Source organism: Pseudomonas sp. MF06569 (genome assembly GCF_059862735.1).
Genome location: NZ_JCBCUZ010000019.1, coordinates 57,672 through 99,253 on the forward strand (window position 1 = coordinate 57,672; position 41,582 = coordinate 99,253).

General features: G+C 56.6%; 36 protein-coding genes, 7 pseudogenes and 1 riboswitch (1 of these 44 only partly in view). Of the genes and pseudogenes, 19 read left to right on the forward strand and 24 right to left on the reverse strand.

What is annotated here, in order from left to right; genetic code table 11:
- The 3 genes in view from AC19YQ_RS17035 to AC19YQ_RS17045 are tightly spaced (at most 52 nt apart) and all read right to left on the reverse strand, a layout consistent with a single transcriptional unit that may run on beyond the window.
- Window positions 1–549 carry the 5' portion of a DUF1345 domain-containing protein gene (locus tag AC19YQ_RS17035; RefSeq protein WP_338647381.1) on the reverse strand. It extends 87 nt beyond the left edge of the window, so the window shows 549 of its 636 coding nt (coding positions 1–549); the start codon lies at window positions 547–549; the stop codon falls past the left edge of the window.
- 52 nt (window positions 550–601) lie between these two features.
- Window positions 602–3,703: a multidrug efflux RND transporter permease subunit gene (locus AC19YQ_RS17040; RefSeq protein ID WP_133079205.1), complete on the reverse strand. Its 3,102-nt coding sequence runs from the start codon at window positions 3,701–3,703 to the stop codon at window positions 602–604.
- 2 nt (window positions 3,704–3,705) lie between these two features.
- Window positions 3,706–4,860 carry an efflux RND transporter periplasmic adaptor subunit gene (locus AC19YQ_RS17045; protein ID WP_338647383.1) on the reverse strand — a complete coding sequence of 385 codons (1,155 nt, stop codon included), beginning with the start codon at window positions 4,858–4,860 and terminating at the stop codon, window positions 3,706–3,708.
- Between the two features lie 169 nt (window positions 4,861–5,029).
- Here AC19YQ_RS17045 and AC19YQ_RS17050 point away from each other — a divergent pair, with 169 nt between their 5' ends.
- Both AC19YQ_RS17050 and AC19YQ_RS17055 read left to right on the forward strand, forming a co-directional pair.
- Window positions 5,030–5,731: a response regulator gene (locus AC19YQ_RS17050; RefSeq protein WP_133079203.1), complete on the forward strand. Its 702-nt coding sequence runs from the start codon at window positions 5,030–5,032 to the stop codon at window positions 5,729–5,731.
- Between the two features lie 4 nt (window positions 5,732–5,735).
- Window positions 5,736–7,031, forward strand: a complete 1,296-nt coding sequence (locus AC19YQ_RS17055; RefSeq protein WP_339474639.1) for an ATP-binding protein — start codon at window positions 5,736–5,738, stop codon at window positions 7,029–7,031.
- Window positions 7,032–7,047: 16 nt separating this feature from the next.
- Here AC19YQ_RS17055 and rarD (AC19YQ_RS17060) read toward each other — a convergent pair whose 3' ends face one another.
- The 3 genes from rarD (AC19YQ_RS17060) to AC19YQ_RS17070 all read right to left on the reverse strand — a co-directional run bounded on the left by rarD (AC19YQ_RS17060) (window position 7,048) and on the right by AC19YQ_RS17070 (window position 10,729).
- Complete coding sequence (gene rarD, locus AC19YQ_RS17060) at window positions 7,048–7,929, reverse strand: EamA family transporter RarD (RefSeq protein ID WP_338647388.1); 882 nt, start codon at window positions 7,927–7,929, stop codon at window positions 7,048–7,050.
- 321 nt (window positions 7,930–8,250) lie between these two features.
- Window positions 8,251–9,135 carry an EamA family transporter RarD gene (gene rarD, locus AC19YQ_RS17065; RefSeq protein WP_133079200.1) on the reverse strand — a complete coding sequence of 295 codons (885 nt, stop codon included), beginning with the start codon at window positions 9,133–9,135 and terminating at the stop codon, window positions 8,251–8,253.
- 277 nt (window positions 9,136–9,412) lie between these two features.
- The gene (locus AC19YQ_RS17070; RefSeq protein WP_500595553.1) at window positions 9,413–10,729 is read right to left on the reverse strand and encodes an MFS transporter; all 1,317 of its coding nucleotides are present in this window, start codon (window positions 10,727–10,729) and stop codon (window positions 9,413–9,415) included.
- A 158-nt stretch (window positions 10,730–10,887) separates the two neighbouring features.
- On the opposite strand from AC19YQ_RS17070, the gene AC19YQ_RS17075 reads away from it, so the two are divergent.
- From AC19YQ_RS17075 to pssA, 3 genes are all read left to right on the forward strand, one after another.
- On the forward strand, window positions 10,888–11,985 hold the full coding sequence (locus AC19YQ_RS17075; RefSeq protein ID WP_133079198.1) for a sugar diacid recognition domain-containing protein: 1,098 nt from the start codon (window positions 10,888–10,890) through the stop codon (window positions 11,983–11,985).
- 150 nt (window positions 11,986–12,135) lie between these two features.
- Window positions 12,136–13,275, forward strand: coding sequence for a glycerate kinase (locus tag AC19YQ_RS17080; RefSeq protein ID WP_500595554.1), 1,140 nt, complete (start codon window positions 12,136–12,138; stop codon window positions 13,273–13,275).
- A 164-nt stretch (window positions 13,276–13,439) separates the two neighbouring features.
- Complete coding sequence (gene pssA, locus AC19YQ_RS17085) at window positions 13,440–14,783, forward strand: CDP-diacylglycerol--serine O-phosphatidyltransferase (protein ID WP_133079196.1); 1,344 nt, start codon at window positions 13,440–13,442, stop codon at window positions 14,781–14,783.
- A gap of 101 nt (window positions 14,784–14,884) precedes the next feature.
- Here the strand turns inward: pssA and AC19YQ_RS17090 are convergent, their stop codons facing one another.
- The gene (locus AC19YQ_RS17090) at window positions 14,885–16,402 is read right to left on the reverse strand and encodes an ArnT family glycosyltransferase (RefSeq protein WP_500595555.1); all 1,518 of its coding nucleotides are present in this window, start codon (window positions 16,400–16,402) and stop codon (window positions 14,885–14,887) included.
- A complete protein-coding gene (gene arnT / locus AC19YQ_RS17095; RefSeq protein WP_500595556.1) occupies window positions 16,403–18,091 on the reverse strand; it encodes a lipid IV(A) 4-amino-4-deoxy-L-arabinosyltransferase in 1,689 nt (562 codons plus the stop codon).
- A 433-nt stretch (window positions 18,092–18,524) separates the two neighbouring features.
- Between arnT and AC19YQ_RS17100 the strand changes: the two genes are divergently transcribed.
- Entirely contained in the window at window positions 18,525–19,130 is a 606-nt protein-coding gene (locus AC19YQ_RS17100) for an SCO family protein (protein ID WP_019827121.1), read from the forward strand.
- Between the two features lie 29 nt (window positions 19,131–19,159).
- Window positions 19,160–19,624 carry a copper chaperone PCu(A)C gene (locus AC19YQ_RS17105; RefSeq protein WP_219262213.1) on the forward strand — a complete coding sequence of 155 codons (465 nt, stop codon included), beginning with the start codon at window positions 19,160–19,162 and terminating at the stop codon, window positions 19,622–19,624.
- A 268-nt stretch (window positions 19,625–19,892) separates the two neighbouring features.
- On the opposite strand, the gene AC19YQ_RS17110 is transcribed toward AC19YQ_RS17105, so the two are convergent.
- From AC19YQ_RS17110 to AC19YQ_RS17145, 8 genes are all read right to left on the reverse strand, one after another.
- A complete protein-coding gene (locus AC19YQ_RS17110; RefSeq protein WP_133079192.1) occupies window positions 19,893–21,236 on the reverse strand; it encodes an OprD family porin in 1,344 nt (447 codons plus the stop codon).
- Window positions 21,233–21,673, reverse strand: coding sequence for a pseudoazurin (locus tag AC19YQ_RS17115; RefSeq protein ID WP_500595557.1), 441 nt, complete (start codon window positions 21,671–21,673; stop codon window positions 21,233–21,235). Before AC19YQ_RS17115 ends, AC19YQ_RS17110 begins: the two co-directional genes overlap by 4 nt.
- Window positions 21,674–21,695: 22 nt before the next feature.
- Complete coding sequence (locus tag AC19YQ_RS17120; RefSeq protein WP_405046682.1) at window positions 21,696–22,472, reverse strand: ABC transporter ATP-binding protein; 777 nt, start codon at window positions 22,470–22,472, stop codon at window positions 21,696–21,698.
- On the reverse strand, window positions 22,469–23,473 hold the full coding sequence (locus tag AC19YQ_RS17125) for a FecCD family ABC transporter permease (protein WP_445261369.1): 1,005 nt from the start codon (window positions 23,471–23,473) through the stop codon (window positions 22,469–22,471). The genes AC19YQ_RS17120 and AC19YQ_RS17125 overlap by 4 nt, the downstream gene beginning before the upstream one ends.
- A gap of 8 nt (window positions 23,474–23,481) precedes the next feature.
- Entirely contained in the window at window positions 23,482–24,495 is a 1,014-nt protein-coding gene (locus tag AC19YQ_RS17130) for an ABC transporter substrate-binding protein (RefSeq protein WP_339474648.1), read from the reverse strand.
- Between the two features lie 119 nt (window positions 24,496–24,614).
- A riboswitch (cobalamin riboswitch) is annotated at window positions 24,615–24,813 on the reverse strand.
- A 33-nt stretch (window positions 24,814–24,846) separates the two neighbouring features.
- Entirely contained in the window at window positions 24,847–26,010 is a 1,164-nt protein-coding gene (locus AC19YQ_RS17135) for an acetyltransferase domain-containing protein (RefSeq protein WP_339474649.1), read from the reverse strand.
- Between the two features lie 104 nt (window positions 26,011–26,114).
- Window positions 26,115–27,413 carry an MFS transporter gene (locus tag AC19YQ_RS17140; RefSeq protein WP_500595558.1) on the reverse strand — a complete coding sequence of 433 codons (1,299 nt, stop codon included), beginning with the start codon at window positions 27,411–27,413 and terminating at the stop codon, window positions 26,115–26,117.
- Window positions 27,414–27,448: 35 nt separating this feature from the next.
- Complete coding sequence (locus AC19YQ_RS17145; RefSeq protein WP_338647412.1) at window positions 27,449–28,222, reverse strand: SDR family NAD(P)-dependent oxidoreductase; 774 nt, start codon at window positions 28,220–28,222, stop codon at window positions 27,449–27,451.
- 270 nt (window positions 28,223–28,492) lie between these two features.
- Here AC19YQ_RS17145 and AC19YQ_RS17150 point away from each other — a divergent pair, with 270 nt between their 5' ends.
- Window positions 28,493–28,828, forward strand: coding sequence for an RcnB family protein (locus AC19YQ_RS17150; RefSeq protein WP_500595559.1), 336 nt, complete (start codon window positions 28,493–28,495; stop codon window positions 28,826–28,828).
- 56 nt (window positions 28,829–28,884) lie between these two features.
- Here AC19YQ_RS17150 and AC19YQ_RS17155 read toward each other — a convergent pair whose 3' ends face one another.
- Window positions 28,885–29,394, reverse strand: a complete 510-nt coding sequence (locus AC19YQ_RS17155; RefSeq protein ID WP_338647416.1) for a PaaI family thioesterase — start codon at window positions 29,392–29,394, stop codon at window positions 28,885–28,887.
- 307 nt (window positions 29,395–29,701) lie between these two features.
- On the opposite strand from AC19YQ_RS17155, the gene AC19YQ_RS17160 reads away from it, so the two are divergent.
- Window positions 29,702–30,088 (forward strand): avidin-fold protein, encoded by a 387-nt coding sequence (locus AC19YQ_RS17160; protein ID WP_500595560.1) that lies wholly within the window; start codon window positions 29,702–29,704, stop codon window positions 30,086–30,088.
- Between the two features lie 285 nt (window positions 30,089–30,373).
- Window positions 30,374–30,619, forward strand: a pseudogene (locus tag AC19YQ_RS17165) (VOC family protein); the annotation flags it as partial.
- 468 nt (window positions 30,620–31,087) lie between these two features.
- On the opposite strand, the gene AC19YQ_RS17170 reads toward AC19YQ_RS17165, so the two are convergent.
- Entirely contained in the window at window positions 31,088–31,558 is a 471-nt protein-coding gene (locus tag AC19YQ_RS17170) for a helix-turn-helix domain-containing protein (RefSeq protein WP_500595561.1), read from the reverse strand.
- A 204-nt stretch (window positions 31,559–31,762) separates the two neighbouring features.
- On the opposite strand from AC19YQ_RS17170, the gene AC19YQ_RS17175 reads away from it, so the two are divergent.
- From AC19YQ_RS17175 to AC19YQ_RS17195, 5 genes are all read left to right on the forward strand, one after another.
- Window positions 31,763–32,170 (forward strand): DUF6957 family protein, encoded by a 408-nt coding sequence (locus AC19YQ_RS17175; RefSeq protein ID WP_500595562.1) that lies wholly within the window; start codon window positions 31,763–31,765, stop codon window positions 32,168–32,170.
- Between the two features lie 42 nt (window positions 32,171–32,212).
- A complete protein-coding gene (locus AC19YQ_RS17180; protein WP_500595564.1) occupies window positions 32,213–32,635 on the forward strand; it encodes a hypothetical protein in 423 nt (140 codons plus the stop codon).
- 105 nt (window positions 32,636–32,740) lie between these two features.
- Window positions 32,741–33,469 (forward strand): metallophosphoesterase, encoded by a 729-nt coding sequence (locus AC19YQ_RS17185; protein ID WP_500595565.1) that lies wholly within the window; start codon window positions 32,741–32,743, stop codon window positions 33,467–33,469.
- Window positions 33,470–33,581: 112 nt separating this feature from the next.
- Window positions 33,582–33,986, forward strand: a complete 405-nt coding sequence (locus tag AC19YQ_RS17190) for a DUF6957 family protein (protein ID WP_500595566.1) — start codon at window positions 33,582–33,584, stop codon at window positions 33,984–33,986.
- 3 nt (window positions 33,987–33,989) lie between these two features.
- Entirely contained in the window at window positions 33,990–34,403 is a 414-nt protein-coding gene (locus AC19YQ_RS17195; protein ID WP_500595567.1) for a hypothetical protein, read from the forward strand.
- 171 nt (window positions 34,404–34,574) lie between these two features.
- Here the strand turns inward: AC19YQ_RS17195 and AC19YQ_RS17200 are convergent, their stop codons facing one another.
- From AC19YQ_RS17200 to AC19YQ_RS17210, 3 genes and pseudogenes are all read right to left on the reverse strand, one after another.
- Complete coding sequence (locus AC19YQ_RS17200) at window positions 34,575–34,874, reverse strand: hypothetical protein (protein ID WP_490595482.1); 300 nt, start codon at window positions 34,872–34,874, stop codon at window positions 34,575–34,577.
- 215 nt (window positions 34,875–35,089) lie between these two features.
- A pseudogene (locus AC19YQ_RS17205) lies at window positions 35,090–35,229 on the reverse strand (IS3 family transposase); the annotation flags it as partial.
- A gap of 524 nt (window positions 35,230–35,753) precedes the next feature.
- Entirely contained in the window at window positions 35,754–36,206 is a 453-nt protein-coding gene (locus AC19YQ_RS17210; protein ID WP_500595568.1) for a hypothetical protein, read from the reverse strand.
- Between the two features lie 71 nt (window positions 36,207–36,277).
- Here AC19YQ_RS17210 and AC19YQ_RS17215 point away from each other — a divergent pair.
- Window positions 36,278–36,832, forward strand: a pseudogene (locus tag AC19YQ_RS17215) (recombinase family protein).
- 158 nt (window positions 36,833–36,990) lie between these two features.
- Complete coding sequence (locus AC19YQ_RS17220; protein WP_046809906.1) at window positions 36,991–37,287, forward strand: hypothetical protein; 297 nt, start codon at window positions 36,991–36,993, stop codon at window positions 37,285–37,287.
- Window positions 37,288–37,303: 16 nt separating this feature from the next.
- On the opposite strand, the pseudogene AC19YQ_RS17225 reads toward AC19YQ_RS17220, so the two are convergent.
- The 3 genes and pseudogenes from AC19YQ_RS17225 to AC19YQ_RS17235 all read right to left on the reverse strand — a co-directional run.
- Window positions 37,304–37,456, reverse strand: a pseudogene (locus AC19YQ_RS17225) (DUF2946 family protein); the annotation flags it as partial.
- Window positions 37,457–37,687: 231 nt separating this feature from the next.
- Entirely contained in the window at window positions 37,688–38,233 is a 546-nt protein-coding gene (locus AC19YQ_RS17230) for a thioesterase family protein (protein ID WP_046809907.1), read from the reverse strand.
- A 331-nt stretch (window positions 38,234–38,564) separates the two neighbouring features.
- Window positions 38,565–38,898: pseudogene (locus AC19YQ_RS17235) on the reverse strand (cryptochrome/photolyase family protein); the annotation flags it as partial.
- Between the two features lie 769 nt (window positions 38,899–39,667).
- Between AC19YQ_RS17235 and AC19YQ_RS17240 the strand changes: the two are divergent.
- Window positions 39,668–40,354: pseudogene (locus AC19YQ_RS17240) on the forward strand (PAS domain-containing protein); the annotation flags it as partial.
- Window positions 40,355–40,456: 102 nt separating this feature from the next.
- Window positions 40,457–40,891: pseudogene (locus AC19YQ_RS17245) on the forward strand (methyl-accepting chemotaxis protein); the annotation flags it as partial.
- Window positions 40,892–41,582 lie beyond the last annotated feature (691 nt).

Below are 41,582 nucleotides of genomic sequence, written 5' to 3' on the forward strand. Positions count from 1 at the left end.
TTTGCGCATTTCGCGGGTGGCGATGCTCACGTCGGCTGTCTGCACCGCAACGTTGAGGGTGAACGAGAAATACAGAAAATCCCAGTAGTCCGGGTCCAGCAATCCCTCCGGGAAGCGCAGCGCCGGCTCCGGCCCTTCGTTGTTATAGAACAGTCGCGCGTAATGCAGGCTGAAAATGACTCCGATCATCAACCACGAACCCACCACCGTCAGCCCGGTAAAACCGTAATGAATCAGGCGATCGGTGTCGCTGGTAATGGTGCCCGACAACTCAAGGGTGACGGCCGCCAGGCTGGCGATTGCAGCAATGCACACGGTAAACAGCACCATGCTGGCATTTTCATCTTCGACTTCAGCCGTGCTTTTGACGTCACAGGCCCTGGAGTGGATCACCAGCCATAACGTAAAGGCCAGATACAGCCATACGGCGCTGTTCCAGCCCAGCAGGAATTTGGTGGTCACGGTAGCGGCAGGAGCAAAAATGCCAACGGCCAGCCCGACCAGAGTGGCGGCGGTCAAGCGGGGGTGGGTGCGTGCAAGGTGCGACATAAACTATCCCTGTTACTGAGTTTACAAGCACCTTAGCACGCACTGCCGGGGGTTAACCCTGGCGAGGTTTGCTTCTTGCCAGCTTCATCACCACCACGAAGAACACCGGTACAAACACCACGGCCAGAGTTGCGACGATCATGCCGCCGATCACCCCTGTGCCGATGGCCTGCTGACTCGCGGAACTGGCGCCGGTGGCGAGTGCCAATGGCACCACCCCAAGGATGAACGCCAGTGACGTCATCACAATCGGGCGCAGCCGCAAGCGGGCTGCTTGCACGGTAGCGTCCACCAGGTCATGCCCCTCGTCGTACAGAGTCTTGGCAAACTCGATGATCAAAATAGCGTTCTTTGCCGACAGCCCGATAATGGTGATCAGGCCCACTTTGAAGAACACGTCGTTGGGCATTCCGCGCAACGTGACCGCCAGCACCGCACCCAGCACGCCCAATGGCACGACCAGCAGAACAGCGGTCGGGATCGACCAGCTTTCGTACAGTGCAGCCAGGCACAGGAAAACGATCAGCAGCGACAAGGCCAGCAGGATCGGTGCTTGAGCCCCGGACACCTGTTCTTGCAACGATAACCCTGTCCATTCCAGGCCCAGGCCTGCCGGGAGCTGGCTGACCAGGCGCTCTATTTCAGCCATCGCCTCGCCGGTGCTGTGCCCTGGGGCCGATTCGCCGGAAATGCTGATCGCCGGGTAACCGTTATAACGCGTCAGCTGGGACGGGCCCTGTATCCAGCGGGCTTCGACAAAGGCCGAAAGCGGCACCATCTTGCCCTGGTCGTTACGCACATTCATTTTCAGCAAGTCTTCGACCTGGCTGCGCTGATCACCTTCAGCCTGAACCACTACCCGTTGCATGCGGCCCTGATTCGGGAAGTCGTTGACATAGGCCGAGCCCACCGCCGTTGACAACACGGCGCCGATGTCGGCAAAGGAAATGCCCAGCGCATTGGCGCGTTTACGATCGACCTCAAGCTGCACTTGCGGGCTTTCTGCCAGTGCCTCTTCACGCACATTGGCCAGCACAGGGCTTTTGGCTGCCAGTTCCAGCAACTCGCTGCGGGCTTGCATCAGCCTGTCATAGCCAACACCGCCACGGTCTTGCAAGCGGAACTCAAAACCGCTGGAGGTCCCCAGGCCACTGACCGGAGGTGGAAGGATGGCAAAGGCCACCGCGTCCTTGAGCTCGCTGAAAGCGCCGTTCGCCCGGTCAGCGATTGCCGATGCAGAGTCCTGGGCGCCACGTACCGACCAGTCCTTGAGGGTAGTAAAGGCCAGCGCTGCGTTCTGGCCGCTGCCCGAGAAGCTGAAACCCAGGATCATCGTGGTGTTACCCACCCCGGGCTCGCTGGCGTTGTGTGCCTCGATCTGCTCGGCCACCTTGATCGTGCGGCTCTGGCTGGCACCTGGCGGCAGTTGAATGTCAGTGATGGTGTAGCCCTGATCCTCGACAGGCAAGAAGGAGGAGGGCAGGCGTGCAAAGCACACCACCAGAATCACCAGCAAGGCACCGTAGACCAGCAGGTAGCGTGTGCTGCGCTTGATCAGATGCACCACCCAGTGTTCGTAACCTTGTGACAGGCGCTCGAACTTCCTGTTGAACCAGCCAAAGAAACCGCCCTTGGCGTGATGCTCTCCCTTGGCGATCGGCTTGAGCAAGGTTGCGCACAGGGCTGGGGTCAGGGACAAGGCCAAAAATGCCGAGAACAGAATCGAAGTCGCCATCGACAGCGAGAACTGCTGGTAAATCACCCCGACGGATCCAGGCATGAATGCCATTGGAATAAACACGGCCACCAGCACCAGGGTGATGCCCACAATCGCGCCGCTGATCTGGGTCATCGCCTTGCGAGTCGCTTCTCGCGGCGAAAGCCCTTCGCTGACCATGATCCGCTCGACGTTCTCGACCACCACAATGGCATCGTCCACCAGAATCCCGATGGCCAGCACCATGCCGAACATGGTCAGCACGTTGATTGAAAAGCCCAGCGCCAGCATCGTGGCGAACGTTCCCATCAGTGCCACCGGCACCACCAGGGTCGGGATCAGCGTATAGCGAATGTTCTGCAGGAACAGGTACATCACGGCAAATACCAGCACCATAGCCTCGACCAGGGTGTAGATAACCTTGGTGATCGAGACTTTGACAAACGGCGTGGTGTCATACGGGATGGTGTATTCCACACCGGCCGGGAAGTAGCGGCTCAGATCATCCATCTTGGCGCGAATCAGGTTGCCCGTATTCAGGGCGTTGGCCTCCGGTGCCAGTTTCACGCTGAAAGCGCTGGCTGACTTGCCGTTCAGCCGGGTGCCGTACTGGTACTCCTGGCTGCCGATTTCGACCCGGGCCACATCGCTGATGCGTACCGTGGAGCCGTCCGGGTTGGCACGCAGCACAATATCGCCAAACTCTTGCGGGGTTGATAGCTGGCCCTTGACCAGTACCGTTGCGGTGATTTCCTGGGTGGAGCGCCCCGGCAGATCGCCGATGCTGCCCGCGGAAACCTGTGCATTTTGACTGGCAATCGCCTGGTTGACGTCGGCCGGGGTCAGGTTGAAGCCGATCAGTTTTTGCGGGTCGATCCAGATGCGCATGGCACGTTCGGCACCATACAACTGGGCCTTGCCGACGCCGTCGATGCGCTTGACTTCGTTCATCACGTTGCGCGCAAGGTAATCGCTGAGGGCGACCTCATCCAGCGCGCTGGTGCTGTCGGCGGTCAGTGTCACCAGCATCAGGAAGCCCGAGGAGATTTTCTCGACCTGCAGGCCTTGCTGGATAACCGCCTGGGGCAGGCGCGACTCCACCGCTTTAAGACGGTTCTGTACATCGACCTGCGCCATCTCCGGATCGGTGCCGGGTTTGAATGTGGCGGTGATGCTGGCACTGCCCAGGCTGCTCTGGGATTCGAAATACAGCAAGCCATCGGTGCCGTTGAGCTCCTGCTCAATCAGGCTGACGACGCTTTCGTCCAGGGTTTGGGCCGAGGCGCCGGGGTAAATGGCGTAAACCTCGACTTGGGGCGGCGCCACGTCGGGATATTTGGCTACTGGCAACTGCGGGATGGCCAAAGCCCCCGCCAGCAGAATGAACAACGCAACGACCCAGGCAAAGACCGGGCGGTCGATAAAAAACTGCGGCATGCTCACCGATCCGTGGAGTGTGCGAGAGGGAGTGTGGGGTCATCGATTTGTACCTGCTCACCCGGGCGGGCGTGCTGCAGGCCTTCAGTGACGATGCGGTCACCGGCCTTCAGGCCGGAGGTCACGGCCCAGCGATCATTTTGCGCACTGCCCAGTTGAACCGCCTGCAGGTGCACGCGGTTATCGGCATCGACCAGCAGCACCTGGGCGATCCCTGCGCTGTCACGCATGATTGCCCGCTGCGGCACGCTGATGCCTTCCTTTTTGAACGCCTGCTCCAGTCGCACCCGCACAAAACTGCCTGGCAAGAGATCGTAGTCAGGGTTCGGGAACTCGCTGCGCAGAATGATTTGTCCGGTGCTCGGGTCAACCGTCACATCGGTGAACAGCAGTTTGCCCGGCAACGGATAAAGGCTGCCGTTGTCCCGAATCAATGTGGCCTTTGCCTGTTGCTTGCCGACTTGCTGCAGCTCCCCGGCGCGGAATGCTTCGCGCAGGTTGTCCAGATCGCGGGTGGACTGCGTCAGGTCGACATGGATCGGATTGAGTTGCTGGATACGGGCCAGCGGCGTGACTTCACCCTGGCCGACCAGAGCACCTTCCGTGACCAGTGCACGGCCAATGCGCCCCGAGATGGGTGCTGTAACGGTGGCATAACCCAGGTTCAGCCTGGCGCGCTGAAGCGCAGCCTGATTGGCGGCCACATCGGCATTGGCCTGCTGTGCTGCAGCGCGCGCATTGTCATGGTCCTGACGGCTGATCGCGTTGATTGCTATCAGCTCGCCATAGCGCTGGTCCTGCAGTTTTGCCTGCAAGGCAACAGCCTGGGACTTGCTCAAGGCGGCCTGCGCACTGTCCAGGTCAGCCTTGAAGGGCGCCGGATCAATCAGAAACAGGACATCACCCTGTTTCACCTCGCTGCCTTCGGTGAACACGCGCTTGAGCACGACACCGGCAACCCGGGCACTGACTTGCGCCACGCGGGGAGCAACCACCCGGCCGCTCAGCTCGTTGCTGACGGACAAGGGCGCGGTGGCGATGACTTCGGTGCGTACCTTGGTCAAGGGAGGTTTGGTCTCAGCGACCGGGCTTTTATCGCAGGCGCTGAGGGTCAGGGCCAGCGCCGTAAGGAATAGCGGGGCGAAGAGCTTTTTCAACGATCGTGCCTTCTTAAATAAGCGGGATGTTTCTGTAGGCATGCTAAGCGCAGCACGCAAGAGGCGTTGTGAAGCAATGTAGGGGGTATGTGAAAAAGTGTGAAGGTTCTGCTCCTATCCTTGTAAGGTTGTATATCCTTCGGGTTTTCCCCAGTTGTAAGCATTGATTATGCCCACTATTTTGCTGGTCGAAGACGACGCCGCGCTGTCGGAGCTGATTGCCAGCTACCTGGAGCGCAATGGCTATCAGGTCAGCGTGATTGCCCGCGGCGATCAAGTGTGTGACAGAGCAAGAAGCAACCCTCCGGATCTGGTCATTCTTGACCTGATGTTACCTGGGCTCGATGGTCTGCAAGTCTGCCGCTTGCTGCGAACCGAGTCTGCCAGTCTGCCGATCCTGATGTTGACAGCCCGCGACGATAGTCATGATCAGGTGCTGGGGCTAGAGATGGGTGCAGATGATTATGTGACAAAACCTTGCGAACCCCGTGTATTGCTGGCCCGTGTGCGCACGCTTTTGCGTCGCAGCAGCCTGACCGAGCCTCAAATGGCCAGTGACCGCATCACCATTGGCAATCTGTGCATCGACTTGTCAGAGCGCACCGTCAATTGGCGCGGACAGATCATCGAGTTGTCCAGTGGTGAGTACAACCTGCTGGTGGTGCTGGCCCGGCATGCCGGCGAAGTGCTGAGCCGTGATCAGATCCTGCAGCGTCTGCGGGGCATCGAGTTCAACGGCACGGACCGTTCGGTGGATGTGGCGATCTCCAAGTTGCGGCGCAAGTTCGATGACTGCGCCGGTGAAGCGCGCAAGATCAAGACCGTGTGGGGCAAGGGCTACCTGTTCAGCCGCTCGGAATGGGAATGCTGAACCCATGTTGAAGATTCTGATACGCCTGTACCTCGTGACCATCGTGACGTTCGCCCTGGCCAGTTACCTGGTGCCCGGGGTGATCGTGTCGCTGTTTCATGATCGCTTCATGAACTACAACGTCGATATGTCGCGGGGCATGCAGACCCTGCTGGTCAAACAGTTCCATCATCTGCCCCCGGAGCAATGGCCAGCCCTTGCCCGCGAACTTGACGCACAGTTTGAGCCGATGAAGGTCAATCTGCTGCCCATTACGGATGCCAAGTTCAGCGCCCAGGAGCAACGCCAATTGCAGCAAGGCAAGGGCGTGTTGCGCATCGGCGATTGGGGCTGGCGCACGCTGGTGGTTTCTCCGCTGGACGAACAACTGGCGATTGAATGGGTGATGCCTCCGGACCCCTTCGACATGAGTGTGTTGTATTGGAGTATCAACGTCCTGATTGGCGCGGCATTGCTGGGCGGCCTGCTGTTGTGGCTGCGCCCGCACTGGCGTGATCTGGAGCGCCTCAAACTCACGGCGGAGCGTATCGGTCAGGGGCAACTGAGCGAGCGTACGCAGATATCCCAACGCTCGAACATTCATGGCCTGGCCACGGTATTCGATGCAATGGCCCAGGATGTCGAGCACCTGCTCAATCAGCAGCGCGACTTGTTGAACGCGGTGTCCCATGAATTGCGCACGCCCTTGACCCGCCTGGACTTTGGCCTGGCGCTGGTGCTGTGCGACGACTTGCCGGATGGCAGTCGCGAGCGCTTGCAAGTGTTGGTGGGGCATATTCGCGAACTGGATGAGCTGGTACTGGAACTGCTGTCTTTCAGCCGCCTGCAAAACCCGGCATTGGTTCCAGAGAGAGTGGAGGTGTCGCTCGATGAGTTTATCGACAGCATCCTTGGCAGCTTCGATGAAGAGCTGGAGGCCCCCGATATTGTGCTGGACGTGCTGTTGCAAGGCGCCCAGGAACGCTTCGCCCTTGATCCGCGCCTGACTGCGCGGGCCCTGCAAAACCTGCTGCGCAATGCCATGCGTTACTGCGACAGGCGAATTCAGGTGGGCGTGAATGTCACCTCCCAGGGCTGTGAACTGTGGGTGGATGACGATGGCATCGGAATTCCCGAGCAAGAACGGGAAAGGATCTTTGAGCCGTTCTATCGCCTGGATCGCAGCCGGGACCGGGCTACCGGCGGCTTTGGCCTGGGGCTGGCGATCAGTCGGCGTGCCCTGCAAGCCCAGGGCGGCACGCTGAGCGTGGAGCAATCGCCTATGGGCGGTGCTCGCTTCAAGCTCTGGTTACCGGCTTGAAGCGAGGTGTTGCGGCTTAGATGGAGCGGCGCTGGCGGCTCACGTGCTTCAAACCTTCAATAATCAAGACGACCACAGCGAGCCAGATCGGGCCGTAGGTCAGCCATTGACCCTCTTCCAGGCTGTCGCCCAGCAACAGGGCCACGGCGACCAGCAGCACAGGCTCGACGTAACTGAGCAGGCCAAACAGGCTGAACGGCAGCAAGCGACTGGCCAGGATGTACGAGAACCCTGCGGCCGCACTGATGATGCCCATGAGCGGCACCAGCAGATAAAGCGCCTGGCGCTGTTCGCCAAGGTCGACATGGGGGCCGGCCAGCACAAACCAGAGGGCTGCCGGGACCATCAACAGCATGTCCAGCCACAGGCCACCCAGGTTGTCGATGCCGATCTTTTTGCGCAATACGAAGTACATCGGGTAACCGATGGCCACGACCAGTGTCGTCCAGGAAAACCCGCCCGTGCGATACAACTCATTGGCCACGCCGATCACGGCCAGGGCCGTGGCTATTTTCTGCAGGTGGGACAAGTGCTCACCGTAGACGATGCGCCCGGTGAGGATCATCGTCAGTGGCAGCAGGAAGTAGCCCAGCGACACATCCAGGCCATGCCCGTTGAGCGGCCCCCACATGAACATCCACAGCTGCAGGCCAACCAGGAAGCTGGTCAGCAGTACACAAGGAATCAGTAGAGGTTTGTCGCGTAAACGATTGAAAATTATAGGAACCCATTTCCAATCGCCGGAGAGGCATATAAACAGGGTCATGAAGGGGAGCGAGATCAGTATTCGCCAGCCGAAGATTTCCTGGCCATCAAGGGGCCAAAGAACGGAAGTGAAGTAGTACAAGACGCCGAACAGGCAGGAAGCCAAAATCGATAGAACAATACCTTTAGACACAACAACCTCAATGGATCTACAACGTTACTCGTTTGAGTGGGCACGTAGCTTGAGGCTGTTGGTTGTCGGTGGCAAATCTCTTTTAAACCAATTACTTGGGAGTCATTCTTGTTGAGGCGGTTCAACTTGTAAAACGCCAAGCAAATACTGGGCCAAAGTCGTTTTAAACGAGCGTTCGTGTTGTTGAAAAAAACTGATTAACGGTAGCTTGCTATCAAGTGCTGTGGGGGCGGGCTTGCTCGCGAAAGCATCGCCCCGGTGGTTTTGGCAGGCCGAGTCGCCTGAGCAGAGAGCCAGCCCACCCCCTAGCATTCAACCCGTTTACATGGATCGGCGTTGACGCACCAGGTGCTTGAACCCTTCGAACATCAACACCCCCACGGCCAGCCAGATCGGCAGATAAGTCATCCACTGGCCCGCGGTAATGCTTTCGCCCAGCAGCAATGCAACCAGCACCAGCAACACGGGTTCGACATAGCTGAGCAAACCGAAGAGGCTGAACGCCAGCATCCGGCTGGCCAGGATGTAACTGATCAGCGCCAGGGCACTGATGCCCCCCAGGATTGGAATGAGCGCGTACAGGGCAGGGCGATGGCTGGCCACCTCAAACCCTTGCTCACCACTTTGTACAAACCACCACGCCACAGGTATCAGCAGCAGCATGTCAGCCCACAGGCCGCCGAGGTTGTCGGTGCCTGCACGCTTGCGCAGCACGAAGTACAAGGGGTAACCAATGGCCACCACCAGAGTGGTCCAGGAGAACCCGCCCACGCGGTACACCTCGTTGGCGACCCCTAGGGTTGCCAGTGCGGCGGCGATTTTTTGCAAATGGGACAGTTGCTCGCCATACACCAGGCGACCGGTCAGAAGCATGGTCAGCGGCAGCAGGAAATAACCCAGCGATACGTCAAGGCTGTGGCCATTGAGCGGCGCCCACAGAAACAGCCAGAGCTGAACGCCCACCAGTGCACTGGACGCGACGAGCACGGCGAAGAACTTCGGTTGCTGACGCAGCCGCGAGAAAATCACCGGCACCAGCCGCCAGTCACCAGAAAAGCACATGAACAGCGTCATGCAGGGCAGGGTCAGGAGCATCCGCCAGCCGAAGATTTCAGCTCCGCTCAAGGGCCAGAGCAGGGATGTGAAGTAATACATGACACCGAACAGGCTCGATGCCAGAACAGACAGAACAATACCTTTGGACACAACAGCCTCGTTGAAACACGCATTTTGATTATTAGAAGTGCGTAGCTTGAGGCTCTGTGAGCTGTAGGGCAAATCCTTGATTATGAATGTCTGTGGGAGCAGGCACTGGGGTCAGTCAGGCAAACCGCAGGGATGCAGCTCCCACAGGTTTGGTGATGCCCATGATGGCAAGGTCAATGTGGGAGCGGGCTTGCTCGCGAAGCAGGCAACCCGGTTTCAGAGTCAAACCGCAGCGCTACCATCGCGGGCAAGCCCGGCTCCCACAGGCTGTGCCTGATTATGGGGTTTTAATGCCCCGGGTCATGCGCAGTGCCAGCAGGCTGCCGCCCACAATCACCGCGGCCAGGAAGTACAGGGCCGCGTCCGTGGAGCCGGTGGCGTCTTTTACGAAGCCCACCAGGTACGGGCTAAGGAAACCGGCCATTTGCCCCATCGAGTTGATCAGTGCCAGGCCACCAGCGGCTGCACCCACGCTGAGCATCGCGGTAGGTACTGGCCAGAACATCGGCAAGCCGGTCAGTGCGCCCATGGTCGCAATGGTCAGGCCCAGAATCGCAATGGCCGGGTGCGCGGCAAAATTCACCGCGATCACCAGACCCACCGCGCCCATCAGCATCGGTACCACCAGATGCCAGCGGCGCTCCTTGTGCAAGTCCGCCGAGCGGCCCACCAGCAGCATGAACACTGCCGCCAGCAGATAAGGAATCGCGCTGATCCAGCCGATCACCAGGGTATCGCTGAAGCCCAGGCTCTTGATGATCGACGGCAACCAGAAGTTGATGGCGTACACGCCGCTCTGGATGCAGAAGTAAATCAGGCCGAAAGCCCAGATGGCCGGGTTTTTGAACACTGCCGACAGCGAATCGGTGGCCGATGAAGCGGGTTTGCTGGCGGCATCCAGACGATGGTCCGCTTCCAGTACCGCTCGCTCATGGGCACCCAGCCATTTGGCGTTGGCAAAGCTGTCACTGAGCAAGAAAATGGCCAGTGCGCCCAGCACGACGGTGGGAATGCCTTGCAGCAGGAACATCCACTGCCATCCGGCAAGGCCGCCCTGGCCTGCAGCGAAGTGGCTGAGAATCCAGCCGGAGAATGGCCCGCCAATCAGACCCGATACAGGGATGGCGCACATGAACAGGGCCATGATCCGCCCCCGGCGAAAGCTGGGGAACCACTGCGAGAGGTACAGCACCACACCCGGAAAGAAGCCCGCTTCAGCGGCACCGGTCAGCAGGCGCAGGGTGTAGAACCCGGTAGGTGTGGTGACAAACATCAGGCAGGTCGACAGGGTCCCCCAACTGATCATCATCACGGCGATCCAGCGCCGGGGGCCGAATCTGGTCAAGGCCAGGTTGCTGGGTACGCCGCACAGCACGTAGCCAATGAAGAAAATACCGGCACCCAGGCCGTACACGGTTTCGCTGAACTTGAGTGCATCGAGCATCTGCAGTTTGGCAAAGCCAACGTTTACCCGGTCCAGGTAATTGAACAGATAGCAGATAAAAATGAAGGGGATCAAACGCAGGGTGATGCGCTTGTAGATGGCGTTTTTATCGTCATCGCTGATCGGCGATGCGGGGGCGCTCTGTGACATCTTATGTCTCTCTTTATTATGTTTTTTCACGATCCAGGGGTAACGTTGACCGCAGCTTGAGTCTCGGTCACCACAACGCCGCTGTCTTTGTGCTGTCGCACAGCATTTTGCCGAGTCGCCTGTGCCCGTGAACAAATGTATCCAAGGATTGTCACCCTATGTTTGAACTGGACCATGATTTGGCGCAGGACATCGTGGATCGCGCGATGGCCATCTTGCCGTACAACGTAAACGTGATGGACAGCCAGGGCCTGATCCTGGGCAGTGGCGAGCCTGAGCGTATCAACACCCGGCACGAAGGGGCGCAATTGGTGCTGGCCAATGGACGGGTGGTGGAAATCGATGCCCAGGCCGCCAAATGCCTGAAAGGCGTGCAGCCGGGTATCAACTTGCCATTGTTGCTCGATCAACGACTGATCGGTGTGCTGGGCCTGACGGGCGAGCCCGAGTTGCTGCGTACCTACGCCGAGCTGGTCCGCATGACCGCCGAGATGCTGGTGGGCCAGCGTTACCAGCAGGCGGAACAACAATGGCGGCGCCAACGCTGTGACGATTTGGTGGCTTTGCTGCTCAGTGAAGGGGGCGACTCGCCGCGACTGATCGACGAGGCCCAGCAATTGGGCCTCAAGCCCCAGCTGGCACGGATTCCGTATTTGTTTGAGCTGGGCAAGGGGCAGAGTGCAGAGGCCTTGAGTGTATGGCTGCAGTCACGTTACCCGGACAGCTGGTGCGTCAGCCCGGCCACGGGCTCGCTGCTGTGGTGCCGGCCGGCGACGACGGCACTGGATGACATGCGGCTGCTGGAGAAGCTCGACGGCCAGGGCTGGAAGGTCTTGCGGATTGCCGCAGGCGGGCAGGCTGATGCACTCAAGGGGTTGCGCCGCTGTTATCGACGGGTGGGTGATCTGCTGGCATATGGTCGCGATGTACTGCCGCAGACCCGCCTGCTGACGCTCAATCGCTACCGGTTGCCGGTGATGCTGTGGCGTCATCGCAATGACGATGCGCTGGAAGAATTGCTCGGGCCATTGCACAAAGTGGTGGCCAAAGACGCCAACGGCCAACTGATTGCCACGTTGCGCAGCTGGTGTGATCACGATGGCCAGAGTCAGGCCTGTGCCGATGCCCTGGGGATTCATCGCAACAGCCTGCGCTATCGCATGGAGCGTATCGCCGAACTGAGTGGCGTGGACCCGCTGAGCCTCAATGGCATGCTGGCCCTGTACCTGGGAGTCCAACTGCTGGCACAGACGTGATTGTGGGAGCGGGCTTGCTCGCGAGAGCGCCTGCAACACGGTTCCTTGTCCAAATGAACAACAAACCCCTTGAATGCTTGTGCGCCCGACTGGCGTGTTTTGGGCCGGTTGCTGGCAGCATGGAGGGTATAAGAACTGGAGATACGCCCCATGAAAATCGTGATTGCCCCCGACTCGTTCAAAGACAGCCTGAGCGCCGAAAAAGTCGCCGACGCGATTGCAGCCGGTCTGGCTGACGTATTGCCCCAAGCGCATCTGGTCAAGTGCCCGATGGCCGATGGCGGCGAAGGCACAGTCGAGGCGATTGTCGCCGCAGGCAATGGCCAGTTGCGACGCAATCATGTGCAAGGCCCGCTGGGCGCACCGGTCGAGGCCCATTGGGGCTGGCTGCCTGACAGCCACACGGCAATCATCGAGATGGCCGAAGCCAGCGGTTTGCAACTGCTGAAACCGGAACAGCGCAATGCCTGCATCACCAGCACCTTCGGCACCGGCGAACTGATCAAGGCCGCGCTGGATGCCGGCGCACGGCGGGTCATCCTGGCCATTGGGGGCAGTGCTACCAATGATGCCGGAGCCGGTGCATTGCAGGCGCTGGGCCTGGGCTTGTTCGACGCCCAGGGCAACAGTCTGCCGCGCGGCGGCCTGGCGCTGGCCCATGTGGCGCGTATCGAGCTGGCAGGCCTGGACCCGCGTCTGGCCGAGGTACGCTTTGAAATTGCCGCTGACGTCAACAACCCGCTGTGTGGCGAGCACGGTGCTTCGGCAATCTTTGGCCCGCAAAAGGGTGCATCTGCCGAACACGTGCAGTTGCTGGATCAGGCGCTGGGGCATTTTGCCGATCACTGTGCAAAGGTTTTGCCCAAGGATGTGCGTCAGGAACCAGGCTCGGGAGCAGCCGGAGGGCTGGGGTTTGCTGCCAAGGCGTTCCTCGGCGCGCAGTTTCGTGCAGGGGTTGAAGTGGTTGCCGAGCTGGTGGGGCTGGCCGAGGCTGTAAAGGGGGCAGACCTGGTGATTACCGGTGAAGGCCGTTTCGATGCCCAGACCCTGCGCGGCAAAACCCCCTTTGGCGTGGCGAGCATCGCCCGCGCTGAAGGTGTCCCGGTAGTGGTATTGGCAGGCACGTTGGGCGAGGGATATCAGGCGCTGTACGAGCACGGCATCAACGCGGCATTTGCAATTGCCAGTGGCCCGATGACTCTGCAGGACGCCTGCACCCGGGCGGCGCCATTGCTCACCGACCGGGCGCGGGATATTGCGCGGTTGTTGAGTCTTGCCAAATTTTCATGACACATAAAGCGTGATGGCGCGACGGTGCGTCGATTCGGATAACTCGCTCTGCCTGTAAAACCAGGGCGATCTCATCGCGAGCAAGCCCGCTCCCACATTGAGGTTTCATTGCAAACTTTGGTGTAAGCTTTGCGGCTCTCCGCATTCGACCCTTAGCGAGCCCTATGCCGTCGCTCTTCAAACGCTCTTTGCTGCCTAAACTGCGCAGCTTTCCGTTATCTGCCGATGCTTTCAGTATCCTGCCAAGCGCAGCGGATTTTCGTCGCTGTCTGTTGGAGCAGATTGCAGGCGCACGCCACCGCATCACGCTGGTGGCCTTGTATCTGCAACAGGATGAGGCCGGGCAGGAAATCATGGACGCCTTGCATGCCGCCAAAGCGGCGCGTCCCGAACTCGAAATCGCGGTTGTCGTCGACTGGCTGCGTGCCCAGCGCGGGCTGATCGGTGCAGGCAAGCAGCCCGGTAATGCGGCCTGGTATCAGGCGCAAACCGCATCCCACGCCACCCATGTGCCGATTTATGGTGTGCCGGTCCAGACCCGCGAGCTGTTCGGCGTGCTGCACCTCAAGGGCTTCATCGTTGACGACTGTGTGATCTACAGCGGCGCCAGTCTGAATAACGTGTACCTGCACAAACTCGACAAGTACCGCTTTGACCGTTACCACGTGCTGCACAACAAGCCGTTGGCCGACACCATGCAGCGCTTTGTCCAGCAAGACCTGATCGAGACCAGGGCGGTCCATCGCCTGGACCTGCCAACACTGCCGACAACCCGCAGTTTGCGCAGCGCCATCGGTGATTTGCGCAGCCATCTGAAAAAAGCCAGCTACGACACCAGCGCCGGTACAGTCGGCCACTTTGGTCTCTCGGTCAGCCCGTTGCTGGGCGTGGGCAAGAACAACCCGCTGAGCCGGGTGATTTGTGAACTGATTGCCTGCAGTCAGCAGCAACTGACCATTTGTACGCCGTATTTCAACCTGCCGCTGCCTGTGACCCGTGAAATCAATCGGGCCCTGGAGCGTGGGGTGCGGATTGATATCGTGGTGGGCGACAAGACGGCCAATGACTTCTACATCCCGCCCAGCGAACCTTTCCGGGTTATCGCGGCGTTGCCGTATCTGTATGAGTTGAGCCTGCGCCGGTTTGCCAAGAGTCATCAGCGCATGATCGACAACGGTCTGTTGAATCTGCACTTGTGGCGCGAAGGTGACAACACCTACCACCTCAAGGGCATGTGGGTCGATGATCGCTATACCTTGTTGACCGGCAACAACCTCAATCCGCGTGCGTTCCGCCTGGACCTGGAAAACGGTTTGCTGATTGATGATCCGCGTCGCGAATTGCTGGAGCCTCGCCGCAAGGAGCTGGACGCCATCTTTGCCCATACTCAGCGCATCGATAGCTTCAAGAGCCTGGAAACACTGGCGGATTACCCGCCAGCGGTGGCCAAGTTCTTGCGTCGCGTCAGCCGGGTACGGATCGAGCGCTTGCTTTACCGGATTCTCTAATTACCCGTGGGAGCGGGCTTGCTCGCGATTGCATCGACGCTGAGTAACAGATACCCCGCGTCGTTTCTATCGCTAGCAATCCCGCTCCCACAGGGTAGGGATCACGGGATATACACCACGCTGCCCCCCTCACGGCGATGCAACAGGCGATCACCGTTATCCGGCTGGCTGGTAATGACCTGGTGGTCCACGCTCAGGTAGCCCAGGGGCAGGGGATCGCCACTGCGAAACTGGGTGAAGATCAGCGTGCGTTTCGGGTCGAAGTGCTGGCCGCTGGTTTTATCCAGCCAGGCCATCAGTGCGGCACTGTCGCCGTTGCGGGGGAAGTCCTGGCTCTGGTCGATATAGAAGAACGGCTCGCCTTCATTCTGGACATACATCGGCAGTTTGTTGTCGACATCGATCATCACCATGCGCCATTGATCCCAGGGCGCCTGCTCGCTGGCCCGCGCCTTCACATCCTGGCCGAACTGGATAACCCCGCCACCACCGTTGGACCAGGGGTATATCACCCCCAGTACCAACAGCACGGCTGCAGCGCTGACGCCAAAGCCGATCTTCCAGCCACGCCCGCTGCTTTTGCGTTGCGCCATGCGCCGTGTCACCCACCAGGCGGCCAATAGCTGCGCAAAGGGCACCAGCGGCAGCACGTAATAACTGCGCCGACTTCCACTGGCGGTGAAGAATACAAACAGCAAACCCACCCCCCACACCAGCCAGCGTGTATTGGGCTCGATGTAACGCCACTGCCGCACGGCCACCCACAACCCGATCATCCAGAACGGCGCCCAGGGCAGGGTGTAAGCCGGCAGGTAAATCAGGTAGGTGTAAATAGGCCCCATGTGATCGAAGGGATTGAAGAAGCGCACCACGTTTTCACGCAGCACCAGCCCCAGTCCGCTTTCACCATATGTTGGCGCGCCATACAGATGGGACAGGACAAAAGGCAGCATGTACACCGCCCCTGCAACGATCAGGGCCAGTAACAGGCGCAGGTTCAGATGACGCTTCCAGCGTTGCTCCCCCAGTAGATGAGGCAGCAGAACCAGCCCCGGCAGGATAAAGCCGATCAGTCCCTTGAGCAGGGAGGTCAGGGACAGCAGCAGAAAGAACACGCAATAGCGGCTGAAGCGGGTGTCCTGCGGGTCGCGCCAGTACCACCACACCGCCGCCAGAAGACCGAATACGGTGAGAATGTCCGCTGTCGCCACCCGTGCCCAAAACACAAAGTAGAAGGTGGTGGTCAGCATCCATCCAGCAATCAACCCGGTGCCTTTGCGAAACAGTTGCTCGCCGATCAGGTACACCAGCCATACGCTGAACCAGGCTGCGACAACCGAAGACAGGCGCAGCGACCAATGCCCCAGGCCGCCCGTCAGCCCGGCGGTTGCCGTGATCAGCCAGTACGAGGGCAAGGGCTTGTCGTAGTAGGGTGATCCCTTGAGGTACGGGTCCAGATAATCGCCGCTTTGCAGCATCTGCAGTGCAATGTTGGCCCAACGGGTTTCCGGCCCCCACAGCTCCCTCGAGCCCAGGCCGAGCAACAGCAGCAGGGCAGACACGGTCAGTAGCACCAGCAACGCTTTCTGGTTGCTGTCCAGGCGCTTGAATACCGTCATTTAAGGCTGAACCCCGGGGAAGATAAATATCGACAGATCGCCGCGCTCGTAGCGTTTGCCGCCCACCGGCAGCAGCTCGACTTCGTGGGTTTCCAGTGCCGAATGAACTCGCATGACGACCCCGACAGAACCGCGCCTCTGGGCGTCCTTCATCCAGTGAGCGATGTTATCCATGTCAACCTGACGCGCAGCTGAATCGGCATACCCCAGGCCGTACTTGAGTTCGCCCACGGTGTTGTAAAGACTCACGTCAGGTCGCCCAAGGCGCCATGAAAGCGCCGACGCAGCGCCCAGGTCGTTGCTTAACAACGTGCTGGTCTGACTCAGTTCCTGCACATGTTCGGCGATAAACTGGTCGGGCATTTTACTGTTGACGATTTGTCCCGGCATGGCTGCGGGCAACAAGGCCACCAGCAAGCCCATGCCCAGCGCGGGTGCGGCCCACAGCTGCAAGGGGCGCAGGGCTTGCAAGGCATTGCTCAGCAGCCAGCCGAGCAACACGATGTAGCCCAGGGACAGGCTGAATATCTCGGTGTTGTCATAGACCGGGTGGCTGATTTGCAGATAAATCAGCCCCGCCAACCCGGCTACGGCCAGCAGCGTATTCAACACACCATTGATGCGTAGAGTCCGGCTACGCGCCTGGGCCAGCCAGGTCACCAGTGCATGGCCCATCAACAGTGCCAATGGCAAAAGGCACGGCATGATGTAAGTCGGCAATTTGCCCTTGCTCAAGCTGAAGATGGCCAGCGGCAGCAGCATCCACAGCAACAGAAAACCAATCGCTGGCTGGCGCTTTTGCTTCCATGCATCGAGCAGGGCTGCGGGCACCAGAGCGGCCCACGGCAGACTGGCGGCCAGCAGGATGGGCAGATAGAACCACCAGGGTTGAGTGTGTTGCGCATCGGCTGCGCTAAAGCGACGGATGTGTTCGTTCCAGAAAAAGAATTGCCAGAAATCCGGCTCCTGATGATGTATCGCCAGCGCCCACGGAACACAGATAGCCACTGCGACCAGGATCGCCAGCGGACCGTAAATCAGCACTTCCTTTATGCGCCGCTGCCACAGGGCATACGGCACCGCGATCAGTACGGGTAATAACCAGGCCAGAAAGCCTTTGGTCATGAAGCCCATGCCACAGGCAACGCCAAGCACTGCCCATGAGCAAAGGCGCCCGCGGCGAGTCTTGCTGTCAAAGGCAAACCATACCGCGACCAGGCTCAGATTGACCCAGAAGGTGAACTGCGGGTCCAGGTTGGCATATCCGGCTTGCCCTGCGACCAGCCCAAAGCTCATGTAAAGCAGGGCACTGGCGAAACGCTTGCGAGGGTCATCCCAAAGGCGGCCAGCGATTAGCCACGCCAGCCAGACACTCAGCCCGGTGCTGAGCGCAGAGGCGATGCGCACGCCAAACAGGTTGTCACCAAACACGGCCTGGCCGATGGCAATCATCCAGTAGCCGGCGATGGGCTTTTCGAAATAGCGCAAACCCATGAAGTGCGGCGCGATCCAGTTGCCACTGTGGAGCATTTCCTGACTGATCTGGGCATAGCGGGTTTCGTCGGGTATCCACAGCCCGTGGCTCATCAGTGGCAACAGATAAAACACCACAAAAGCCAGTATCAGACTGGGCAAGGCCAAGCGTTCCAGACCCTGGATCCGGAAGGTGTGAGGGACAACGGCAACCATGCTTTCCACCTGTAAGCCCGTTATAGACGTAAGTTATGGCCGGCACGTTAAACAGGAGCAGGTGGGCGAGAGGTGAAGTGGATGTGAAAAAAACGCATGTCGCCACTTGGCATGCAGGCCCCAGTTGCCGGACAGACGTGACGACGACTGCCCGTAATTGACCTAAAGCTGTCCTGAGTCGATTTGTCGCAGGCCTTGCTGTATCGCCCGGTTTTACTGGCTGCGGGAGGCGGAGCGCACCATAGAGGGGCGTCTGTACCGTGCGACAGGTCAGTGAGAGTGTTAAATTCTGCGCCCATGCAACACGTCTATCCCACAGCAATCGTACGCACTGAGCCTGGTCAGACCTGGCATCGGGCAGCGTACACACCTGCCTCGTCGCACGCAGGGTTGAGGCCTTTATCGTTTAAAGGGCCGCTTAAAGGAACCTTACATGAATGAATTACTGACTCGCCGCCGCGTAGTCACCGGTCTTGGCTTGCTCAGCCTGGGCTTGATCGCAGGTTGCGACAGTGGCAGCGGTTTGTCATACAAGTACGGAAAAGACCTGAGCAATGAAATCCTGGGGCGCAAGTTCAAGCTCAGGGATGCTGAGGGTACCGAGATGATGCTCGGCAGTTTTCGCGGGATGATGCCGATGATTTTCTTCGGCTTTACCCAGTGCCCCGCGGTATGCCCGACTGCGTTGGCCCGTGCGGCACAGGCCAAGAAGATGATGGGGCCTGACGGTGATCGGCTGCAGGTGGTCTTTATTACCCTCGATCCGGAGCGGGACAAGCCGGCCATGCTGGATGCCTACGTGAAAGCCTTCGATCCGAGCTTTATTGCATTGTCCGGCACCCTGGAAGAAACGGCTGCCACGGCTAAAGAATTCAAAGTGTTCTACGAAAAAATCCCTACGGGTGATTCGTACACCATGTCCCATACGGCTACCAGTTTCGTCTTCGATTCCCGTGGTGTGTTGCGCCTTGGCTTGTCGCCGTCACTCTCGGCCAAGCAATGCACTGAAGACTTGCTGACCGTGATGTCCGTCTGTTAATCAACGCCTCCTTTGAAAGAGTCAACCCTATGAAGCCTGTGAACTACCTGTTGCTGTCGCTGCTGGGCCTGAGCCTGCAGGTTAACGCGCAAACTGTTGTTGATGATGCCTGGGTCCGGGCCACCGTTGCGGGGCAACCTTCGACCGGCGCTTTTATGCACATCACGGCCAGTAGCGACAGCAAGCTGGTTGAAGTCCAGTCACCCGTTGCCAAGACCGTGCAAATTCACGAGTCGAAGATGGAAAATGACGTGATGAGCATGCAGCCTGTTGCATCGGTGGCATTGCCAGCGGGCAAGAGCGTTGCCATCGTGCCTGAGGGTTATCACGTGATGCTGATCGACCTGGTCGGTCAGATTAAAGTCGGTGACCAGGTACCGTTGACCCTGATTGTCGAAGACAGCAAAGGGGTCAAAGAGTCGATTGAGGTCAAGGCCCAGGCACGGGCATTGAACAGCATGCCGATGCATCACGATCATGGTTCGATGCACTAAACCGGGCAGAGTCCTTGTAGTCGCTGCCGAAGGAACGAGGCTGCGTCCGGCGTGATGCGGCACCCCGACGTAGCCGTCGTAAAATCTGCTTTCACGGCTTGTCAGGCATCCCGCGTGTACTGGCTTTGCGACCGCTTCGCGATCGAACGTAGCCTCGTTCTACTCGTCAACTGCTACGGCGCGTTGTTGACGGCGAAACCTGTAGCCGCTGCCGAAGGAGCGAGGCAGCGGCTACAGGGGCGACGGGTTTAAATGTGCGTCAACCCGATCAGAAACGCCCCGTCAGCGGGTACTCAACCGCAAGACGTATCTGATCGGTGTCCAGTTCAGCCTGTGCCTTGTTGCCGCGATGAACGTTGTGTCGCAATGACATGATGGTGCCCTTGGCCGTTCCGCTCTGAATCACGTAACGCGCTTCCAGATCCCGCTCCCAGTGTTTCCCGCCTTTGCCATAGCCCAAATACGCATACCCGCCCCGAGGGTCGACATGGCTGCCGTCGATCTGGCTGCCACGCACGTAAGCGGCGCTGAATACCAGTCCGGGCATGCCCCAAGGGGTCATTGCCAGGTCGTAACGTGCTTGCCACGACTGCTCATTGGGCGCGTTGAAGTCAGACAATTGCACCGCATTGGTAAGGAAAATGGCGCCCCGCGTCACGTAATCGAACGGCGTATCACCATGAACTTTCTGATATCCCAGGCTGAAACTGTGGGGGCCTTGGGCATAGGTGCTGAGCAAACTCCAGGTGGTGTTGTCGATGTTGCCTGATAGCGCCTTACCTTCATCGGTGGTGCGGTACAGGTTCAGGTTCAGCGACAGGGAACGGTTTTCATCAATGGCGTGGCTGAAGACGGCCCCCAGGTAATGCTGGTTCCAGGTGTCCTCATAGCGGGAACTGTAGAGACTGGCGCTGAGGTTTTTGCTTGGGGTGTAGACGACACCTGCGAGGTCGAAGGCATTGCCTTTGGGCCCGTTCGAGTAGTTCACCACAAAGCCCTGATCGTGGCTGCTGGCGTTGCGGTCAGTGCTTTCGGTGAAATGCCCGCCGACCATTTTCAGGTCATTGATCTCGTTGCTGGTGAGGAACACCCCCGTGGCGGTTTCCGGTAGCAGGCGACTGTCGGATGAGCTGAAAACCGGCGTCTTGACCCGCTGTTCACCATAGGAGAGCACGGTATTGGACATGCGCAGTTTTATCGCTGCGCCGCCTCGGCCGTAGTTGTCCTTGGGGTAGCCGTCGTTATCCAGCCCGAGCAGGCGGGCCTTGCCTGCGCGTCCGCCGCCGCTGTCCAGCTTGAGCCCCATGTAGGCGTGGGCATCCACTCCAACGCCGATCAGGCCTTGGGTGAAGCCTGACTGCAGGGTGCCCATCAAGCCGTATGCCCACTCTTCGGCATAGCCATTGCGCTCCGAGCGCGGTTTATAGGCATTGCGTGCGCCGCTGTTGCTGGCGCCATGACGATATTCGCGGCTGTCGTAGACCGTACGGTTGAGCACGCTCCAGGTGCTGTCTTCGATAAAACCGTTGGCCTGTTCCTGTGCCGACTCGGCAAACGCCAACGGGCTGGCGAGAGCGATCAGGATCGCGGAGCGCGATCGCACGGCACTCATTTTTCCACCTGCTGTTTTTGCAGGGAGGCGTTCAGGCGGTCGAGTGCACGTTTGGGTAGCGTAGCGGGCAGTTGCGGGGGCTGAGCTGACGGTTCGCCTACCTGGATCAGCATTACCATGCCCATGGCCAGGTGCGGGATGCACTGAATGCCATAGAGCCCCGGCACGGTGAAGGTCTGCTCGATTTCCTGATTGAGCTTGCCTTTGAACGGTTGTGCCCCTTCAGGCAGCAGACCGGGCAGGGTGGCGGCATTGTGGCTGCTTTGTGTGGGGATGAACTTGACCGTGTCACCGGGGGCGATCTGCAAGTAATCCGGTTCATAGACCATGCCGGCCGTGGCGCTGCGGGTAAGCATTTTCACTTCGTGGGTCTGGGCCAGTACCGATGTACAGAGCAGGGCAGTGGTCAACAGCAGGGTAATGGAAGAAATACGCATGAGTTGCTCTACATAAAAAGGTTTAAAAGGGGCGCATTCGTAAAATCTGTGCGCCGTCAAAAGGGTCAGTCAAATAGTGCGCCTGGACCCCGAAGGTGGCCTCAAGGCGTTGTGGGGTCAGGACTTCAAGGGGGCTGCCCAGCGCAATTAAACGGCCTCGCTCAAGAATCGCCAGGCGATCACAGCTCAGCGCCTGGTTGAGATCGTGCAATGCGATCAGGGTCGTCACGGGCAAGGCCTTGACCATTTTCAAAATGGCCAGCTGGTGCTGGATATCAAGGTGATTGGTGGGCTCGTCCAGCAACAGGATCTGCGGGCGCTGGGCCAGGGCCCTGGCGATGTGTACACGCTGGCGCTCACCCCCTGAGAGGCTGCGCCAGGTTCGGCTGCGCAGGTGTGTTGCATCCACATCGATCAAGGCCTGCTCGACGATGGCCGTGTCGTTGCCAGACCACGGGCACAATGCTGACAGCCAGGGAGTGCGGCCAAGGGCGACAGCATCGAACACACCAATCCCATCATGGGTATCGGCATGCTGTTCAACCACCGCCAGTTGTTGCGCAATGGTGCGTTGGCTCATTTTTCTGAGCGGCTGTCCGTGGATAAAGGCTTCGCCACGGCTGGGCACACGCAGATTGGCCAGCAGCTTGAGCAGCGTGGATTTGCCCGAGCCATTAGGCCCGATAATGCCCAGGGTCTCGCCTGGGAGCGCACTCAGGTTGATGCCTTGCAGCAGTTGAGCAGTACCGACGCAGTAACTCAGGTCGCTGCAACTCAATACTGGAATTGCCTCATTCATCGGGCATTTCTCCTGCTGATCAAAATCAGCGCAAAAACCGGCGCACCGATCAGCGCGGTAACGACGCCTACAGGGATCACCTGGCCCTTGATCAGGGTGCGGGAAAGAATGTCGGCGGCGATCAGAAACAATGCGCCGCCCAGTGCGCTCAGGGGGACCAGGCGCCCATGGCCGGTGCCTGACAGCAAGCGCACGGCATGGGGGATGACCAGCCCGACAAAGCCGATGGAGCCGACAATGGACACCATCACAGCAGTCACCAGGGCTGCACAGCTGATCAGCAACAGTTGCACCCGGCGCACAGGAATTCCCAGTGACGCCGCAGAGTCCGCACCAAACGTGAACGCATCCAGTGCCCGTCTGTGCCACATGCACACCGCCAACCCGAGCACTGCCACTGGCACTGCCAGCCATACCGAGGACCAGCGCACGCCACTGAGGTTGCCCAACAGCCAGAACATGATCCCGCGGGCCTGTTCAGAGCTGGCCGATTTGGTGATCAAGAACGCGGTGATCGCGTTGAACAACTGCGAGCCGGCTATCCCCGCCAGAATGATCTGGGCACTGGTACTGGCTGGTCCGCTGACGCGAGCCAGCACAATGACCAGAGCAAAAGCGGTGATGGCTCCGGCAAAGGCTCCTGCAGACAGGGAGATGGCGCCCGCACCCAGGCCCAGTACCGCCACCAGCACGGCACCGGTCGAAGCACCGGCAGAAATGCCAAGCAAGTAGGGGTCGGCCAAGGGGTTGCGCAGTAAAGACTGCAACACCACCCCGCACGTCGCCAGCCCGGCACCACAGGCTGCAGCCACCAAGGCACGGGTCAGGCGATAGTTCCAGACAATGCCTTCGTCGATCGGATCAAGCACATACCCGGCAGCCCACAGCTTGTTGGCCAGCACCTGGAGCACCACGCCCGGGGCGATCGGCGTTTCGCCGATGGCAACCCCGCCAAGCACTGCCAACAGCAAGGCCACGAAGGCCAGCAGTGTGAGCATCAGCCTTGCACTCATTTGGGCAGGTCGTAGGCATTGATGGCTGTCGCGAGTGTTTCGAGCCCGTCGAACATGCGCAGGCTGGCCTGCATGGCATGGGCATCAAGGATGATGATGCGGTTGTTTTTGACGGCATCCATGTTGCGGGTCACAGGGTCGGTGCGCAGGAATTCGAGTTTTTTCTCAACGTCATCGGCCGGGAAACGACGTCGATCCATGCGTGCGATGATCAGGAACGTCGGGTTGGCCTTGGCCAGGGTTTCCCAGCCGACGGTTGGCCATTCTTCATCGGATTCCACAACATTACGTATGCCCAGGGTATTGAGCATAAAGTCGGGGATGCCCTTGCGACCTGCAACGTAGGGGTCGATGTCCAGGTCGGCACTGGAGAACCAGAACAGCGCGCTGGTGTGGCTCAGGTCCTTGCCCTTGAGCGAGTCGGTGGATTTTTCAAGGCCGGCCTTGAGTTCGGCGTTGAGCTGTTCGCCGCGCTGCTGCACATCGAACACTTCAGCCAGCTGGGTGATGCTCCTGTAGACGCTGTCAATGCTGAATGCCTGCAGGCGAGTGCCGTCTGCACCTACAAGATTGTCCTTGCCCTCACAGTCCGAAGGCATCAGGTAGGTGGGTATTTTCAGTTCGTGAAACTGTTCGCGAGTACCCACCACGCCCTGCGGGCCCACCATCCATTCCAGTTGCACCGCCACCAGTTCCGGGCGTTTTCCAATCACCGACTCAAAGCTTGGGTCGTTGTCGGCAAGCCGCTCGACCTTGTCGTTCTGCGCCTTGTACCGGGCGGGTACATCGTTGAACCACAGCGAGGTGCCCGCCAGTTTGTCGCCCAGGCCCAATGCATAGAACATCTCGGTACCGGCCTGGCCGATGGTCACGGCACGCAGGGGTGCGTGCTGAAAGGTCAGCGAGCTGCCGCAGTTTTCGATTGTCAGGGGGTATTGGGTAGGGGCCGCATGGGCCAGTGCTGGCAAGGCAAGGGTGGCAAGAAGGGTAACAGCGCGGTGCAACAGCATGATGCAATCTCCATTTGATCGTACACAAAACGCAGGTGTACAGCCGGGAACACATCACCGAGCACTGTTGGCGCAACAGCACGAGAGCAAGGATGCCTTCCCCGGACACCCCGCCGGTTGGTTTTTTGACTTTGCCGGCAGGTCTCCTGACTGATGGGTCATCGCCTGGCTCCAGCCTTCCCGGGAGGTATCCCAGTGGCAAACACGGAGCAGGCTCGTCATCTACAGTTGCGGGGGCAGTTCCGTTTGGTGCGACAGAGGCACTTCGGATTCCCTTTTAACCCCCCCTTGGGGGGGACCGGCGGCGGGATGATAGTCGATCTTGTTTGCAAGAGGGAGTGGGTGTCAGATTCAGAAATACTTGAGCCAGGCAATATCTCTGCGACGGGCTTTCAAGGCAGCAAACCAGCGCACCGGCCAATACAGCGATGTGGCCAGCAGTACTGCCGTCAGCCATACCGCAGCGATACTGTCAAAACCGAAGTAGCTGCCCTGGTTCTGGCCAAACAGGGCGACACTCGCCACATACAGCACTTTGAGCACGTACAGGTGCAACAGGTAGAAGAACATCGGTGCAGCGCCGAAAACGGCCAGGGTGGCGATCCACTTGCGTTGCCCGGCCCGCTCAAACCCCAGTAGCAGCAACAGGCCAGCCCCCAGGGTCAAGGCGAGAAACAGCAGCGAAGGCGGATATTTGGTGATGTTGAAAAAGCTCATCAGGCTCTGCGTGAAGCCGTCATGACTCACCCACGGCGCTTCCCCATAGCCATTCAGTAAACGCAGTACGACAAAACCCAGCAGCGCCACCGTACCTGCAAGCAACAGATAGCGCTGACGTACGTCAGCCGGGGCAGAGCGGGCAAACCAGGGACCCATGCAGTAACCCAGCGCGATCACACCGATCCAGGGCAGCACAGGGTAAGACGTGCGCAGGCGCAAGTTGTCCGAGAACTCGATCCAGCCACGATCATGCAAAATCGCCCAAGGGATATGCATCATCGAATCCACGGGGAAATGCAGGGTATCGAGCAGGTTATGCCCGGCGACAATGACCAGACCCAGTACCAGCAACAGTGGACGGGGCAGCCAGACCAGCGCTGCAAGGGCAATCATGCTCACGCCAATGGCCCAGATCACCTGCATATAGATGACCGAGGGCGGGAGCTGGAAGGTCCAGGCGAAATTGACCAGAGTGAACTCCAGCACCACCAGAAACAGCCCGCGCTTGAACAGAAACGCCGAGACATCGCGCTTGCCCTGATACTTCTCGCCGTACAAAAACGCCGACAGACCGGTCAGCAAGACAAATACCGGGGCACACAGGTGGGCAAGGGTCCGGCTAAAAAACAGGGCAGGGTCGGTGATGTCGACGTTCATGGGATCGGACACCTGGCGGTGCAGAAAGAACGTCTCTCGCACATGGTCCAGCAGCATCAGGAGGATAACCAGGCCACGCAGGGCGTCGATGGACAGCAGGCGCTTGTTGGGAGGTGGAGCGAGGGTTGCGGTAGTCATTGAGGGATCACAGGCAAGGAGTGCATACAAGGTATTGATACTTTATAACATTTCCGTTTGCGCTGTCATCCCCATGAGAAAGATTCGCAAGAATTGGGCGTTTGTTAACGCCGAATTTTTACCCATGCCATCAACAGCGCCGAGGACAAAACGCCTGCGGTCATAAAGATATAAGCCGCTCCGGGATTTCCGGTGAGGCCGATCAGGTAGCCAACGATCCACGAGCCGACAAAGGCACCCAATGCTCCACACGCATTGATCAAGCCGATGGCGCCGCCGAACACGTTTGCCGGAATGACCTCCGGAATCAGCGCGAAAAAGGGCCCGTAGGGGGCGTACAGCGCGGCACCGGCAATTGTCAGCAGTGCAAACGACACCCAGAAGTGCGAAGAACCGATCAGGTACGAACAGAAGAAGGCCAGTGCACCCAGTGCCAGCAGTGGCCAGATGAAACGTTTTCGTTGCTGGGTTTTGTCTGAGGCCCAGGACACCGCCAGCATCGCGGCAACGGCAGCGACATAGGGCACTGCACTCAGCCAGCCGACGGTGACGATATCCGCAGCCGCGGCCTGTTTGATGATGCTTGGCAGCCACATGATGAAACCGTATACGCCAATGCTCCACAGCGCGTGAACACAGCACAGCTGGATCACCACAGGGCTGGTGAACGCCTGCCGGTAATTACGGACTTGCTTCATGCCTTTCTGTTCGTCCGCGAGGGTCGCGGCCAGTTGGGTTTTTTCCTGGGCAGTGAGCCAGTCGACCTGCTCGGGCTTGTCCCGCGCCATGCGCCACCAGACGAATGCCCACAGCACTGCAGGCGCGCCTTCAATCACAAACATTTCGCGCCAGCCCCAGGCCTGAATCAAATACCCGGATACCACCGACATCCACAACACCGTGACCGGGTTGCCCAGTACCAGAAAAGTATTGGCCCGCGAACGCTCCTTGCGGGTAAACCAGTTGCTGATGAAAATCAGCATCGCCGGCATGACTGCCGCCTCAACAATCCCCAGGGAGACGCGAATAAACATCAGCATGGGGATATTGGTCACGAGGCCCGTGGCCATGGCGCAAAAGCCCCACAAAATCAGGCTCCAGAACACCAGTTTGCGCACACTGTATTTCTGCGCGTAGATGGCGCCCGGCACCTGGAAGAAAAAGTACCCCAGGAAAAACAGGGCACCTATCAGCGAGGACATGCCCTTGGTGATACCCAGGTCCTGCTCGATCCCCGCCGCACTGGCAAAGCCATAGTTGGCCCGGTCCAGATACGCGAGGCTGTAGGTAATGAAAATCAGCGGGATCAGATACAACCAGCGTTTGGACGCAAAGCCTTTGGTCGTTACCTGGGCACTGGCTCTATCGGTCAAGGGCAGTGCAGGTTCTTTAAGAGTGCTCATGGGTGTTCCTTGTTATTGTTTTTTGCGGGTGCGGGTCAAACAACGCTGGTCAAGCCTCCATCCACAAACAGCGTCTGACCGTTGATGAAATCCGACGCCGGGGAGGCGAGAAACACGGCCGCTCCGCACAGCTCTTCAACCCGCCCCCAGCGGCCCGCCGGGGTGCGTTTGCACAGCCACTCGGAAAACTCCTGGTTGTCGACCAGGGCGCGATTCATCTCGGTGGCGAAGTAGCCCGGTGCCAGGCCATTGGCCTGAATGCCATGACGTGCCCATTCTGCGCACATGCCTTTGGTGAGCATCTTTACTGCGCCTTTTGAGGCCGCATAGGGCGCGATGGTCGGGCGCGCGAGTTCGCTTTGCACCGAGCAGATATTGATGATCTTGCCGCGCCCGCGAGCAATCATGTGCCGGGCAACCGCCTGGGACACATGGAACACACCGTCCAGATTGACCCGCATCAGGTCGTTCCAGTCGCTTTCGGCAAAGTCCTCCAGCGGGGCACGGCGCTGAATGCCGGCGTTGTTGACGAGAATGTCGATGGCGCCGGTGTCGGTCTCGAAAGCATTGATCGCGGCAAACAATTGCTCGCGGTTGGTGACGTCAAACGCTGCGAATTCTGCCTTCAGGCCCTCATCGCGCAGTTGGCTGGAAATTGCGCGAGCTTTTTCGATATTACGATCGTTGATCACCACAATTGCCCCGGCAGCGCCAAGGCCACGTGCCAGCTCCAGGCCGATTCCTTTGCCTGATCCTGTGATCAAGGCACGACGACCCTCAAGCTGGAAGCTGCTGATATTGAATGACATGCTGTTCTCCACAAACGGCCGCTTATTGTTGTTACCGGCCCTGTGGTTACTTCACCTCACGCCAGAGGAGGAGTCCAATCGTCATTGATGATCTCGTAATCAATTATTTTGATCAGCGTTGAGGCTGCTCAATCCACCTACGGGCATCCACCGACTGGCATCCATCAACGTTGCCGTCGATCAGTGAGCAGGAACGTAATCACTGCGCGGCGTGTCCATGAAGTCTGTATTGCCATACCGGCGATGGCTGGTAACAACGATGAGGTGAATATGCGCAGCTTGATTTCTGCATCACTATTGGCTGGTTTTTTGTGTGCACTGCCTTACGCAGCCCAGGCTGACGATGACAAACCTGCGGACTGCAAGCCCGGACAGATACTCGCCGAGTCCATGGACCTGAGCAGTTGCTATGGCAACGGCGACAAGGCTCCGGACCAATACACACGGGAAGAAGTCGCGATCAAGGACTGGAAAGCCAAAGGGCTTCCACAGCCTGATGAGCATGAGCAGTGGGTACAGATAAGCGGGCACTATGTGTTGGTCAACCGCGTGAATGCGGTCATCAAGGAGATCCGCACCAAGAACGCCAAGGTGCTCGGCAAGTAACGCCCACAGCGTGCAACCGGGCTCAAAGCCGCCTCAGGCAGAGGCGGCATCACGTGTCATCCTTCACCCGCTTCGCGTCCGTGGGCGGCAGTAGCCAGTAGCCCGGTATCGACGCGCACAAAAATGGAATCGCCGACCGCCGTCAGCACATCGCCTGCATAGACTTCACACAGAATCCGCGTCTTGCGCCCCACATCACCTTCAACTCTGGCCCGCAGGGTCAGTGGCACGCCCATGGGGGTGGGTTTGATGAACTTGATTCCCAGGTTGCCCGTCACGCAGTTGATGCGCGGCTTGCTGACCACATCGCGGTTCTCCTGGCGGTAGTGATAAGCCATTGCCGTCCAGTTGGAGTGACAATCAACCAGCATTGCGATCATGCCGCCGTACACCAGCTCGGGCCAGCCGCAATACTTGGGGTCAGGCAAGTGTTCGGCGATGACATGCACGCCGTCCTCGTGCCAGTAGCTCTTGATATGCAACCCCTGGGAATTACTGCTGCCGCAGCCGTAGCACACGCCATCTGGCGCGGCGGTATCCTGCAAGGAGGGAGTTAGCTGACTCATACCGTGATCATCCTGAAGGGTGTGCCCTTTACGTTAACGTAAAGATAGCCATTTTTCCTCGCGTTTCATGCAAGCGATGTTCGTTTTCATGAAATGTAGATCGCCAACCGTTGAGCGGGTGAGCTCCACTCCTTGGCCACAACACGGCTTGCATCAGGGCGCTTTCGGGACGGCTGGACAGAGGCCTGTTGACGCCGGGAGCGGCAGGGCTGTTCCAGCACTCAGAGGGTCTAGGCCTTGGTTGCGGCCCTGGGTTAGGATCATCGAAAGCAACAATGGACTCCCTCGACGACAGGATGCGATCTGGATGCAAACCCCCTTTTCTCAAATCAGCGAGCGCTTGCACAATCGACGGTTTTGCGTAGCCGGCAATACCCACGGGCTTTCGGGTGCAGGCACGGTATTTCATTACCTGGTCGATGAGCATGGCATTTCAGGCACTTATCAGGGCGGTCGGATCCGTACCGGCAATCAAGTCGGGCGCGTGACAGGTCCCGACAGCATTGAGCTGCTTTTCCAGTGCCTGACCACCGAAGGTGAGCTTCTTTCTGGCTGGTCCCGCGGCACGGTAGGTGTTGATTCGTCAGGGCGTACGACTCTGGATTTTGTATGGGGCTGGCTGTCGGGCGCCACTGGCGGTGGCGAGTCAAGTTACGTAGAGCTTGGCGGGCACCTTGGGCTGCTGCCTGTATAAGTTGCCTACACCCCCCCAAAAAAAAACGAGCTCATGCACACCGCCGCAATGGCAGGTCACGGTGCCGGGTGGCCTTTGCGCGCGCGTAGCAGAGGCCTGGATGAACGAAAGGCATTGATCATTAAGGGGGCCTAAAGCATCAAAATTATTTGTGCTTGTGAAAAATTTATATTGATTTTTTTAAGGGTGATACGGCTTTAGCATAAATCCACCTTGAAAAAGCCGTTGAGCAGCTCGCGTGCTGTTCGACTTCATAAGCCAATAAAAACTGCAGCCGGAGTCTTGATGAGCCTTTCTCCTTTCCACCTCGCAATCCCTGTTTATGACTTGGCCGCTACACGCACCTTTTACGGTGAAGTGTTCGGGCTCTCCGAGGGGCGATCCAGCACCCAATGGGTTGACTTTGACTTCTACGGTCACCAGTTGGTGATCCATGAACACCCCAAGACCGCCTCTCAGGAAAGCGTGCACAGCAACCCGGTAGACGGCCACAACGTACCGGCTCCCTACCTGTTACATATCGCCGGATGGACAATGTGTTAGCTCAATTATATCAAACAGTTAACGAAATCTACGTTTGTCCATATTTTTCTGAGTCAAATGGACTCGCCATCCCCGCTGTATAGTTTGCGTCTGTATTCTGTATATAGAAGCGCTTAGATACCACGCAGAGTCTGGTCTCATGCTGGAGAGCGTGGCACCAATTTCAGCAGGGTAGTGTTGAGGCTGAAAGGCTGTGTAATGATTGCAGGAAGGCTCCGATGCTGCCCTTCGGATATAGCGGGTTGCAGCAGAAACTCTAGCCCCTCAAAGGTTATCAGCTGAGCCTTATTCGGCCAGAAAACCTGGGTTTCTAGCCCGCCAACCACCCATCCACTCGCTTGGCCTAATATTGCTCTGCTCGTTCGAATCGATTATCGGTCGCCAGCATTGTAAAGCTCCTCGGTTTTGGCGGTTACAGGGTTCGACCCATGGTCTCGAGCCTCGCCTAAATTGCCTTTATTCCTTCTGCCAGTACCGATACACCGTTGAGCTAGCCAATCCAAGCCTCTGTGCCACCTCAGCCTGACTCATTCCTAAAGTCTTCAGTTCTCTCACAGCATCGGCATTCTTGGTATTGCCAGGCTTACCCGCAGGCCGCTTTTTTAGTTCTTTGCCCACAAACTGACTCCGGAGAAGCTCCTCTCCTCCTTCTGCTTTGAATGAATCAAGTTCTGCACGTGCTCGCTCTAGAGTGGTGTCGGTAGGTTCATCCTTCTGGATAGCGACGCATAGGGCCATAAGAGCAATAGGATCGAACTGGAGGGCATCTGCTAACTCGATCAATTTCGCAACCGTGATATTGCTCTTTCCTTGCTCCAGCTTTCCTATGTTTGCTTTTGCACTGACGTCTGCCAAATCACCATAGTCAAATCCTCGGATTGTCCTGATTGCCCTGAGTGCTCCGGCGATCTCATTCTTAAGCGACATGGTCTGCCCTAAAAGCGAGGATAGAGCCATAACGCCTATCTTCCGATAAACCACGTTTGGTGGTAGTATCGGAAATGTGCGGTGACGCTTTCTCAGAGTTAAGCCGCACAATCATGGGGTCAGAGTCTTTTGGAGATGGGCATCAGGCAGTTTTAGCGACCTGAGCATCCAAACATATCACATGTATTGTCAGAGGTTTTTTGATTGGAATTCGAAAAAATCCAGGCAGCCAGCGAGCTCCTCTCTACCCCCGGAGAGCCACGCTCTGGATCTGGAGAAAGCCAAGAAGCGCTAATTCATATCGCGCAGACCCGCTTCCCAAACAAAGGCTTTTGCATCGTCCAGCAGTGGACAATCGTGCGCGCGATAACGAGCGATGGGGATCTCACCAAAATCCACGTTCATGGCCACCTGCCGCTCTTTGTTTTCGCCGAAAAAGTCATCCTAGACAGCAGAGGACGCTTCGATTACGGAAATTGGGTGCGCAGCACCATGGCCATTTCATTCCAAGATGGCTTTCTCTTTGAAACCAAAAACACTGTGCACGTTTTGATGGGAGACGGCGACGAAAAGTCAGCCCGTCTCGCCGCGAAACTGTCTCTTTATCAATGATGTCAGCTGCAACTGCGGTCTGTAGATCCACGGGAATGTGAAATGTTTAGAAGTCATGAAGCCTTTGCCGAGGGCACCCCTAATATCTTTGGGGATGGGTATTCTAACTGGCGGATATTTGAACGCCACTTGGCTCATCCTTGGTATCACGTCGTTCTTGAAGAGTGCTTGGATGGCAAGGTGTGGCCACGCACCATGATGATTAGTGACATCGATATGCTCGAAGAAATACTTTCCCAACAAACCAGCGAGTTTGTCGTTACGGAAATTCAGGTCGTCACGCCCGGGTGGATGAACAAATCCGGTAAATGGATCATGGAGGGGCTTTCTGGGTTACTGGTCGGATATGACTCAACAGGAAGTCGGGTTTGCCTTCACAACATTGAAGACGAAAAGGCATATAACGATGCGCCAGGTCGTCTTATTGACGCTAACTCTCTTAAAGGGCTTCGAGTGATTTTTTAATCCAAGTACGTAAACGCAGTCTCTCCTTGCAAGGCGAGCAATGCTCGGAGGCCGGCCGCCGCAGCGGTATCCAAAGTACAACTAAATCGAAACTGGTCGTCCGTTATGAAAATTCAGATTTACTCTGACCTGCACCTCGAGTTCGCTCGGTTCGACCCCGCCCCAAGCAATGCGGACGTAGTCATTCTCGCCGGCGACATTAATATCAAATCGCGTGGAGTCTCATGGGCGAATGACACATTCCAGTGCCCTGTGGTCTATGTGTGTGGCAATCACGAATATTACGGCGGACACATAGGTCGCACACTGCTAAAAATGAAAGACGCTGCATTGCCCCATGTGCATGTGCTCGAAAACGAGATGCTCATTTTCAATGACACACGCTTCTTGGTCACAACTGCTTGGACGGATTATTCGGCCACGGGTGATGTGGTTGCGGCAAAGCGAGTTGCTTGGGATTCGATGAACGATTTCTTGGTGATTCGAGCCGACTTGGATTACAGGCGCCTGCGTCCAGATGACCTAGTCGCGAAATCAATGAGGGCTCACCGCTGGTTAACCCAGGAGCTCAATAGACCTTTCGACGGCAAAACAGTGGTGGTTACACACCATGCGCCTGTGTTGGATCATCTGGGTAACGATCACCCCGGACATCTGGCTGCAGCCTATGCGAACGATTGTTCAGAGTTACTTAGCAAGGCTGATCTTTGGATACATGGGCATACGCATTTTGCAGCAGACTTTCTCAAGAATGGGTGCCGAGTGGTTTCCAATCCGCGCGGTTACCCGGGTCAAAGCACGGGCTTCGATCCTGAGTGCTTGGTGGTGGTTTGATGGTCAATAGATCTCGTCAGCGTCCTCCACTGGGCTCGGAGTTTATAGATCAAAACTAGCGGGTATGAGCTGCTCGAGCGGTTGATATTTAGTGTGAATCTAAGGTTTTTGAATGGTCACTTTGAATGAAATCTCGCAGTTATTTTACGGAACCGGAGATGAATCGCCTGGCTGGCAGGGCTCTGAAGAAGAATTGATCTCTTTGGCAGCAAAGATGTTTCCAGGCAAAGCATTCTGTGTGGTGAAACAGTGGATCTTAATCGACCTCACCGTGACGCCGGTTGAAAGGGAAAAGCTTACGAGTCTTGGTCTACTTCCCATGACGCTTTTCGCTCACGAAATCGTCCTAGACAGTAAAGGTCGTTTCCAGCCAGCCATGTGGGTACGCAGTAACTTCGGCAAATCCTTCACTGAAGGCTGCATGTTTGAAACCAAAAGTACTGTCTACCTCCTCTGGGGATCGGGCCTTAGAAAAGAGGCCAGTGTGGGTGCCGCATTTTCTATGAAAGCCGGCTAAGCAATGACCGCCGCAAATACAGTTGAGTCATTTTGGAGCTTTGGCCGGATGCCAGAAATCATCGAAGTCGAATTTCATAGTAAGTATCTCAGTGACTTTCAACTGAGTCGTCTTGTACAGGCAAGTCTTCGAAAATACACCGTAGCCATTACAGCTTTTATCAGCGATGCGGTGATCATAGAAGACAGGTGCCTTGGCGTATTCTTCGATCATCTCCAGGAAGGCGAGGAGTATCGAATAGCCAATGGCGGAATCATTTGCACGACGAAAATTCAAAGGGCATGGAAAGAAGGACGTTTCTTGCTTTTGGAGACGGGGGAGGGGAATTACCTCGTTGGTAGCTTCAAGCGCGGCGGTGGGCGACGTAGTTTTCTTGAGTTGCTTCGATCGTGTGATCGTCTCGAGTCAGAAGATTGAATGCTCGACCTCTGGCGTAGTGGCTGTATGACTGCATAGCAGTTGATGAGCGCTGGATGGCTATTACGGTTTTGATCAGTAGCGCTCCGAGTTAGACGTGCGGAGCGCTTCAAATTGCCGCCATCCGGTGAAACCATTTTTCCATCGGATGGATTCATAGCTCGCCTTGGTTTAATAGCCAAACTCGTTCAGCAGTTTCTGCAAAAACTCACGCCTGCGTTGGACAATGCTCAAAATGAGGTAATCACGGTCGGTATCTCTCGTCGACAGATGCCCAGCGTCCACAAGGCCATGGATGTACCCTTCAGCTCTGCCTCTAGCTTGGAGCAACGTCTCTGTGGATGTGCTTTTGTAGATGTCTTCCGCGATGAGCTGCCACTGCTTCATTTGACGCCGACCAACCGGGTCGTCCGAAAATTTTGGTGCATTGATCAGTGTGTTGAAATCGTTGGGTGCGGTGGCTGTGCTCAAGGTGTACTCTCAGAACAGTGATGTATGTGCCGAGGCTATCAATCGCTTGTTGTAGGATGATTTTTTGTAGGCGCTAGCGCGAAGGCACGATTTCAATGATGGTGCACGCTATCGCTGAGGTCTTTGAACATTGTGGAACATACAGACAGTGCTATCCAGCAAGTAATTTCCTAGCCCGGAGGTCGATATGGGATACCTCAGCCTAAATGTAGTGGTCAACTAATCCCTGACACGAGGTTAAGTTTTTTCTCGGCCTGAGCGGGCGCCAGCCCGCCATTGAATTGACGATGGGTATCCAGTTGTAGCGATGCATCAAATAATGGCTGATGTCTCGTTGCGCCTGCTGAACCGACATGGTTGTTGACTGACGCTGACATAGCGTCCACTCGCTTTATCACCTTCTCTTACCGACGGGTCGATTGAATCGCCCCGATTTATCTAGACACCCGCAAGCTAATTCCGGCCATAAGCAGCCTCTCTAAGGTGTCTAGCGAATCCGGGGTGATCAATTACCGTCTTCGGCGATTGGAACACGACAGTCTGGTCTGGAGAGTTGCTAGCGAGTGATCGCGTTGCGAATAACACGGCTGTTTGGTAAATCCAGCTAGGTTCAGAGCCGCAAATCACTAGAAAGTCCCCGCCGAAGCTTTCCAAACCGCAGCACCTGGGACTATGTGAGGGATGCGATGTGCCTCTGTAGTAAATCCGCCTATGCAGCAAACACCTCTCAGGCAGCAGAGCACGCTCGATAGGCTTTGCGGATCCGTCGGGTGTGCTCGTGGCGTGACTGCATGCGGGGCTGGAGCCGCTGCGCCCGTGTAACGAGGCATTGGGCTTTAGCCCGTCACAGTGAGCGCAGCGTACGACTTGAACAGCTAGTTAGGAGCCATTTGGTGTGGAGTGTAAGAATTTACCGCCTTTAGCTTCAACTGCCGAACGAACTGCCCCGGCGTCTGAGTTCGAGCCGACAAATGCAAGTTGTAGTTTAGGAAGCATGTATGATGTGTTACTTAAAGCTGCAATAGCTGAGTTGGCTGCAAAAGAACTATTAGTTCCTGAGATGGCGACACGAACATCAGTTTTGCTTGCAGGGGCAATTATTTGGTGGATGCTTGAAACAATTGGAGAGTTTAAACCTGCACTTCCGATAAGAGCGGATGCCATAACTCCGGATATGCCGTTATTCGCTGCGGGAACCCAAACTAAATTGAATTCTTTTTGCTCAAATAAAATTGCCGCAGATTGTGCGGCTTGCTGTGGCGATTGGCTCCCAGTTGTAGCGCATCCTGTCAATGCAAATAACAAAATTGTGAATGCTGCGATAAGTTTCATAATTGCTCCTTATTTTTTATTGGGCGACATTCCTGTCGCAGAATAGCTGAGTGTATGTCGTATAACTTTTCATCGCCATACATAATCTTTGTTACGCTAGGGTTTCGACGCAGGTCAGTATCTGGAGCAGCAACGGATTTCCCTAGGGCAAAATGGTTGTCAGCGAATCCTTGAAGAAAAGGTCAGTGGGGCTAAGCAAGACTGTCCTGAACTGAGTCGCTGCTCGATCATTTGCGACCAGGTGATGTATTGACCGTGACGCGGTTGGATCGATTGGCCAGGTCAACAACCGACCTGCTCCACATTTCAGAACGACTCAAAAATTTAGGTGTAGGCCTGCGTTCACTTGCTGAGCCTTGGGCCGACACCACCTCTCCAGCTGGGCGCATGGTTTAACGATATCCGCCGGGATTGCTGACTTTTAGCGCTCTATCATTGGCGAGCGAACCAGTGCTGGCCGAGCTGCTGCGAAAGCCAAAGGCGTTCGATTTGGGCCAAAGCCTGTTTTGACTTCTGAGTAGATAACCCAAGCACGTAGGTTGATTAATGAGGGTAAATCAGTGGCCGAGGTTGCACGTCTTTTGGGTGTGCATCGAGCCACGCTATACCGTGCGTTGCCTAAATAGATTGAACGCAGCTTATGTCCAAAGGCCCCCAAACTTGATAAGAGTCTGGGGCCTTTTTTTGTGGGCACGGAAACCACAGCCTCCTACACTGGTACGCCACCCCCATGGCTACTGGCTTTACGAGCAGTCGGCCACTGACTCGGACAAGGAAACCGTGCATGCCTCTTGTGCAAGGGCGACTAAAACGCTGCATGAAAGACCTACGGGCGGCCCACCCAGCCGAAGGATTGTTAACGACGGCCGTGTTTCGCGCCCTCAACTTTGAAAAGATCGCGCCGCATGACCGAGATGTGCAGCGGCAGATGATTTACCGCTTAGGAAAACAACTGGCCGACCATGGTGGCGCCGGTCTAACCGGCTGGGGTACTTGCTTACGGCAGCTCGTCAAAGACGATCGCTTGAGTGAAAAACAGGCGGCCAAATTCATACAACAGGCCGAAGAGATTGTGCAGTGAGTGTTCTTTATCTACAGGCATCAATCACCTTGCCAGGATCCTTAGGCAGGACACTCGAACTCCCACCAGAGCAGAACTCGCCCCAAAGCATCAGCCGCACGTCCCAGGTTTGTATAGCATGACTCAGCGGCATGGCGAGCATGTTCAGTAAGACTGCCGAGCAGGCTATTCAAGTGCTGATTCGTTTCAACGAAGACATGAATTAAGTTGCCGCAAAGGGGATGGCATTTAGCCAGAGTTCGGTGGCGATGTAACAGCCTCACAACTGCGCTAATTCGCCGTAGAGAGAATGTAGCTAGTAAGAGGCCTGCGAGCACATCTTGCGAGTATGCTTGAACGTGTTTTGGGATGCCCATTCAAATGTAACGTCTGGACATTTCCGTACCTTATGCATGATCGATCATTGATGCTTTTCTTCGTCTCTAAGTTCACTGCTCATGACATCGCAATTTTCTGACCACGATGTCAGCCATTGCGGCATCGCTGGCGACTTTTCGGGCAATCCCAAGTCTCGAACAAACTCGCCTGGTGGAATAATCCCTTTTGCTGAGCGAAATAGACCCCGCATCACTACAACTCCGATCACCCTGCCTTTGCTCACAAACCGATGTTCCATAAAGCTCCATTTGTCGTCCCAGCCCAGCATCTTGGTGTGTACTTCAAACGCTTCAAAGAGCCTGAGCTCACGACGAAATTTACCCCAGGTGTCACCAACGATTGGTAGCGCTTTTGCTCTAATCGCCACTCGATATGCGCCACTGCGCAGAACGAAATCCATGCGTCCGACATCAGCTAGCGTGAAATATCGGCCATTGGTGACGTGTCGATTGAAATCGAGATCCAGTGGCCATACGCGCATTCGGATGACGGTTGACTCCAGTCCTTGTGCCGGGTTGCGCCAAGGTCGCCGCAGTAGCATGAGGAGAAGTCGAAACCAGAGATTCATAATGACGCCGATAGTTGAGTGTTCGGTGCACTCTAAAGACTTAGGCTTGGGCTAGGTAGGTCTGTAAATGACTTAATCTGCATGAAAAGTAAATTATGATCACTAATGCTGCGGTCTTAGTGCTTCTAGGGGAGCTATATGTTGTCTAGGCTCTAGGATGTTACGACATAGCCGTCCATCCAAATCACGAACTCCTTAATCCAATTTGGAAATGGGCGATAGAATGTTAGTCAATCACGCCGTCTGAGGCGAAGCTGTGCTCATTTCAGAAGTATTTGAGCCAACCTGTATCACGACAATCAGCCTTCAGTGCTGCGAACTGACGTACAGGTATCCGGACATGAAACAGAAACGGTTCATTGCTCGTCATTGCGTCCTGATAGTCGCCAAAGGCTGCCAGACCCTATTCGAGGAAGTAATCCCAGAGGCCAGAGGGCCTGAGCTTCAGCATGGTTAACCGGATAGTTGAACGTGTTGAGAGTGCCATAGTGGCTTGTGAATAACTTGAGCACCAATGACAGGGCATCTTCTGTGATTGCGTCAGGTGCGAAGCGCGCGGGTTACGGGTGCCTTACGCCCTTAGATAGCGCCTTTCGGTTTTCAGCATCAAAGTTCCAAGCGCCTCCTACAGGGCTCCCGCCGCCGTTAAGTAATGGCTGGCTTTCTCATCACATCCACCATTAGCACCGTATAGCTTTCGTCATTCAAGCTCTGCAGTGAGGCGAGCTCGAACGACAGCTGATCACCCAAGATCAGGCACAGGCAGTTAGCATTTTTTCATCAACACCTCCGACAGGCGACGTTTGGCTGCCTGGAGTTTGTTTAGCATCTGCTACTACAAAAGCGCAGCGTCCAAGCCTGTGATCCACGCTCCATCGTCAACCCTAGCGTGCAGTGATGACTCGATTTGCATGAGAGCTAACCTCAGAGATTTTGCGTCGAAGGCGTCACTGATTTCAAAAAATAGAAGACGATCTTGTTTTGCCCGCGCACTTAGGAGCTTGCTCCTCGTGCACAGAGTATGCGCTCACCCTCAAAATAAAGGGGGTAGTCGCTATCTCTAATTCTTGTACAGCGATATTCATTTTGTATAAGTTATTTTACAATAAATTCTCAAAGCTCAAAGCTGGGAGCGGCCCCAACTTTCACCCCGAAATCAGTTTTTTCGCGGTGCCTTATGGCGGATCTGAGGTTGTCTTTCGGGCTTCGACGGAGTACGCCAAGTCAAGATAGCTTAGCAACCTGACAGTGTCATTCCGTTCCGTACAGCTTTCGCTCGTCTCATGGCTCAAAGTGCAACTGACCATGCCGATAGAATCATTAACACTCAACAGGTGGTTTCGCATGTTCAATAAGAAAATCAAGAATCAGCTGCAGGCTCAAACAGCGGAGCTGTCGGAGCTGCGTCAACTACGCGACGGCTTAAATCGAGAAATGCTTACGCTGATTATTGATTCTGCTTTCGAAATTACCGCATGCAATGAAAGTTTTGCGCATGCTTTGGGCTACACCCAGAATCAGCTTCTAGGTCGTGCCATGGCTGATATCGTTCCGAAATACGTATCCAAGCTTCCGTGTTTTCATAACTTTCGCGCAGCAGTAGCCGCAGGTAATTCCATCTCAGACGAATACAGGTACCTGCATGCTGACGGTTCGTTGGTGTGGCTGCATGCACATTGGCAGCCCATAGTTGATTGCGCTGGCAGGTTGAGTCATATCACCTGCCATGCGACGAACATTACCTCTCGAGTGGAAAAAGCATCCGAAAACGCGTCCTTCATTGATGCACTACTTCGCTCGACGGCGGTGATCGAGTTCGATCTCACGGGGCATGTGCTCATGGCTAATGACCAATTTTTAAAAGCGATGGGCTACAGCTTGGGCCAAGCTAAAGGCAGTCACCATCGTATTTTCTGTAAGCCAGAGGCAGCTTCATCCCAGAAATACAAGGATTTTTGGTCAACCTTGAACAAGGGTGAGTTTGTCGCAGGCCGATTTGAACGAATTGACAGTCGTGGTCAAACTGTATGGCTGGAAGCTACGTACAACCCGGTTTATGACACTGAAGGAGCACTTTGCAAAGTGGTTAAGTTTGCGACCGTTGTCACCGACCAAGTTACCCACGAACAAGAGGTCAGTAAGGCAGCCCAAACTGCATTTGAAATCTCGCAGCAGACTGATGTCACTGCTCAGCGTGGAGCAGTCGTAGTTAAGGATACTATGCACACCATGCGCAAAGTCGCGGTCGATATGCAGGTCGCCTCCGCTGGCGTCGAAGCGCTAGGAAAGCAGTCAGTGTTGATCAGCTCGATCATCCAAACTATCAGCGGCATCGCCCAACAAACCAACCTGTTGGCATTGAATGCTGCAATTGAAGCTGCCCGCGCAGGTGAGCAGGGTCGAGGCTTTGCTGTCGTCGCTGACGAAGTCCGGAAATTGGCAGGGCACACCAGTACCGCTACGGAAGAAATTGCGTCTGTCGTCTTGCAAAATCAGAAACTGGTCGATGAGACCATGGGTGAGATGGCAAATAGCAAGTCCCAAGCGGAGCAGGGCCTAGAATTAGCTACCCAGGCAGGCGAGGTAATTGTAGAAATTCAGGATGGTGCCATGAGGGTGGTCGACGCCGTAGGAAAATTCGCAAATCAGATCGCTTAGGAAGTATGTCACGCCGGAATGCGAAGCGTCCTAGCCGCCAGATGGGGGCTACCCTCATCTTTTCCAGTGTTGAGTTATGCAAATTTAAACTATTGCAGGCGGTTTCATGCGAGCAGCAGTTTTAATCCAAAAATCAGAAAAAACGCTGCGAATATATTCTAGAAATCTACCTGCGAGGTGGCGCCTAAAGGATTATTAGATATGGCCATACAATCGCGCCTCACACCGCTTTCTGAAGATCAGATGGACGAATCACAAAGAGCCGTCATTAGAGAAATTCTTATCGGCCCACGAGGCAAGCTTGATGGCCCGTTTTGAGCATGGATTCAAAGTCCCGAGCTTTCCAGCCATGCCCAAAGGCTTGGTGCGTTTTGCAGATACGGTACTCGCTTAGAGCTTCGATTAACCGAGCTGGCTATTCTGGTCACTGCATCTTGGTGGAAGTCCCAGGCAGAGTGGAAAATTCACGAGCCCATTGCCCGCAGCGCGGGTGTAACAGGTAGCATCATATAGCCTCTCAAACAGCAGGTTTTACCCGAGTTTCAGCATAATGACGAACGTATTTGTAGTGGTCTAATGAAACCGGACACCCTTTTAGGCGAGAATACTCGCCAGATCGAGGTGTCAGATGACCAAACAACGCCGTACCTTTTCCGCTGAATTCAAACGCGAGGCTGCCGACCTCGTGCTC

Excerpts from the sequence above, each read along its gene's own strand:
- AC19YQ_RS17040 (WP_133079205.1), bottom strand. The coding sequence starts at position 3,703 with ATGCCGCAGTTTTTTATCGACCGCCCGGTCTTTGCCTGGGTCGTTGCG.
- AC19YQ_RS17050 (WP_133079203.1), top strand. The coding sequence starts at position 5,030 with ATGCCCACTATTTTGCTGGTCGAAGACGACGCCGCGCTGTCGGAGCTG.
- AC19YQ_RS17055 (WP_339474639.1), top strand. The coding sequence starts at position 5,736 with ATGTTGAAGATTCTGATACGCCTGTACCTCGTGACCATCGTGACGTTC.
- AC19YQ_RS17070 (WP_500595553.1), bottom strand. The coding sequence starts at position 10,729 with ATGTCACAGAGCGCCCCCGCATCGCCGATCAGCGATGACGATAAAAAC.
- AC19YQ_RS17075 (WP_133079198.1), top strand. The coding sequence starts at position 10,888 with ATGTTTGAACTGGACCATGATTTGGCGCAGGACATCGTGGATCGCGCG.
- AC19YQ_RS17080 (WP_500595554.1), top strand. The coding sequence starts at position 12,136 with ATGAAAATCGTGATTGCCCCCGACTCGTTCAAAGACAGCCTGAGCGCC.
- pssA (WP_133079196.1), top strand. The coding sequence starts at position 13,440 with ATGCCGTCGCTCTTCAAACGCTCTTTGCTGCCTAAACTGCGCAGCTTT.
- AC19YQ_RS17090 (WP_500595555.1), bottom strand. The coding sequence starts at position 16,402 with ATGACGGTATTCAAGCGCCTGGACAGCAACCAGAAAGCGTTGCTGGTG.
- arnT (WP_500595556.1), bottom strand. The coding sequence starts at position 18,091 with ATGGTTGCCGTTGTCCCTCACACCTTCCGGATCCAGGGTCTGGAACGC.
- AC19YQ_RS17100 (WP_019827121.1), top strand. The coding sequence starts at position 18,525 with ATGAATGAATTACTGACTCGCCGCCGCGTAGTCACCGGTCTTGGCTTG.
- AC19YQ_RS17105 (WP_219262213.1), top strand. The coding sequence starts at position 19,160 with ATGAAGCCTGTGAACTACCTGTTGCTGTCGCTGCTGGGCCTGAGCCTG.
- AC19YQ_RS17110 (WP_133079192.1), bottom strand. The coding sequence starts at position 21,236 with ATGAGTGCCGTGCGATCGCGCTCCGCGATCCTGATCGCTCTCGCCAGC.
- AC19YQ_RS17115 (WP_500595557.1), bottom strand. The coding sequence starts at position 21,673 with ATGCGTATTTCTTCCATTACCCTGCTGTTGACCACTGCCCTGCTCTGT.
- AC19YQ_RS17120 (WP_405046682.1), bottom strand. The coding sequence starts at position 22,472 with ATGAATGAGGCAATTCCAGTATTGAGTTGCAGCGACCTGAGTTACTGC.
- AC19YQ_RS17130 (WP_339474648.1), bottom strand. The coding sequence starts at position 24,495 with ATGCTGTTGCACCGCGCTGTTACCCTTCTTGCCACCCTTGCCTTGCCA.
- AC19YQ_RS17135 (WP_339474649.1), bottom strand. The coding sequence starts at position 26,010 with ATGACTACCGCAACCCTCGCTCCACCTCCCAACAAGCGCCTGCTGTCC.
- AC19YQ_RS17140 (WP_500595558.1), bottom strand. The coding sequence starts at position 27,413 with ATGAGCACTCTTAAAGAACCTGCACTGCCCTTGACCGATAGAGCCAGT.
- AC19YQ_RS17145 (WP_338647412.1), bottom strand. The coding sequence starts at position 28,222 with ATGTCATTCAATATCAGCAGCTTCCAGCTTGAGGGTCGTCGTGCCTTG.
- AC19YQ_RS17150 (WP_500595559.1), top strand. The coding sequence starts at position 28,493 with ATGCGCAGCTTGATTTCTGCATCACTATTGGCTGGTTTTTTGTGTGCA.
- AC19YQ_RS17155 (WP_338647416.1), bottom strand. The coding sequence starts at position 29,394 with ATGAGTCAGCTAACTCCCTCCTTGCAGGATACCGCCGCGCCAGATGGC.
- AC19YQ_RS17160 (WP_500595560.1), top strand. The coding sequence starts at position 29,702 with ATGCAAACCCCCTTTTCTCAAATCAGCGAGCGCTTGCACAATCGACGG.
- AC19YQ_RS17170 (WP_500595561.1), bottom strand. The coding sequence starts at position 31,558 with ATGTCGCTTAAGAATGAGATCGCCGGAGCACTCAGGGCAATCAGGACA.
- AC19YQ_RS17180 (WP_500595564.1), top strand. The coding sequence starts at position 32,213 with ATGTTTAGAAGTCATGAAGCCTTTGCCGAGGGCACCCCTAATATCTTT.
- AC19YQ_RS17185 (WP_500595565.1), top strand. The coding sequence starts at position 32,741 with ATGAAAATTCAGATTTACTCTGACCTGCACCTCGAGTTCGCTCGGTTC.
- AC19YQ_RS17190 (WP_500595566.1), top strand. The coding sequence starts at position 33,582 with ATGGTCACTTTGAATGAAATCTCGCAGTTATTTTACGGAACCGGAGAT.
- AC19YQ_RS17195 (WP_500595567.1), top strand. The coding sequence starts at position 33,990 with ATGACCGCCGCAAATACAGTTGAGTCATTTTGGAGCTTTGGCCGGATG.
- AC19YQ_RS17210 (WP_500595568.1), bottom strand. The coding sequence starts at position 36,206 with ATGAAACTTATCGCAGCATTCACAATTTTGTTATTTGCATTGACAGGA.
- AC19YQ_RS17220 (WP_046809906.1), top strand. The coding sequence starts at position 36,991 with ATGCCTCTTGTGCAAGGGCGACTAAAACGCTGCATGAAAGACCTACGG.
- AC19YQ_RS17230 (WP_046809907.1), bottom strand. The coding sequence starts at position 38,233 with ATGAATCTCTGGTTTCGACTTCTCCTCATGCTACTGCGGCGACCTTGG.